We start from the raw sequence: 57,413 nt of genomic DNA, 5'->3' as shown, positions 1-57,413 counted from the left end.
CCCCCCACAGATGTCCGTCCCTCGCAAGAACCGCTGGAAGCCGCCGATGATCGCTGCGGTCGTGCTCGCCGGCATAGCCGTGCCGACCACCGCGATAGCCACCCAGCCCGCCACCACCGACGCCCCCGCGCGGGACACCGCGGCGGGGGCGCACGCGTACGACGACACGTACTACAAGGACGCGGAGGGCAAGACGGGCGCGGAGCTGAAGAAGGCCCTCCACACCATCATCAGCAAGCAGGACAAGCTCTCCTACGACGAGGTCTGGGACGCGCTGAAGGCCACGGACGAGGACCCGAAGAACTCCTCCAACGTGATCCTGCTCTACAGCGGCCGCTCGCAGAGCAAGGAGAGCAACGGCCCCGGTGAGAACGAGTGGAACCGGGAACACGTCTGGGCCAAGTCCCACGGTGACTTCGGCACCAGCACCGGCCCCGGCACCGACCTGCACCACCTCCGCCCGGAGGACTGCACGGTCAACAGCATCCGCGGCAACAAGGACTTCGACGCCGGCGGCGACGAGGTGCCGGAGGCGAAGGGCAACCGCACCGACGACGACTCCTTCGAGCCCCGTGACGAGGTCAAGGGCGACGTCGCGCGCATGATCCTCTACATGGCCGTCCGCTACGACGGCGAGGAGAGCTTCCCGGACCTCGAGGCCAACGACCAGGTGGACAACGGCTCCAAGCCGAACATCGGCCGCCTGTCCGTCCTGAAGCAGTGGAGCAAGCAGGACGCCCCGGACGCCTTCGAGAAGAAGCGCAACGAGGTCATCTACGACAAATTCCAGCACAACCGCAACCCGTTCATCGACCACCCCGAGTGGGTCGACGACATCTGGAAGTGACCTTCCACGACAGCTGGACGTGACCTTCCGGCCGACCGGCCGACGACGGTCCCCGGGCCCCACGCGGGGCCCGGGGACCGTCCCGCATGCAGCGGGTCCCGACCGGAGAACCGGCCGTGCCGCACGGTCGGCCGACGGGCAGGCGCGCTCCACGATGTCAACCCCGGGTGATGGTGTCCGGGCCCGTGGCTCGGGCTCCGTCGGAGCAGGGCTCCCGGCGGGACGGCCCCCGGAGATGACGGGCCAGGGCGAGCGTCGCCAGCAGTGCCAGGAGCCCGCAGACGCCCCGCCACCCGGCCAGGCCGTAGGCGCGCACGCCGAGCCAGGACCCTGCGCTGCCGCCCAGATAGGCACACGTCATGTAGGCGGTGTTGAGGCTGCCGCGGGCATCGGGGCGCAGGGCGAGGAACCGGACCTGGTTGGCCACCATGCCGGCCTGCATCGCGACGTCGAGCAGCAACGTGCCGAGCACGAGCGCGGTGAGACCCACCGGTCCGCCCCCGGCCCCCGGGACGAGGACCGCGGCCGCGAGGAGAACCCCGAGCATGCAGACCAGGTTCACCGGATCGGGCCCCCGCCGGTCCACCAGGCGTCCGGCGACGGGGGTGCAGAGCATGGTCGCCGCCCCTGTCAGCGCGACCATTCCGGCCGCCGGTGCGCCCAGGCCGTAGACCGGGCCGGTGAGCAGCAGCGTCAGACACGTCCAGACCGCCGAGAAGCCGGCGAAGACCGTCGCCTGGTACCAGCAGGAACGGCGCAGCTCGGACTCGGTGCGCAGCAGGTGCAGCGGCCCGGCCAGGAGCACCGGACAGGGCCGGCGCGCCGGCGGTGCGGTGACCGGCAGCGTGCAGGCCAGGACCGCCGCAAGGATCAGCACCAGTGCCGCCGCCACCAGGTAGGGAGCGCGCCACCCCAGCCAGGCGCCGAGCGTTCCGCCGACGGTGCGGGCCAGCAGCATGCCGCCGGTGGACCCGCTCAGCAGGATGCCCAGCACCGCCCCGCGGCGGTCGGCGGCCACCAGCCCGGCCGCCAGCGGAGCGACGAGTTGCGCGGCCACGGTGGTGACCCCGATGAACGCACTGGCGGCGACGAGCGCAGGCAGAGCCGGCGCACAGCCTGCCGACAGCAGTCCCACGCCGGCGAGGGCGAGCAGGGTGACGAGGAGCGGGCGGTACGGGAGCCGGTCGCCGAGGGGCACCAGCAGAAAGATCCCTGCCGTGTAGCCGACCTGGGTCGCGGTGACCACCAGGGCGGCGGCATCGGGCGACGTGTGCAGCCCGGCGGCGACCAGCGGGACGATCGCCTGCGGGAAGTACACATTGCCCACGCCGACGGCACAGGTCAGCGCCAGGATCAGAACCATCCGTCGGCTCACCTCGGTCCACCGGCCCACCCGTGCTGTCGGAGGACGCGGTCCCGGCCTGCCCCCGCCTCGCGAGGCGCGGGGGAGAGGGCGGCGCTTCCCGGATACGGGCCTCGGCCGCAGGGGCCGGTCCGCTGTTGCTCCTCGGCGCCGTGGCCCCGTCTCCATCGCGCGGCCGGAGGGCCGGGAAGCCGGTGGGCCGCGCCTGCGCCGGCCACGGGCGGCATGACGACGGCCGTCGTCGCACGTTCTGCATGAACTGCTGGTGACATGCGGGCAGTTCATGCCACGGTCGGCGGGCTGCCAATCGATGTAGCGTACGGCTTGATGATCAGCTTCGAGCTCGGTGTGGAGGACCTCGCCGACACGCGGTTCGCGGTGTCCCCGCTGCACGAGACCGTGCTCAGCCTGCGGGTGCTGCACGATCCGGGGCTCCACGCGCTGCACCTCCCCTGGCGCAGGGAGGTTCTGGGCCGGCTCGGCACGCTCGACACCGGTCTCCTGATGTCCCTGGTCGCCGTGCGGCGTACCGTTCCCGACTTCCTGACGCCCCGTCCGGTGAGCTTCGCTCCCGCCTTCGAGGACGAACTGGCCGTCGCCGGGCGGGCCTCTCCCGGTCTGGTGCGCCGGGACCTGCTGGCCACGCACGCCCCGGGCCCGCTCCCCGGGCCCCTGCACGATGCCACGGCCGCCGACGACGCGGCCGTGGTCCGGCTCCGCGATGCCATCTGCACGGTGCTGCGGCAGTACTGGAAGCTGGCCGTCGAACCGTTGTGGCCGCAGATGCGCCTGGTACTGGAGGCCGACATGACCCATCGTGCGCGACAACTGGCCAGGGGAGGCGCACGACTGCTCTTCGCCGACATGCATCCGAACCTGCGCTGGCGGGACGGCGTACTGCACATCGACGAGATGATCGGCAGGCACCGCGTCCGGGCCTCCGGCCGGGGCCTGTTGCTCGTCCCGTCCGTCTTCGCCCACAAGCCGGCGCCGCCGGTCAGCCCGGAGGAAGCACCGACGCTGGCCTACCCCAGCCGCGGCGTGGCGACGCTCCGGACACCGGCACCCATGGCCGCTTCACCCGCTCTGGCGTCCCTCCTGGGCGCCCCCAAGGCCCGGCTTCTCGGCCTGCTGGACGAGCCACTGCCCACCGTCGAGCTCGCCCGACGCCTCGGCGTCACCCCGAGCGCGGTCTCCCAGCACCTCGGCGTCCTGCATGCCACGGGCCTCGTCACCCGCGCACGGGACGGACGCCAGGTCCTGTACCGCCGCAGCCCCCTCGGCGATGGGCTGACCGGGCGGGCCCGGCCCTCGTCGGAGGGCTCGTCGGAGGTCTCGTCGGACGGGTGAGGCCCACTCCCCGCCGTCCGGCACCGGGACCCTCGGGTCCCGCCGTCAGCCGGGGACGTGCGTACGGAGCGGCGTACCCGGGCGCCGCGCCAGGGTCAGGGTGCGGAGCAGCCACTCCACCGGCCCGTGCCGGAAGCGCCGCATCAGCCAGGCGCTCAGCAGGAGCTGGGTGGCGAACAGCGCCAGGGCGCCCGCCACGACGGCCGCTGGGCCGAGGCGGTCGTACAGCGCGAGGCCGTACCCGGTGAAGACCAGGGCCATGCACAGGGACTGGCTCAGATAGTTGGTGAGGGCCATCCGGCCGGCGGGGGCGAGGAGAGCCGTCACCCGGCGCCCCCGGGCGGTCTCCAGGAACAGGAGCATCCCGCACACATAGGCGGCGGTGAGCGCCGGCGCCGTCACCATGCCCGCGATCTGCCCGGGCAGCACCCAGCGGTCGCCGAACGCACCGCCGTCCGCCAGCGCCATGAACAGGCTCCCGGGCAGCCCGACCAGTGCTCCGGTCAGGCAGATGCGCCGCATCCGGTCGCGGTGGAGCCCCGCGTCGTCGAGCAGGCGCCGCTTGCCGCAGTGGAGCCCCACCAGGAAGGCGGCCATCACCAGGCCGCCCATCAGCAGGAGAGCGAACAGGGAATCGGGCAGCTGGCCGATGTTGGTGTGCACCACCGAGAGGGCGTCCCCCCGGTATCCGGCGATCAGTTCGCGGGACTCCGCGGCCAGTTCGGCGTCCCACGCCGCACTCTCGCCGTCCGGCACGAGCAGCGAGACCGCTCCCAGGAACAGCAGAAAACCGCTCGCACAGCCGTAGACGATCTTCGCGGCGCGCAGAGCGCCCCCGGGTGAGCAGTGACGGGCGGCGATCAGGACGAGCAGCAGCAGGCCGTACGTCACGAGGATGTCCCCGACGTAGAGGAACACGGCGTGCACGGCCCCGAGCGCGACGAGGCCCGCCGCACGGCGCAGCAGCCGGGGGACGGCACGGGCGCCGTCCCGTTCGGCCGAACTCTGCTGGAGCGTGAAGCTGTACCCGAAGATGAACGAGAACAGCAGGTAGAACTTGCCGACGAAGACCGCCTGGACGACTGCTTCGACCGCCCGGTCGAGCGCCGACGCATCGGGTCTGCCGAAGCCCGCGGAGCCGTACGGGCTCGCCATCACCGACGCGTTGACGAGCAGAATGCCCAGGAGCGCGATCCCGCGCAACGCGTCGAGCTCCGAGATGCGGCGCTGCCGGGCCTGTTGTGTGTGCACAACGGTGGTGGCCACCGTTCCCCCCAGTGGTCGGAGCCGACGTTCCCCGTGGCTGTCGTGATCGTGCCAACAGCCTCCCAGCTCCCACCACCGGAAAGATCACACCGCAGGACGAGCCCCGCTCAGACTCCAGAAGGAGGATCCGTCGGTGCGTTCGTGCGCCACGCGCTTGCGAGTCGGCGACACATGGGCCCCGCCGGGCGGCGACACCACCGGTCCGCCCCGCATACTTCCCGCCGCCCGGACGACGAGAAGTGCCGCGGGCCGGTGGCCCGATGACGCCGGACCACAGCGGTGCGGCGACGGTGCAGCAGGGGCGGCAGGATTCGAACCTGCGACATGCGAGTTTGGAGTCCGCTGCTCTGCCCGGACTGAGCTACGCCCCTTCGGTGGTCATCAGCTTGGCACGGTGAGCACCGCGGGGCCACGGAGTTTTCGGCGGGCCGCGCTCCGGGGCGGGGCCCGTCCTCCGGCGGATCAAGGGCGGGCCGGCCGCACCCCGACGTCGCGGCAGCGGACCGGGTGCGGCCGCGGCCCGACTGATCGATTCATCGGTACGACAAGCCTGTCATCACGACTTCCGGGAAAGCGTTGACTCCCCCTGGCCGCCCCGCGAGCATCTGCATTCCAGGCAATGTCTCGGAATTGATGACATGGGGGAATTCTCATGAAGCGAGCACTGGGCATCCTGCTGGCCGCCATCGCGCTCTCGGCCGGTACCGCGACTCCGGGTGCGGCGGAGCCGCGGACGGCCGCCGTCGACACCGCCGTCGCCTGCGGCTCCGGCATGGTCTGCATCTACCCGAACACCAACTACCGCGGTGTTCCCTACGTCCGGCGCGCGGCCGACGGAGGCGCACGCTTCCACGACAAGCCCATCAACGACCACACCTACTCCGTCATCAACAACTCCGGCCGCACCGCGCGGATCTACCGGAACAGCCTGTACGGCGGCTCCCACACCTGCATCCGCCCCGGCGGCCGGATCGCCGATCTGCAGGGCTACTCCGTCGGCCGCTGGGGCTCGTCCATGCGCATCAACGACAACAACTGCGGCTAGACCCCGTCGCCCAGGGGCGGATCCCGGTCGTGGGCTTCGAACCGGACCGACTGCCGTGAGTGCCACGCGGCCGAGTGCGGAACCGGCCGCCTGGGACGCGACAGGGCGGCGGCGACGAGATGCGACAGGCCCGCTGTCCGCCACGAGGTGACCGTCCGCCACGAGATGACCGTGCCCGCCACGAGGTGACCGTGCCGGTCGCCGTCCTCCATGAGTGACGGTGACCGGCGCTTCACATGTTCCCGCCCGCCTTCTTTCCCGCCCGTTGCGGAGTCGGCCGCTCGCGCCCCCAGGCGGCCAACGGCTGGAGAGCGTCGTTGAGGCGTGTGCCGTCCTCGGTCAGCGAGTACTCGACGCGGGGCGGCACCTCGTCGTAGGAGACACGGTGCACGACGCCGTCCGCTTCCATCTCGCGCAGGTGGGAGGCGAGCACCTTCTCGGTGATTCCCGGAAGCAATCGGCGCAGCTCGCCGAAGCGGCGGCCGGGGTGCTCGTGGAGCGCCCAGAGGATCAGTACCTTCCACTTGCCACCGATCACCTCCATCGCGGTGTCGATCCCGCAGACGTGTCCGTCCGGTGCGCCCGGCCGGTTCAGTGTCGTCATGCCTCCCCCTTCTGAGCTGCTCGCTCACCCCGGGGTAACCACCCACTCCGAAGTGCGTACTTGATCACCGCCGGGCCAGTGACCAGCCTAATTCGCATGACACGGAACACTGCTGACAAGACCTCCATCACCCTGCTGGGCCTCGGCGCGATGGGCACCGCTCTGGCCCGCACCTGGCTTGCCGCCGGGCACCCGCTCACCGTCTGGAACCGCACCCCGGCCCGCGCCGCGGCCCTCGCGGCCGAGGGCGCGAGAGCCGCGGACAGTGCCGCCGAGGCAGTCGCGGCCAACACCCTGGTCGTGGTCTGTCTGCTGGACGACGCCTCGGTCGAAGAGACGCTGGCCGGTATCGATCCGGCCGGCCGGGATCTGGTCAACCTGACCACCAGCACCCCTGCCCAGGCCCGGGCCCGCGCTGAGTGGGCCCGTGAACGCGGCGCCCGCTACCTGGACGGCGGGATCATGGCGGTCCCGCCGATGATCGGTGTCCCGGAGGCCGGCGGCTATGTGTTCTACAGCGGCTCGCGGGAGCTGTTCGAGCAGCACCAGGAGACGCTGGGCACCCCGGCCGGCACCACCTATGTCGGCCGGGACGCGGGCTTCGCGGCCCTGTACGACGTGGCCCTGCTGAGCGCCATGTACGGAATGTTCGCCGGGGCCGCGCACGCCTACGCCCTGATCCGCAAGGAGGACATCGACCCGACGTCCCTCGCCCCGCTGCTCGCCGACTGGCTCGTCGCGATGGCCCCGTCGGTTCACCAGACCGCCGACCGGCTGCGGAGCGGCGACTACACCAAGGGGGTCGCCTCCCCTCTCGCCATGCAGGTGGCCGGCGCGCAGACCTTCCTGAGCACCGCTGAGCAGCAGGGTGTCAGTCCGGAACTGCTCAGCCCCTACTTCGAGCTGATGCGCCGCCGACTGGCCGAGGGCAGTGGCGAGGAGGACCTGACAGGCGTGATCGACCTGCTGGTGCGCTGACCGGCCGCTTCCTCCGCGGACCGTGTGCCGGTCGCAACGTCGATGAGCGGCTGTGGCCGGAACCTGTACAACACCCACCGGATCCATGCACCTTGACCAGGGCTGTGTGCGGGTCCTCGGCCACACCTCGTAGAGTCGGGGCATGGCATTCATGAGCGTTCCGCACTACTGCTTCCTGTGATCGGGAGGCCTTGAGGGCGATGCCGGACGGCATCGCCCTCCTCGGTGTGCCTGCCGCGCGAACCGCGCCCCCGGTCCGTCCATGCCGCGGACCGGACGCCGCCCCGTCCCCTCCCGGGACGGGGCCTGCCGGGTGCGCGTGCGGGCACGGTCCTTCCCTCACCGTTGCCAGGAGTGCTGATCGCCCGTGTTGCTTCCCCCTGCCGTCGAACCCTTCCTCGCCCTGCTGCGCTGCCCTCCGTGCGGGGCCCGCCTCCGCTCCGGCCCCGGCGCGCTGCGCTGCCCGGCGGGTCACACCTTCGACATCGCCCGCCACGGCTATGTGAGCCTGCTGACGGGCACCCGCGCCACCAGCGGCGACGATGCGGCCATGGCCCGAGCCCGGGACCGGTTCCTGGCCACCGGCCGGTACGGGCCCATCCGTCGGGTCGTGGCGCGCCTGGCCGCCGACGCCGTGCCCGGGCAGGGCACCGTCGTGGACGTCGGGTGCGGTACGGGCTACTACCTGGCCGACGTGCTCGAGCGGCTGCCCGGCGCCCGCGGTCTGGGGCTGGACACCTCGGTGCGCGCCCTGCGCACGGCGGCCCGGTCCCATCCCCGAGCAGCCGCGGCGACCTGGGACGTCTTCCGTCCCTTCCCGCTGGCCGACGGAGTGGCCGATGTCGTGCTGGACGTGTTCGCCCCGCGCAACCCGTCCGAGTTCCACCGGGTGCTGCGCCCGGGCGGCCGGCTGGTCGTGGTGCGTCCCACCGGGCGGCACCTGACCGAACTCCGCAGGTGGATACCGGGAATGGTCGCGATCGACCCGGCCAAGGAACAGCGACTGCACCACGCGCTGGCCCCGTACTTCGACGCCGCCGGTACCGAACACGTCGAGTACGCCACGCCCTTGACAGCGCCGGAAGCCCTCGACCTGGTGGCGATGACGCCGAGCGCGCGCCATCCGACCAGGGCGGAGCCGGTGGACGACGGTCTCCTTCCCGACCGGGTGACCGTCTCCGTACTGGCCACCGCCTACCGGCCCAGGGGGCAGCACCAGGCTCCCACCGGAGGCCACCGCTCACCACTCGGAGCGTCGGCAGAGCCCGCTCGCTGAGCGGAACGGAGCCCCGGCCCTCGCCCGGCGGGCCGGGGCTCCGGCCGCTCGCCGCTGGGGCCCCGGCCTGCGATGCCGTGACGATGCCGCGCGGACTAGCCGATCGGCGGCGGGCCGATACCGTGGAGGAGAAGTTCGGCGGACGGCCGGGAAGCGCTCGGGAGGTGGGCGTTGGCGAACACGGACGAGTCCCCGGTGCGGCTGTCGCACCTGCGGCCGGCCGAGCTCCTGGACGAACTCCGGGCCGGCCCGGCCGTTGCGGACGGCGCCCGCGACCGGGTGCATCACCTGCTCGAGGCGGTGCTCTCGGTGGGGCGGGAACTGGACCTCGAGCACGTGCTGCGCCGGATCGTGGAGGCGGCCGTCGCGCTGGTCGACGCCCGGTACGGAGCGCTCGGCGTCATCGGGCCCGACGGCAGGAGCCTGGGCCAGTTCCTCACCGTGGGGCTCACCGAGGAACAGGCCGTCGGGATCGGGCCGCACCCGTCCGGTCACGGCATCCTGGGCGAGCTGATCCGGTATCCGGAGCCGCTGCGCCTCTCCGCCATCCCGGACCACCCGGCCTCGTACGGCTTTCCGCCGAACCACCCGCCCATGCACTCCTTCATGGGGGTACCGATCCGGGTGCGGGAGCAGGTCTTCGGCAACCTCTACCTGACGGAGAAGGCCGGCGGTGCCGCCTTCGACGACGAGGACGAGGCCGTCCTGTCCACACTGGCCGTGGCCGCCGGGGTGGCCATCGACAACGCCCGGCTCTACGAGGAGTCCACGCTGCGGGAGCGGTGGCTGCGGGCGACCGCCGAGGTCACCACCAGCCTGATGTCCGGGAGCCCGGCAGCGGACGTGACCGGCCGGGTGGCGGTGCTCGCCAAGGAGATCACGGGCGCCGCCCTCGCGCTCATCGCCGTCCCGGTGCCTGGGGAGGACTCCTTGACCGTCGAATGCGCCGTGGGGGAACAGGCCGACGCCCACCTGGGTCTGGTGATTCCGGTGGAGGGCGGGCTCCTCGGGCTCGCCTGCACCACGGGTGAGCCGGTGCTCAGCCCCGACGTCGGCAGGGACCCACGGATCCGCGCGGGCCCGCCCCGCTACAGGGGGCTGGGGCCCGCGGTGGCACTGCCCATCAGGACCGGCGACAGCGTCCGCAGCGTCCTCATGGTGATCCGGGACCGTGCCGGGCCGGAGTTCTCCGAGCAGGAGATCCAACCGCTGGTCGGCTTCGCGGGCCAGGCCGCACTCGCCATGGAGCTGACCGAACGCCGGAGCGCCGCGGAGCAGGTGGCGCTCCTCGAGGACCGGGACCGGATCGCCCGCGACCTGCACGACCTGGCCATTCAACGGCTCTTCGCCACCGGCATGACGCTGCAGAGCGCCGCCCGGCTCGTCGAACACGCCGGCGCCGCGGAGCGCGTCCAGCGCGCCGTCGGCGACCTGGACGAGACCATAAAGATCATTCGCTCGACGATCTTCGGGTTGCGGGCCCGGGAAACCGCGCTCCGGAACGGGCTGCGCACCAGGGCGGTCCGGACGGTGGAGGAGTCCGCCGCCGCGCTCGACTTCGCACCGAGCCTCCGCATGGAGGGGCTGCTGGACACCGAGGTGCCCCGGGAGGTGGCCGACGACGCCGTGGCGGTCCTGGCCGAAGCCCTGACCAACGTGGCCCGGCACGCCCGTGCGAACCGTGCGGCCGTGGCTGTCGAGCATGTGGACGGCTTCCTGACGGTCAGTGTGGCGGACGACGGCGTCGGCGTCCCCGGGGCCGGTCATCGCCGCAGTGGCCTGCGCAATCTGGAGCAACGGGCCGCACACTGCGGCGGGGAGCTGACGCTGTCCACCCCGCCCGACGGGGGCACCCTGCTGACCTGGCGGGTGCCGCTCCCGCCGGGCGACGACGGGCGACTGACGGGCGACACGGCACCGAACCGGCACGGAGAGGCCGGAGCGGAGAGACCGGCACGAGCGACCGAGGCTGACCGAGGCTGACCGAGGCGGAGCTGACCGAGACGCAGCGACCGGCACCGGGGGACCGGGGCGGATCCGCCCAGGGAGACCGGCCCGGGTCTCCGGTACGGGCAGGGGAGACGGAACGCGCACCGGCGCCCGGTGTGGAGGGGCCCGGCGGACCGGCCCGAAGGTGTGCAGCACAGCGGCGGACCGGCCCCGTCGGGCGGCGCCGCGGCGCGTCATCCATGGCGGTGACGCTCTCGCCGGTACCCGGCGGCCCGGTCGCCGGGCGGCCGGGCCACGGTCCGGGACGCGTTCCGGACGCGGTGCTCGATGCCGAGCTTCGTCAGGATCCGGACGACGTCGCCGCGGACCGTCCCTTCCGGCAGCCCGAGTGCACGCCCGATCCGCCGGTCCGTCAGGCCGTCGCCCACCAGCGTCAGCACCTGCTGCTCCCGGTCCGTCAGGGTGGCGCCCCGGCCGTCGTGGGACCGCGCGTCGCTCTCGTCCGGGCTCCGCAGGCCCGCCAGGAGCCGCCGGACGGCCGATGGGTCCAGCAGCGGACGTCCCGCTGCCACGGTGCGGATGGCCGCCACGAGGCCGGAGCCCCTCAGCCGGCGCGGGACGTATCCCGCGGCCCCGGCCATGACCGCGTCCAGCAGCGCATCGTCCTCGTCGAACGACGTGAGCATCAGGCACGCCAGTTCGGGGCGGCCGGAACGCAGGGCGCGGCACACCGGGATGCCGTGCCCGTCGGCGAACCGGACATCCACCACCACGACGTCCGGCCGCAGCGCCACCCCCTCGGACAACGCACCGCCGATGCCGCCTGCCGCACCGACGACGGCGATGTCGCTCTCGGGCTCCAGCAGGTCGCGGATGCCGCGCAGCACGACCGCCTGCCCGTCCAGGAGGAAGACCCGGACGGGGCCCTCAGCGCGGTCCGCGGTCGTCCGTTCCACGGAACTCCTCCGGTCGGTACTGCCGGTCCCCGCCGGCCCATCCACAGCCCCGTCGCCGGTGGACGGCCGGGCCGTAGGGCGCCCACGACGACCGCCGATGGACACCCCGTGTGCCGCGGCGCCCGGTGGGGGAGTTCATCGCCCGCGCGGCCGGAGCCGGCTCAGGGGTGGTACCGCCGGGACCACTGCGGTTCGAACGTCTCCCACTCGTGCTCCCACCGGGCGTACCGGCTGCGGTCGAGGAGCCGGCGCATGACCGCCCGGGCGCCGAACCCCCAGGCGGTCACCAGCCCCGCCGTGAGGAAGCCCGCCGCCCAACCGGTCGCCACCGCCGCCTTCTCGGGCATGGGCGCCGTGGTGACCGATCCGGTGCGGTCGACCCAGATCCGCACCGTGGAGCCCTTGGCCGTGCCGGGCGCGACCGCGGCCGTCCCGGACCGCTGCGCCCCGTTCCCCTCGGTCCAGCGCACCGCGGCCCGGCTGGTTCCGTCGGTGTCGGTCTGTGCCATGACCTCGGCGTCCGCGGTCAGCCGGGCCTGCACCCGGTGCCGTTCCGCCGCCTGCGCCCGCACGGTGTGCATCTCGGATGCGTGGGCGACCCGCCCGACCGCCAAAGAGGCGGTCGGCACGCCCGCGAAGAGCAGGGCGACCAGCGCGGCGGAGCACCACGATTCGACCCGGTCGGCCCTGCGCACCAGGGGATTCCTGCCGTTCGCGGGCTCGGAGCGATGCGGGTCGCTTCCGCCGTCCGGGTCTCGCACCGCCATGGCCGGCCCTCCCTGCCGTGCGGCCGAGTCCGTGCGGTCCCGGCCTCGGTACCAGGATCCGACGGTGGTCCGCACCCGGTCATGGGGCCGAAGGTCCCGGCCCGCCGACGGGCGGCACCCGGCCCTCCGGCCCTCCGGCCGCGTCGGCCTGCGTGACGATGACCGCGGCCTGGACCCGTCGCTCCACCCCGAGCTTCGCCAGCAGGCGGGAGATGCGGTTCTTGACCGTCTTCTCCGCCAGACAGAGCCGCTCACCGATCTGCCGGTTGGTGAGCCCCTCGCCGATGAGGGCGAGAATCTCGCGCTCGCGACGCGTCAGGCCGGTCAGCACCTCCGGCTCCCGGGGCGCCGGTTCCCGCAGCCGCGCCAGGAGACGGGCCGTCGCGCCGGGATCGAGCATCGACCGGCCCGAGGCGACGGTCCGGACCGCGGAGACCAGGTCGGATCCCTCGATCTGCTTGAGCACATATCCGGCCGCACCAGCCATGACCGAGTCGAGCAGGGCCTCGTCGTCGTCGAAGGAGGTGAGCATCAGACAGGCCAGGTCCGGGAGGCGCGAGCGCAGTTCCCGGCAGACGCTCACTCCGTCCCCGTCCGGGAGCCGGACGTCCAGCACAGCGACGGACGGGCGCAGCGCCGGGACGCGCGCCAGGGCCCGCTCGGCGGTCGGTGCCTCGCCCACGACACGGATGTCCGGCTCGTCGTCGAGCAGGTCCTGCAGCCCGCGCCGCACGACCTCGTGATCGTCGAGCAGGAACACCGTGATCGGGGTGTCCGGGCCGGTACGCGGGGTCCGTGTCATCCGCCGCTCCTTTGCCGTCTGCGGTATTCCGAGGTGCGGAATCCCGGGACGCGATGTTCCGGGGCCGGCGCCCACCGGGAGTACGGGAACGGACGCGTCAGCCGCTCGCCCACCCGGAGCGCCACCGACCCCCTCAGGGTGCCACCGCACCGGCGCGTGCACCGGCCGGCGGTGCCGGGGCGGGCCGGGAGGTGCCCGGGGTGTTCCGGTCGTGCAGGCGTCACCGCCGGGCCCGGCGGCGGCTGACGGCTCTCGCATGGCGGAGCGGGGACAGCGGTGGTGTCCTGGAATCACCGGCCCGGCACGCCGGGAGAAGGACACGGGCGGTGACCGGCTCCTGCCCCCGGATGCCGGGGCGGGCCACCCACCGGTGGCCCGGGGGCGGCCGAGAGAGAGGCGAGCGCGGTGGTGCACCCGGTGGTCGTGGGGGTCGACGGCTCCGACCCCGGTTGGCGGGCGGCGGACTGGGCCGCGGACGAAGCCGCCCGGCACGGACTCCCGCTGAGGGTCGTTCACGCCTCCTGGTGGGAGCGGTACGACACCTTCATCCCGTCCACCAGCGTCGACCGGGCGGAGGCCCGGATCGCCGCGGCCGATCTCGTGGCGTCGGCCGAGCAGCGGCTCTCGCTCCGGCAGCCGGGCCTGACGGTGACCGGCGCGGTGGTGGCCATGGACCCGGTCAAAGCCCTGGTCGAGGAGGGCCGGTCCGCGCACGCGGTGGTCGTCGGCAGCCGCGGGCTCGGCACCCTGGCCGAGATGCTGCTGGGGTCGGTCGGCCTCGGGCTGGCCGGCCAGGCGACCTGCCCCGTACTGGTGGTGCGGGGCCGGGAGGAGAACGAGACCGGCCGGTTCCGCCGCGTCGTCCTGGGGGTGAGCCGGGGCAACGTGGACTCCCACGCCATCGGGTTCGCCTTCCGGGAGGCGGCGGCGCGGGGCGCGGAGCTGGTGGCGGTGCACGCCTGGCGGCGCTCGGAGGAGCGCTCGGGCGCCGCGGCCACGGGGGAGTCGGGGGCGGAGACGCTGCTCGACTCGGCGCTGAGCCGTGCGGCACCCGGGCACGAACAGGTGCCGGTGGTGCGGGAGTCCGTGGAGGGATCGCCCCGTCACGTCCTGCTGAAGGCAGCCGAGTCCGCCGACCTGCTCGTGGTGGGTGCGCGCCGCCGCCGCGGGCTGTTCGGCCTCGAACTCGGTCTGGTCAACCATGCCGTGCTGCACCACGCGATGTGCCCGGTCGCGCTCGTCCCCCGGAACGACGAGCCTCCTCACGCCGGGTCCACGGAGTAGTGCCGTCCGGAACGCCGCAGTCACGCGGGACGCCTCCTGGGTGATCGGCTGAAACGCGTATTGCCGCTGCATCCCCGGTGACGCAGGCTGGAGTTGTCGATCACTTCACCACGGGGGAGAGCCGCGTGCCGGACGTCGCGCCGGTGAACATGCCGTTCGCCGACCGGAATCGGCCCTCGTCCGACCTGAGGCGTCCGCGCCGGTGAGGGAGCGAGCTTCCGCGCAGGCCGCCCGCCCGCTCCGGTCCGACCGCAACTTCACCGTCTTCTGGGCCGTCCAGACCCTCTCCGAACTGGGCAACGCCTTCTCCCTGGTCGCCCTCCCCCTGCTGGTGCTCCACGCCACCGGCTCCGTGGCCAGGATGGGACTGCTCACCGCCATCGCCGGCGTCGGCCTGATCCTCACCGGGCTGGTGGGCGGGACCCTGGTCGACCGGTTCGACCGGCGGCGGATGCTGATGCTCTGTGACGCGGCCCGCTTCCTCCTCTACGGCCTGATCCCCGTCGTCTGGGCCGTGGACCCGCAGATCTGGCTGCTGTACGTGGTGATGGGGTTCGCCTCCGTCTTCGAGATGCTCTTCAAGATCACCTATGTCACCGCGGTCGCCAACCTCGTCGACCGGGACCGGATCGTCGAGGCCAACGGCCGGCTGGAGGCCACCAACGCGGTCGCGAACGTCGCCGGTCCCGCTCTGGCCGGGGCCGTGGCAGGCCTGTTCGGCCCCACCGCCGCCATCGCCATCAACGCCGGAAGCTTCGGTGTCTCGCTGCTCGGCCTGGCCTTCATCCGGCTCCGCCCGGCAGCCGGGCCCCCCGAGCGGCCCGCGGACGGAGAGGCCCCCCGCCGCGCCGCCCTGCACGACCTGCGCACCGGCTTCCGCACCGGCGTGGTGTTCCTGTGGCGCACCCCGGTCCTGCGGGCCCTGACCGTACTGCTGACGGTCACCACCTTCCTCGTCCTCGGCATGACCGACGTCGTCATCTACCACCTGCGCCACGGCCTGGGGCAGGACGACGAGGTCGTCGGCTATGTGCTGGCCCTGGCCGGACTCGGCACCTTCCTGGCCGCCGCGGCCAGCTCCTTCCTCCGCCGAACTCTGGGCTTCGGCCCCTGCTGGACGGGGGCCTTCGCGCTGGCCGCCTGCGCCGTCCTGGTGCTCGGGCTCGTCGACAGCGTGGCCGTGGCCGCCGTGACGGTCTTCCTCTACTCCGCCGGGATCACCCTCGCCGGGGTGTGCTCCATGTCGCTGCGGCAGCAGATCACCCCGGACCAGCTGCTCGGCCGCGTCACCTCCGCCTTCTGGACCGTCCACAGCAGCCTCGCCCCCCTCGGCGCGGCTCTGCTGACCGCCCTGGTCGGCCGGTACGGAGCGCGCGGGCCGCTGATCGGGGTGGCGGCGACGTTCCTGACCGTCGCCCTGATCGCGCTGTTCACCCCCATCCGCCGGCGTCACCCGGAGCGGACATCCGCCCCGCCCGTCCCCGGCGAGGCGTGCCACGACGCACCCGAAGTCCGCCGGTGACGAGGAGCGTTGCGGCCCGGTGCCACCCGGCCCGGCAGGCGCCCGTCACATGCGCACGTACTGCTCGATGTCCTCGCCGAACTCGGTCAGCGCCGCCCCGGTGAGGGTGGGCCGGGTCTCCGCGATGGCGGCCAGGAAGTCCTCGGTGCCCGCGGGTGCCCCCGCCCGGTCGAGGAATTCGCGTTCGAACGCCGCGTGAGCGCCCTTACTCGCGGCGAACTCGATGTCGGCGGGGGTGAACATCTCGCTGGCCTCGACCAGCCGGTGCAGGTCGACGCCGTCCGTCGCGGGCCCCAGATAGCGCCGCCAGATCGCCGCCCGCGCCACGGGGTCCGGGGGACCGACGGGGATGACGTAGTCGAACCGTCCGTGGCGCAGGAACGCCGGATCCAGGGAGCGCACCGAGTTGGTGGCGCAGATCAGCAGCCGGTCGTCGTGCTCCCGGAATCCCGGGATCAGCTTCAGCAGTTCGTTGGTGACCCCGTGCCCGGGGTCGACGGCCACGCCGGACCGGACACCCGCGATCTCCTCCACCTCGTCGATGAAGAGCAGGACGGTCTCCAGCTCGGCGAGGTCGGCGAACGCGTCCCGGAGCGAGGCGGCCGGCCCTCCCGCGGTGCCCGAGGCGAGCCGGGAGGGAAAGAGCTCCACGAACGGCCACGCCAGCCGGGAGGCGACCGCCTTCGCGAAACTGGTCTTCCCGGTGCCCGGCGGACCGAAGAGGATGACCGCCTTCGGGGGCCGCACCCCGTACCGGTCGGCCAGCGCGGGTTCCGCCAGCGGCAGCACGATCCGCCGCTCGATGGCCTCCTTCTCCCGCTCCATGCCGGCGAGCCCGTCCCACAGGCCGGGGAGCAGCACCCGGCCGCCGAGCTCCGCGAGGAGCCCGGCGTCGCTGGTGCCGAGATGCTCGATCTTCTCGTAGAGCACGAGGCCGGTGCGGGGCCGGTAGCCGGAGTTTTCCAGGGCCGCGGTCCCGGTGACACCCGGCTCCAGCAGCGCGCCGATCCGGCGCACGCCCTGGGCCCGCAGCCGCCGCTCGAGTTCGGCGATCAGGGAGCTGCCGATCCCGCGGTTGCGCCACATCCCGGCCAGTGCCACCAGCGTGATCCACGCCCGCTCACCGTGGGCCTGGGCCACGGCCATGCCCACCACCTCGTCGCCCACCACGGCGACCACGGCGGGCGCCCCCGACCGGGCGGCGATCATGACCTCGGAGACCGGGAAGACGGGAGCAGCGTCGTCCGCCTGCCGGGCCTGGTCCCAGATCTGGATGGCACGGTCCAGATCGTCGTCGCGGAAGTCCCGCAGTCGCCACGTCGGCATGATCACCCCTGGCCGAGGTCGCCACTGCCCCGGCCGCCGCACGCCGCCCCTCGGGCACCGCATGCCGCGCCCGCCGAGGCGCACCTGCCCTGCCCATTCTCCGTGCCGGACGGCCCGCCGTCGAACGGGCGGGCGGCCGCGCGGGTGCTACGGCCGGGCCCGGCAGGTCGCGTCCCGGGACGGTGGCCGCCGAACTCAACAGCCGCCCACGCAAAGCGCTCGGCTGGGAAACCCCAGCCGAGCGCTTCGCCACGTTGCTGGACCTAGCCAGCTGACCAGCAGTTTTGCAACGACTCCTCGAATTCACCCACGGCGGGGGCTTCAGCGCTTGAGCGGTGAGCGCAGGACCGGCAGTTGTCGTCAACCGCGGCTACAGCATCGAGACCGAAGTCTCAGCGCTCGGATGCCGAAGCATCGAGCCTTATGCCACTCCCCAGACCCACTTGGAGCAGCGGTGCATCTTGAAGTTCTTGTCCAGCAGGCACACCTTCAGCCTGACGGAGATTCCCTCGGCTATGTGCGCGGGAACCTTGGTGCACTTGCCCTTTCCGCCGACGATGAGTGATTTCCCCTCGTTCAGCCACTCCGCCATCAAGCGCACCTCCATACCGTCCTTCGCGTTATCGCAGACCCTGAAGCTCTCCCCCGTGGCGCGGAACTCCGCGAAGCCCGCGTCGTCTGTCGTCATCGCATGGTTGCTCTGTGCGGCGAACGCCGGTGAGGTGCAGAGAATTGCAGCGGCGGCGGTGGCGATCCCGGTCGCCAGAAGACCTCGAACCTTCATTGACTCCCCCAGTTCGGATTCCCTTTGGTCGGACCAAAGGGGTGATGAAAGTGATGGGCGGTGCAGGTGCGCCATACCGTCAGGTGGACCGCACCCCCGCCGGCGCAGGCGGTCGCGCGGCCGAAAGGCTCACCCGGCGAGGCCGCCACTTAATGCGTCTGGATGAGCATTAAGGCTGTGGGGACACTATCGGGTGTGAACACGCCGGGCAACTTCTGCTCATCGAGTGCTGCGGGCATCTCCCGCCGCCCTCCGGCGGGCGGCGCGCCAGGACTCCTGCGAACGCGGGCGGCGTCCGAAGTCGAGACGCCCCTTCCGCCCTCACGTGAACGGGCGGCTGTGCCCGCCGGCGGCGGTCGGCTTCCCCTTCACGGGCACTTCGGCCGGGCATGCCAAGGAGGGAAGCGTTCCGGGCGGTACGGCGCGGAGGTCCGGTCAACCTCCACGGCTCCGCTCGCGTCTGAGGGCTCGAGAAACCAACCGGCCGCACCATGGAGGGGCGCCCCGGCCGGTCACCGCCCCGCCGCCGGCGTGCACCGGGCAGCGGGCCGGTCGGCCCGCGGACCGGCGCCTCCACTCCGACCTCGGAGGAAGTACCGCACGAATGATCACGACACTGGCCGTCGAGAACTACCGCTCGCTGCGCAAACTGATCGTCCCCCTCGGCCGGCTCACCGTGGTGACCGGCGCCAACGGCACCGGCAAGTCCAGCCTCTACCGCTCCCTGCGTCTGCTGGCCGACTCCGCCCGCGGCGGAGCCGTCGCCGCCCTGGCCCGCGAGGGCGGCCTGCCCTCCACCCTGTGGGCGGGACCCGAGAGCGTCAGCCGGGCGGTGCGCGCGGGCGAGGCACCGCTGACGGGCACGCTCCGTACCGAACCCGTCAGCCTCCGCCTGGGCTTCGCGGGGGACGAGTTCGGCTACGCCGTCGACTTCGGACACCCCATTCCCTCCGCCGGAACCCCCAAGGTGCCGTCGCTGTTCAACCTCGACCCGGAGATCAAACGCGAGGCGACCTGGGCCGGCCCGGTGCTGCGCCCCGCCGCGCTCCTGTCGGACCGGTCCGGGCCCGCGGTGAAGACCCGCGCGGCCGACGGGAGCTGGCACCGCAGCACCGGTGTTCTGCGCCCCCACGACTCGATGCTCAGCGAACTCGCCGATCCGCAGCTGGCACCGGACCTCCTCACCCTGCGCGAGCACATCCGCTCCTGGCGCTTCTACGACCATGTGCGCACCGACGCCGACGCACCGGCCCGCTCCACCCGCATCGGCACCCGCACCCCCGTGCTCTCGGCCGACGGCTCCGACCTGCCGGCGGCACTCCAGACGATTCGGGAGACCGGCGACGAGGAGGCCCTCGCCGAGGCCGTCGACGCGGCCTTCCCGGGCAGCCGGATCGAGATCGCCCCGAGTGACGGCCGCTTCGGCCTCCAGCTGCACCAGCCCGGCCTGCTGCGACCGCTGGGTGCCGCGGAACTCTCCGACGGCACCCTGCGCTACCTGCTGTGGGCCGCGGCGCTGCTCACTCCCCGCCCGCCCGCGCTGATGGTGCTCAACGAGCCGGAGACCAGCCTGCACCCGGACCTCCTCGAGCCCCTGGCCGACCTGATCCTCACGGCGAGCCGGGACACCCAGACGGTCGTGGTGACCCACGCCGGACCGCTGGCGACGGCGCTGACCGCCGGGGCAGCCCGGCACCGGGTGGAGCTGCAGAACATCGAACTCGTCAAGGAGTTCGGCCGCACCGAGGTCGCGGGCCGCGAGAGCATCCTGGACGAACCGCTGTGGCACTGGCCGAAACGCTGACGAACGCCGGCCGGGTTTCCGCGCCGGTTTCCGTGCCGGATCCGGCACGGCCCGGGCCGCCGGTTCAGGGCTCCCGCGGGAGGTCTCGGTGCGGGCTCGCGGGTTCCGGCGCGGCGGCCCGGCGGGGAGGCCGGACCTCCCAGGGCTCGGCCGGGGTGCCGTCCGGCTCCCACCCGTAGCGGAGCAGCCGGCGCGCGTCGGCGGACCGCCCCGCGTCCCGCAGCAGGGCGACGGCCTGCTTCAGGGCATAGCCGTAACCGTCGCCGCGGTCCGCGTACTGCTGCCAGGCGGTGAGCGCGTCGTCGGTACGGTGCGCCTCCGTGTACAGGCGGGCGACCAGGGCGGAGTGATCGACATCCCGGCAGGTCCGCAGATACGCGACGGCGCCGTCGGTCCGCCGGGTCCTCCCGAGCAGTTCCGTCAGCTGGTCCTGCGCGTACCAGCCCCCTTCACCGACGACCTTCAGCAACTCCCGCTCCAACGCGTCGGTGCGGCCCGTCCTGTCCAGCAGGGCGGTCATCTCACGCCATGCCTGGCGATAGCCCCGCGCGTCGAGTCGGGCGTACCAGGTGAGTGCTTCGTCGCTCCGGCCGGCGTCCGCGGCGAGACCCGCGGTGCGGAACACCGTCGACGGATCGTCGGAGTCGGCCCGCTCCCGCAGCCACCGGCCCACCTGACGCACATCCTCGGCGTCGCCGCAGTGCACGGCTCGCGGGCCGCCGTCCCCGCGGTCGGTCAGACACCGCCGGACGTCGTCATAGCGGTCGGCGACATCGATGAGCAGCGCTGCCCTCAGCAAGGCGCTCGCATCGCCCGATGCCGCGGCCTCGTCCCATCCGGGCAGCAGATCGCGCGGTGCGGTGCCCGACTCCGGCATCCCGAACCCGAAGAGACCGGCCATCCCACCGAGCAGGCCGATGCACTCGCGCATCAGCAGCAGGGCCACGCCCGCGTACCCCTGTGCCTGCAACAGCCCCGCCATCCGGCGCAGGGAACGGGCGCCGCCCGGTGGTTGCGCGGATCCGGCCGACGGCGACGCCAGCCAGGTGAGCGCCTCGTCCCCCCGGCCCCTGCCGTGCAGCATGCCCACGGCGTGGTCCAGCGCGGCGCAGTCACCGTCGTCCGCCCGCTCCTTCAGCCAGGCGATGGCCTCCTCCACGCGCCCGTCGGCCTCCAGCAGTTCGGCGACCTCGACAGCCGTGGTGTCGTTCACGGCCCGGTGGCTGAGCGCGTACGCCTTCAGCCACTCCACGGCTTCGTCGGCGGGCCGCAGGGCGACCCACCGCCGGACCGTCTCCGGCAGGGCCATGGTGTCGCCCCGTTCGGCAAGGCCGCGCAGCCAGCCGATCGCCTCGTCGGCCCGCCCGGCACCGATCAGCAGTTCCGCCGCCGTGCGCAGCCAGGCCTCGCGGGCCGGTGCCTCCCAGTCGCACTCCTCGGCGAGGCGCTGCCACACGCGGATTGCCTCTTCCGTATGCCCCTGCTCCTGCAACAGCCCGGCCAGACCGCACACTTCCGAGATGCCGCCGCCGGTGTGCCGGTCCCGCAGCCAGGCGAGGGCTTCGTCGCTGCGTCCCTCGCGCACCAGCACGTCCAGGATCCGGCGGGAGGTGTAGCCGTGGGTCATCTGCTCGGCTCTCTCCCACCAGACGCCGGCCTCCTCCCGGCCGGAGCCCCGCAGGAAGTGGGCGGCCCGCACCGGGGCCTCGCGGTCGCCCGCGGCCGTGGCGGCCTCCCACCAGCTCAGTGCCTCGTCCGCGCGGCCCTCCCGGGCGGCCACGGCACCGGCGAGCGCCATGGCCCGGGGATCCCCGGCGTCGGCCGCACACCGCCACCACGGCACCGCCTCGTCCCGGCGGTCGGCCCGCTCCAGCAGACGCGCCAGCTGCACCATCGCGTCGCGGTCACCGGCCTCGGCGGCACGGTGCAGGAGCACGGCCGCGCACCGGTACCGGCCCCGCTGCTCGGCCGCCTCGGCAAGGGCACGGAGATCGCTGCCGACGGTGAGACGGCCGGCGGCGGCATCCCAGAAGCCGGCGGGCGGGCACTCGGCGGCGCGGGTGCGCTCGCCGTGCTGCCGGAGGTAGTCGGCCGGCCGCACCACACCGGGGACCGCGCCCATGCCGGAAGCGGGCGCCACGTCCTGCAGCGCACTGGTCACATCCCTGATCACCGTGCGGGCGTAGCCGAGACCGCGGGTGAACCAGTGGTCGGGGCTGCCCTCGCAGGTGACGGCGGCGGCGCGCCGGCGTTCGGTCAGATAGCCGAAGGCGGCGGCTTCGAGGAAGGCGTACGGCAGCGGGGCGGCCGCCCCCAGGCGTGACGCGTCCAGAGCCACCGTGATCAGGGCCTTGCCGTAGACGCCGGCGGCATCGGACGGACTCTCGTAGTGATCCACCAGCTGCGCGGCGGCGGTGAGTTCCTGCGTCACCTCGGAGCTGCCGCCCCGCAGGGCCGCCGCCAGCGCCGGGTCGTGCCCGGCCGCCGCACGGACCGCGTCCAGACCGTCGGAGAACGTGTCGGGAACGTGGGCGTTGTGCGCCTGCTCCAGCAGGATCCGGGCCTGCCGGTGGGGGTCGTTCAGATCCCCCTGCCGGGGGGCCGCGGTGAGGTCCCGGTGCCGGTCCGGCCACAGGGTGGCGATCACGATGAGCGGACCGTCACCGTCCAGCCGGCGCAGCAGTCCGGCGGCGACGGCCTCCCCGGCCGGGCCCGTCAGGTGGTCCTGCGCCTCGTCCAGCCACACCACGGTCCCCGGGGCCACGGCGTCGGCGGCCAGCGCCGCCAGCAGCCCGTCCCCGTCGGCGGGACACAGCATCACGAAGTCCTCCGGCACCGCGGCCCGGAGCGCCTCGAACGCGGTCCGGGTCTTGCCCGTACAGGACCCGCCGCGCACCACCACCAGCAGCGGTGGCGCCCCGTCCGCGGCGGCCCGCACCAGCCGTTCGCGCAGGCGGAGATCGTGGGGGCGGGGCACATAGTGCGGCAGCACGAACTCGGACGTGGCATCCGTGCCGGAGAGCCCGCTGATCGCCCGGTGCACCCCCAGCCGCTGCGCGCCCCACGACCGCAGCGGACGCGGCCGGTCGGGCAACGCCGCCCGGAGTGCCTGCCGTTGCTCGCGTTCGGCGGCCTCGCGTGCCCGCCGTTCCTCCTGTTCGACGGCTGCGCGCGCCTGACCCCGCACGGCGGCGTCCGGGGAGGGCGGCGCCGCCCGCCGGTCCTGCTCGGCCTTCCAGCTGATCTCCCAGCGCTCACCGGCCAGCAACTCGGCGACCGTTTCCTCCGAGGGACCGTCCGGATCCACTTTCGTGCCGAGGATGCCCTGGCGGCGGGCCTCCTCGCGGATCTCCCCGACGACGGTCAGCAGCGCCCTCGCGGAAGTCGGGCAGTGCTCACCGCGCAGCCATGACCCCACCGTGTTCCTGCTCTTGACGCCGGTGAGCAGACGGCCCAGTGCGCTGTCCGTCGGCCGGCGCCCCAACCGGGTGCGCTTCAGCGTGCCGACGCGCCGTAAGTCCTCGAAAATGTCAGGCGTTCTGCCCACCTGCCGCCCCCCAGCGTGCCCGGATGATGTCCTGCTGTCCGGAGCGGACGCGGCCGGACACGCCGAGCGTAGGCCGTCCACCAGGCGCCGGGCACACCAAGTGCCCAATTCGTTGCGGACTGTTGCGGGACGCGACACCGGACGTCCAGCCTCGCCGCAGTCGGCCCCGCTCGGGGCCCGTCCGAGGGGGATCCATGACCGGTCTTCATCTGCTGGCCCTGCTGCTGGCGTTCTCCGTCGCCGTGCACATCGGCTCCGCCGCCGCCTTCGTCGCCTGGCGCGGCGGCGCCTCGCCGGCCGTCGCGGTCGCGATGGGCGGCAGCGCTGTCGGCGGCGTGTTCGCGCTGTACCTCGCGGCCGTCGGTGCCTATCACTAGGTGTATTGATCACGAGCGGCGCGGAGCGAGTTGTGGCCAGGGGGCGGTTGAGCCCCCTGAGCCCCCGCCGTTCCGCGAGGAAAAGCAGTCGTGGAACATGCCGGGTGTGGGGGAGAATCTCTCGGTTCACCTAGGTACCAGGAGATTCATGTACAAGCGTCTGGCCCCGCTCACCGTCTGTCTTGCGCTCGCCGCTTTCGGCGCCTCGGCATGCGGCCCGTCCGGTGACCGTGGGCCGAGCGCCTCGCCGACACCGGCTGCCGCGCCCGTGTCCGCCTCCGCCGCCCCGTCCGGGAGCCCGTCGGCGACCCCCACCGAAGGGCGCCGGCTGGCAGGGCTGGCGGCCGAGCTCTACCTCAGGATGGTCCGGAAGCACTACCCGGAGCTGGACCGCATCAGCGATGACGTGCTCGTTGCTCATGGCAACGCGTTCTGCCTCGCCCCCAGGGAGGCCCTCGTCGACCGGGCCATCAGGACCAAGAAGGAACTCGAGCTCACCGGGAAGCAGGCTTCGGGAATCCTCGGTGCCGCACACGGCTATTGCGGCAGGAAGGCGTTCGGGTGACGCCGGAGGACCAGGTCGGGGCCAGGGCCTGTCGCTTGGACCGGGCCGGGCCGCGGTGTCCGGCAGCGCGCCTCCAGGCTGTGCCGCCGGTTCGGGGCAAGCGCGGCCGGCCTCCGGCGGCGCTTGCCCCGACGCCCTGCTCGGTGACCGCGGCTACGGCCACGATCAGTACCGCCGATGAGGCCAACTCCTAACTCTCCCGGCCCTCCTCGACCACCTCCACCCGCGGTGTGCGCAGGTTTCTCGGGTCGATGCGGAGCGCGCGGCGGTCCGTGTTCCGCATCGCGACAAGGTCCTCGTCCCACCGCCGGTCGCGCAGCTCGGAGTCGGTGAGCAGCAGGTCCGCGCCGGTTCGCCCGGTGGCGGCCAGGTGGCCGACGAAGCCGAGCGGCAGCCGCTCGACGCGCCATCCCGGCCAGGCGGCGGCCGTGCGCGCTGTGAGGCGGGAAGGTACGGGCTCCGTGGTCCAGTAGCGCAGTCGGCGCGCGGGGACGTCGACGACCACGCCGGCGTTGACGGTCTCTTCCATCGGCATGGGGTACGGGGCGTGGGCGGGCAGCGTCCCGGTGAGGGACTCGCCGTGCCGGGCCAGCCATGGCACCACCTCGCGGAGGGTCAGCTGGTGGTCCAGCACCGTGTGATCGGCCCTGATGAGGCTCACCACCGCTTCAGCGGGTGCGAGGAAGTCGGCGATGATCTCGCTGTGGAGCACCGAGATCCGCCACGCGCCGGGGTCCCAGCCGACGAACCAGCCCTCCCGTGAGGTCAGCGGCACCGCGTCGCACAGGTCCGGGCCCGTCTCGGCCTCGGTGGCGGCCGGCTCGGCTCCCGCCACCATGTCGGCGAGGTCATCGCGCCCGCCCCACGCGTACTCCACGTCCCAGCCGTCCCAGTCCGATGCCGACGCCCGTCGCCGCGCGTGGCAGTCGAGGTAGTGGGCGTCCGGCGGGTCGCAGCCGTAGTAGCGGTATCGGTGGGCGACCAGGTCGAGGGCGGCGCCGCAGCAGAAGGGGCCGTCCAGAAGAACACGGGCACGGCCGTCGCCCACGCGCGTGCCGCCGCGAAGCACCGACTCGACGAGGCGCATGCGGTCGGTCGCGTCGGTGAGGTCCCACCTGCCCCACTTCTCGCGCATGATCCAGCTCGTGCCGTCCTCGGCCCGCAGGGCATACGCCGTCCAGCACCCCATGCCGGCACGATAGTTGCAGGAGCAGGCTGTGCCTCCATCGAGCGAGCATCACAAGAGATGACCTCTAAGGTATGGGCATGGGCGAGAAGACGATTCCGATCCTGCCGTGCCAGTCCCTCCAGCCCGTTCTCACCTTCTACTCGGCTCTCGGGTTCGAGGTGACCTTCCAGCAGAAGAGCCCCAATCCCTACGCCGTCGTGCAGCGCGGCGACATCGAGCTCCAGTTCTTCGGGCTGAAGCAGTACGACCCGGCCGCGTCGGTCAGCACCTGCTACGTCCTGACCGACGATGTCGATGGGCTGTACCAGGCGTTCCGTGCCGGCCTGAAGGAGGCGTACGGGAGGATCCCCACCCGCGGACTCCCGCGCGTCGGACCGGTGAAGGACATGTCGTACGGCGTGCGGCAGTTCCTGATCACCGATCCCGCGGGCAACTGCCTCCGCATCGGACAGCCGACCCGCGAGGACCAGCACCACCGGCCCGCCCCTCAGGAGACGTTCGCCCGGGCGCTGCACCATGCGTCCCTGCTCGCCGACTCGAAGGGCGACCCGGCGGCCGCGGCGAAGGTCATCGACCGTGTGCTCCGCCTGGAGGACGAACGGCCGACTCCCCTGCAACTGCTGCACCTTCTGGTCCTCCGGGCGGATGTCGCCGGGCGGCTGGGGGACGAGGAGACCGCGGCGACCGCCTGCGCCGACGCCGCCGCGGTCCGGCTCACCGCCGAGGAACGGAGTTCGGCCCGTGCCGAGCTGGCGCGGTTGGCGGACCTGCGGACCGTCGGCGGGCCGTGAGAGTGCGGTGCCCGTCCTCAGCCCCGGTCCTTGAACCGATCCGTCACGGGCGGGCACACGGCGCCGCGCTGCGGACCGGGTCCCGGGGGAGGAGGGTCGGTAAACGGCTCGCGGGCCCGTGTGCGGAGGGCTCGGAGTCACCAGTAGGCCGCGTGGGGGCGCTCGGTCCTCGGGGGTGCCGTGGCACCCCGAGGCGGCGGTCAAGCGGGCCGGTCCACCGCCGGCACGCGCGCCCAGTGGGTGGTGCCCTGCCGGTGACGGCGGGTTCCGTGCGCGGTGGCGAGCGTGTCGACGATGGCCAGACCGCGTCCGTGCTCGTCCTGGGCACACGATGCCGCCCAGGCCCCCTGCTGCGCGGCCGGGCCGCCGTCGGTGATGCCGACCCACACCCGCCGCCCCGTGTGTTCGAGCAGCACATTCAGGGCCAGCGGCGGTCGTGCGTGCTCGACGGCGTTGGTCACCAGCTCGGACACCACCAGCAGGACCGAGGCGGCCGCGTCCTCGGCGACCTGCCACCGGCGCAGCACGGATCCGACGATCTGGCGGGCGTGCCGGACCGACTCCGGACGGTGCGCGAGTCGATACGACGTGTGGTGGTCGGTGAGCGGCAGGCCCGCCGGGCCGCTGGGCGGGTCGTCCTGCTCCCGGCCCGGCCGACGTCGCTGCCGGGCGTCGGTCGCCGGAGCGAGTGCGAGCGATGAGTGGGTGCTCTTCATGGTCGTCTGCCGGAGGTGAGGGCGTCAGGGAACGAACAACACCTCCACCCTGCACAACGCCCGCGCCGGGCGAAGCCCGGAACATACCCGAACCACTACCCGGGTACGCACTACCCGCTTCCGGCTCCCCGCTTCCGGCTCGCCACGTCCTCCGCCGATCCGGCGTCGAGGCCGTCGGTAGGTGAAACCGGCGGCGGCACAGCGGTGGACACGCGGCGGCGGGCCAGGTGGAGCGCGCGGCGGTGATCCGCCCGGGGGAGTACGGATCCCCGAAGCGCCGTCGGCCCCGCCCCTTCCCCGCAGACCTCGCGTGCCGGGACTCCACCGCCGGCGGCCCCCGCCCCGGGGCAAGAGCGGTCCCGACCGGCTCCGCGCGCCGATCACCGGTCCCGGACGGACATCCGCACGGCCGCAGGCCCCGTCCGGACATCGCCCCGGCGCAGGCCCCGTCCGGACATCCGTACCGGCGCCGGCCCGGACGGCCGACGACCGGCCCCGGCACCGGCCGTCGGGCACTCCATGGGTAGCGCGCGCCCAGGTATCCCTCCGGGTGGTTCTCCCCTCACAGGATCCGGGGCCGGCCCACATGATCGGTCACATCGTCCTGCGCGTCCGTGCCGCGCCTCGCCGGCAGACCCGGTGCCTCGCGCACCGAAGAAGTGGCCCGCAGCCGTACCCGGCCCTCCCGTGCCGCCCGACCACCCACGGAGATCCCATCAACACGCCCGCTTCGCACGACGGTTCCGGCCCGCACTACCGGGCCGCCCGGATCCTGCACGACCAGGACGGCCCCCTGGAGGAGGTCGCCGGGCACCTGCTCGCGACCGAGCCCGCCGGCAGGGCGTGGGTCGCCGGTGCACTCCGTGCCGCCGCGCGCCTGGCCGCGGCACGGGGCGACGCCGAGGCCGCCGTCACGTACCTGCGGCGCGCACTGGAGGAACTGCCCGCGGCGGGGCGGGGCGTGCTCCTCGCCGAACTCGGCCGCGCCGAGGCACCGGCTCATCCGGCGGCGGCGGTCCGCCACCTGTGTGCCGCGCTGGACGAGCTCACCACCCCGGTGGCCCGGCTGGACGTGGTGCCCGTACTGGCCGACGCCCTGGCGCGGGGGCAGCGCGGCTGCCAGGCGGGCGAACTCCTCGAACGCGAGGCCCGGCTGCTGGCCACCACCGGTCCCTCGTGCGACGACGCCTCGTTCGGCCTGCGTCTGCAGCGTGTGCTCATCGAACTGGACGACCTGGAGAAGCGGCCGTGGATGACCGACAGGCTGGCCGAGCTGACGGCCGACGCGGACCGCGACCCCGGCCACCGACGGGCGGTCCGGGCGGTCCGCGCGGCACTGGCGGTCGGCCGCCCCGCCGACCGGGCGGCCGTGGCCGAGGACGCCCGTGACGCGCTGGACCCGTCGCCGCCCCGGGACGACACCTCCGCCGCCGCGACCGGACTGGCCGTCCTCGCCCTTCTCTGGTGCGACCGGCCGGCCGAGACGACGGACTTCCTCGACCGCCTGGCGGAACGGACCCAGTGGCACGACTGCGCTCCGGCGCGGACGCTGCTGGCGATGGGCCGCTGCGAGGTGGCCTACCGGGCCGGCCGTCTCCAGCCCGCCCTCGACGCGGGACGCCACTGGCTCGACCTGGCCTCGGCCGTCCGCGGCAACGCCATGGTGCCCCTGGCGGCCGCCGGGGTCCTGCGGGTGCTGCTGGAGACGGGACGGCGGGAGGAGGCCCCCGCGCTGCTGCTCGGCGCCGATCCCGAGCGGTACGGCACCTCCTGGCAGTGGGCACACCTGCTGGAGGCGCGGGCGCGGCTGCGCCTGGCGCACGGCGACCTCCCCGGGGCCCTGGAGGACCTGCTGGAGTGCGGCCGCCGCCAGATCGCCTGGCAGCGCGACAACCCCGCCGTCCTGGTGTGGCGGTCACTCGCCGCCGTCACCCACCTCGCGCTGGGCAGCCCCGGACAGGCCGCGCGCCTGGCGCACCAGGAACACGAGCAGGCCCAGGACTGGGGCGCCCCTCGGACCCTCGGCGTCAGCCTGCGCGCCGTCGGTATGACCGCCCGTGGCCGTCAGGGCCTGAAGCCCCTGGAGGACTCCGTCGGGCTGCTCGAGGAAGCCGGGGCCACCCTCGAACTCGCGCGGTCGCTGGTCGAGTACGCCACGGTGCGCTGCGAGGCCGGTCACGCCCGGCTGGCCCGGGAACTGGCGCTGCGCGGACTGGTCCTCGCCCGGCAGTGCGGGGCGGTCGACCTCGCCGCACTGGCCCGCGAGCGGCTGCGGACCTTCGGCGCCCGGCCCCGCAGGACGCACGAGGCCGGGGTGCAGGCGCTGACCGACAGCGAACGCCGTGTGGCGCTGCTCGCCGCCCGTGGGCACACCAACCGGGAGATCGCCGACACCCTGTTCATCACCCGGCGTACCGTCGAGAACCATCTGACCAGCGGCTTCCGCAAACTCGGCATCAGCGGCAGACGCGAGTTGGGGCCGCTGCTCGACGCGGCGGCCCCGCTCGGTGACGGGCCCGGCGCCGAGGGTTCGTGACCCGGTGCCCGTGACGGGACCGTGGTGACCCGGCTGGGGGACCGACCTTCTACGGAGGAGGTGGGCTCCGCCGGGCGAAGGCCGCGAGCCGTTCGGCAAAGGCCTCGACGAGGCCGTGGAGCTCATCCGGGCCTTCGATGACGAAGGGGCGGTCCAGCGAGGCGAGTACGGCGGGCAGCCAGTCGAGCCGGTCCACCCGCAGTTCGACACGACACCAGCCCTCGGCCCCCGGGTCCGCCCTGCCCGAGGACGGCGGTTCCGTCACGACTGCGACGCCGGGGGGCAGCCGGGTGTGGATCTGCTCGGCCGTTCCCTGGATGCGCAGGGCCACCTCGTGCCGGTACGGAACCGTGGCGAGCCCGGTCAGGACGCGCTCGGCCGGATCGATCCCGACGGGTGGTTCGAACGAGCCGGGCAGGATCCTCGCACCGGTGATGCGATCGAGTCTGAACGTCCGGTCCGCACCTGTCGGGAGATCCGCAGCCGTGACGTACCACCTGCCCGAGTGGGCGACGATCCCGTACGGGTGCAGGGTGCGCTCGCTGCGCCGGCCGTCGCCGGCGGTGTAGCGGATCGAGATCGGCCGGTGGTGGTGCACCGCGTCGGCCATCGGGAGGAGGACCGCAGGTTCCGGTGCCGCTGCTGCCGTGCCGGGCGGATCCGTGAAGGCGAGCGAGCCGAGCACGGCGTCGAGCCTGCGGCGCAGACGCTCGGGCAGCACGCGCCGGATCTTGGCCGCCGCCGTCTCACGCGCCGTATCCGTGGTCGCCGTCGGGCCCGATCGCCGGCCCGCGGCCAGGCCGAGCAGCACAGCGAGCGCTTCGTCGTCGCTCAGCATGAGCGGAGGCAGGCGGTAGCCGGGGGCGAGCCGGTATCCACCGTAGCGGCCGCGCACCGACTCCACGGGCACATCGAGGTCGACGAGTTGCTGTGCGTAGCGCCGTACGGTGCGTTCGTCGACGTTCAGCCGGTCGGCGAGTTCGGACACGGTCCGGATGCCTCCCGACTGCAGAAGCTCCAGCAGGGTGAGGACGCGGGCAAGAGGGCGGGGCATGCCCGGAATTCTCCCGCCGATACCGGGTGGGTTCCGCCCGGTATCGGTCGTAGCGTGCGTCACCAGTACCGACCGGCCACAGGAGAAAACCATGAACTTCGTCTCCGTCCGCATCATCACCGGCGACGTCGCCCGCCTCGTCGACTTCTACGAGCGCGCCACCAAGGTGTCCGCCACCTGGGCCAACGAGGACTTCGCCGAGCTCAGGACCGCATCGGCCACCCTCGCGATCGGCAGCACCCGCACGGTCCCGCTGTTCGCGCCCGGTTCGGCCCGGCCGGCCGACAATCGCAGTGTCATCCTCGAATTCCTCGTCGACGACGTCGACAGCGTGTACCGGAACCTGAGCGGCTTCGTGGAGGACTTCGTCAACGAACCCACCACGATGCCCTGGGGAAACCGCGCGCTCCTGTTCCGCGACCCCGACGGCAACCTCGTCAACTTCTTCACCCCGGTCACGCCGGCCGCCGTCGAGAAGTTCGCCCCTTGATGAGGGGCAGCACGGCCGCCGGGCACGGCTTCGCCACCGGCGCTGGCCTGCCCGGAGACCGGGCGGTGGTGCCACAGGCGCCGCTCCGTCCGGCACCGAGCGGGGCCACGGATGCTGCCCCGCCCGGCACCGGACGTGTCAACACCCGTGGCACCACCGCCCGTCGGGACGTGTCGGGCGCTATCCGGCCCGCTTCAGCCCCACGTACTGCATCGCTCCGAACACCACCACGGCGATGCCGATGAAGCCGACGTAGGCGTTGCCGAGCAGGGTGATGGGGAACCACGCCGGTCCGGCCGTGATGATCGCCGCGCAGCCCACCGCCCACACGGCGTTGAGGAGGACGGCGCTGACGGCGACCGGCCGGAGGACGTCCGGGCGGGTGCCCGCGTACCAGAGCCCGGCGGCGTAGACCGCCAGGAACGCGCCCTGGGCCCAGTGCAGCCACGTGGGCAGGCCGAGCAGCGGGTCCAGCATCCCGGCGCCCAGCAGGCTGAGCGCCGCGACGAGACCGGACACCGTGCCGTCCAGCTTCAGGGAGAACCGCAGCAGTCCGTCGTCACCGCCCCGCCGAACGTGCCGGTACGGGGCTGCGGTTGATGAATCGTGCACCATGTGTCTGTTCCTCTCAGGCCGTGCCGACCGCGGCACGAATGATGAGCTCGGCGACGTTCCCGGGACGGGACAGCGGCGCGGAGTGACTGGACGGCACCGACGCGACGGCGGCCCCCATGCGTGCGGCCATGAAGCGCTGGGCCGCCGGCGGCAGGGCCCGGTCCTCCTCCGCGACCAGATACCAGGAGCGGATCGCGTGCCACGCCGGCTCACCCGAGGGGGACTCCAGACAGCTCAGGGCGGACGGCTTCTGGACCGCCGCCAGCACGCTCGCGCGCACCGCCGGCACATCGGCGGCGAACACCTCCCGGAAGCTGCTCCGGTCCACCTCGGACAGCCCGTCGTCGTACGGCCGGACCACCTCGCCCACGGTCGCCCCGAACCCCTGCAGGATCTGGAAGCCGCTCTCGCCCTTCTCCGGGGCGAACGCCGCCACGTACACCAGAGCCGAGACGTTCGCCGCGTCCACCACCGCATTGGTGATCACTGTTCCGCCGTAGGACCAGCCCACCAGGACCACGGGCCCCGGCAGGCCGTCGAGCACCCGCCGGGTGGCGGCCACGTCGTCCTCCAGGGAGGTCAGCGGCAACTGCACCGCGGTCACCCGGTGCCCGGCGTCGTGCAGGAACGGGATGACCTCGCTCCAGCCGGACCCGTCGGACCACAACCCATGCACCAGAACCACATCCGACACCGACATCGACTCCTCTGTCGTCGAACCGTGCCCCGCTCTCCCCGCCCCGACGGCCCGCTCGCGGGATGCCGGGGCGCTCGCCGCCGTGCCGGGGGAGCACGGCGGCGAGCCAGGAGAGGAGGCCTCCTTACGAGGAACCAGACTGCCGAGCCGGCGGGCGGCGGGAATCACGGAGACTCCGTGATATTTGGCCGCCCGCCCCGCCGGGCGAGACGCACCCCCTCGCCCCGGCCCGGCGAGGGGGTGCCCGCCGCTCCCGCTCGACGGGCCGGCGCCCGGCTCGTCGCCGCGACAGAAGCCGCGCACCCGAGCACGACGCGCACCCGAGCACGACGCGCACCAGAGCACGACGCGCATCCGAGCACGACGCGCACCCGAGCACGCCTCGGTCTCCTCGACGGCAAGGCCCGGGGGAGCGGATTGCCCGTCTCCGGGCGGCCGTCTACGGTGTGGGCATGGGCGGCTATGTCCGGGGAGCCGGCACGCTGCCGGCCGAGATGACGCGTTTCATCGGGCGTCGGCACGAGCTGTCCCAAGCCAGGGTCCTGCTGTCGCGCGGGCGGCTGGTGACGCTGACCGGGCCGGGCGGGATCGGGAAGACCCGGCTGGCGCTGCGGGTCGCCGCCGAAGCGCGGCGTTCCTTCCCGGGCGGGGTGTGGCTGGTGGAACTGGCCGCACTGGACGACGGCAGCCGGCTGGCCCAGACCGTCGCCTCCCACCTGCGGCTCGGCAACGAGGCGATCGGCGATCCCCTGACCCGGCTCGTGGAGCACGTGGCCGGTGAACGCATGCTGCTGGTGCTGGACAACTGCGAGCATGTGCTCGATGCCGGCGCCGCACTGACCGCGACCCTGCTGAAGGCGGCCCCGGAGCTCCAGGTGCTGGCGACGAGCCGTCAAGTGCTGGGCGTGCCGGGGGAGCACGTGTTCCCGGTGCCGCCGATGGTGCTGTCCGAGGACGCGCTCTCCCCCGAACTCTGCGACGCGGTGGCGCTGTTCGCCGACCGTGCGGCCGCGATGCGGCCCGACTTCCTCCTCACCGCGGAGAACGCCGCGGTCATCCACGAGATCTGCGCCCGGCTCGACGGCGTGCCCCTGGCCATCGAGTTGGCGGCGGCCCGGCTGCGGGCCCTGTCCGCATCCGACATCCTGCTGCGTCTCGACGACCGGTTCACCCTGCTGACCACCGGGTCCCGGACCGCACTGCCGCGTCAGCAGACACTGCGGGCGGCGATCGACTGGAGCCACGACCTGTGCACGGACGAGGAACGCCTCATGTGGGCGCGGCTGTCGGTGTTCCCGGACGGCTTCGATCTGCACGCCGCCGAACAGGTCTGTGCCGGGGACGGCATCGCCCCGGACGCCGTCCTCGACCTGGTCGTCGGCCTGGTGGACAAGTCCGTCCTGGCCCACGAGGAGCGCGGGGCCCGGATGCGGTACTGGCTGCCGGACACCCTGCGCCGGTACGGGCGGGAACGGCTGGCCGCGTCCGGCGAGGAACACCGGCTGCGTGAACGGCACCGCGACCACTACCGGACGATCGCCGAGGAGGCCGAGGCCACCTGGTTCGGCCCCGGCCAGCTCGCCTGGTTCACCCGGCTGCGGGCCGAACACCCCAACTTCCGGGCCGCCCTGGAGTTCAGCCTCGGCGAACCCGACGGAGCCCCGGCGGCGCTCGGCCTCGCCGCCTCCCTGTGGATCCACCGGCTCGGCTTCGGGTCCTTCAGCGAGGGCCGCCAGTGGCTGGAGCGCGCCCTCGCCGCCGGCCCCGAGTCGGGCCCGGAGCGCGCCAAGGCGCTCTTCGTCGACGGGCTGCTGGCCGTCCTGCAGGGAGACATCGACGCGGCCGACGCCCGCGTCGCGGAGTGCCGCGCGCTCGGCGCCCCGCTGGGCGAGGACCCGGACCTGGTCCGCGCCACGGTGAACCTCGACGGCCTCGTGGCCCTCTTCCGGGGCGACTTCCCCCGCGCCGAACGGCTGCTGGAGGACGCCCTCGAACGGCACCGGGCGGCCGACGACGCCGGCAACGCCGCGGTCACCCGCTTCATGCTCACCACCCTCTGCGCCAACACCGACGACCCCGCCGGCACCGCCCACGCCGAGGAGTGCCTGGCGCTGTGCGAGGCCCACGAAGCGCAATGGTCGCGCACCCATGCGCTGTGGGCCCTCGGACTGGACCACTACCGGCGCGGCGGACACCGGCGGGCCGCAACCCTGGTCCGGCACGCGCTGCGGGACAAGCCGCTCTCCCACGACCAGTGGGGTGTGGCCCAGTGCCTGGAGGTCCTGGGCTGGTGCGCGGCCGCGGCGGGCGAGGGCGAACGGGCCGCGACGCTGCTGGGCGCGGCCGACGCGACCTGGCGGGTCGCCGGGTCCGCGCTCACCGGGCTCGGCCATCTGCAGGCCGGCCACCAGCGGTGCGAGGCGGCCCTGCGCGCCGAGCTGGGCGACGCCCCGTACACCGCCGCAGTCCGGGCCGGCGCCCGGCTCACGCTGGAGCAGTCCGTCTCCTACGCCGTGGAGGAGTCCCGGGCCCCCGCTCCGCCGCCAGCGAGCGAGGCATCGGCACCGCTGACTCGCCGGGAGCGCCAGGTCGCGGGACTGGTGGCGGAGGGCATGACCAACAAGGAGATCGCCGCCGAGCTGACGATCTCCCGGCGCACCGCTGAGGGCCACGTCGAGAACATCCTCACCAAGCTCGGCTTCACCTCGCGCGCCCAGATCGCCGCCTGGGCGGCCCGGAACCACGACCCCGCAGCCCGGGAGGGCACCCCGGCCTGACCTCCCGTCCCGCCGGCGCCCTGTGGCCGCGGCCCGTCACCGACCCGGCGTCCGGCGGGCTCCTCCGGCCACCGACCGTGTTCGGCGACCCCGTCTCCGCTCATGGCCCCGGCCCGGGACCCGCGGTTAAACTCCCGCCGTGACCAGCGCAGACGGGCCCGCTTCCGGGAGCCGTGCGGCGGGCCGGACTCCGGCGCCCGCCGCTCCGGCCCCGGCAAGGCCCGCGCTGCCGGCCGGCGCCGGGCCGCGTCGCGGGCCCGGCCGCCGCAGCGTGCTGGGGGCCGGAGTCGGCGGCCTCGCCGCCGTCCTGGCCGGGTGCTCGTCAAAGTCCGGCCCGGTACGGCGGCTGCGGATGGCCACCGGACCGCGGGGCGGGCCGTACCACGCCTTCGGGCAGGCGCTGGCCGAAGCCCTCTCCGCGAGCGGGCAGCGACTGGAGGTCGTCCCCGTGGGCACCGCGGCGAGCGTCGACAACCTGCGCCGGCTGGACCGGGGCTCGGCGGAGCTGGCGCTGGCCATGGCGGATGTGGCCGCCGACGCGGTGCACGGTGAGGCGGAGTTCTCCCGCCCGGTCCCGGTCCGGGCGCTGGCCCGGGTGTACGTGAACTACACGCACCTCGTCGTCCCCGCCCGCGGGCCGGTCCGCACCGTCCAGGACCTCGCCGGGCGGCCGGTCGCCGCCGGAGCGCCGGGCTCCGGCGTCCAGGTGCTGGCGCGGCGGCTGCTGCGGATGACCGGGCTGACCGGGGACCGGGCGGTGCGGACGCGTCCGCTCGGCCTCGCCGAGTCCGTGCGGGCGCTGCGCGAGGGCACGGTCGACGCGCTCATCTGGTCCGGCGGCGTGCCGACGCCCGCGCTAGCGGAACTCGCCCGCACCCTTCCGCTGCGCTTCCTGCCGCTGGACGGCTTCGTCCGTCCGCTGCGCGAGCGCCACGGCGCCGTCTACTCGGCCGTCACCCTCCCGGCCGGGGCGTACGGGATGCGGGCGCCGGTGGGCACCATCGGCGTCGGCAACTACCTGCTGGCCCGGGCCGACGTGCCGGAACGCGCCGCGCGCGACCTCCTCCGGCTGGTCTTCGACCGGCGGCGCGACCTGCTGCGCGAGGTGACGGCGGGCGCCCGGCTGGAGCCCCGCTTCGCCGTCTCCACCGGCGACGTGCCGCTCCACCCGGGCGCGGTCGCCCACTACCGGGCCGCCTACGGCTGACCTGCCGAGCGCTCCGGCGGCCGGAGCGCGGCGATCAGCCCGGCGCGCCCGCCGGCAGCGACAGCTCCACGGCGAGACCCCGGGGCGTGTTGTGGCCGACGGAGAGCCGCCCGCCGCTGAGCGTCGCGATCTCGTCGGCGATGGCCAGCCCCAGCCCGCTGCCGGGCGTGTTCTGGTGCTGGGCGCCCCGGACGAATCGCCGCAGCAGGGTGGGCAGCTGCTCCTCGGACACCCCCGGCCCGTCGTCGGTCACCCGCACGACGGCCCGGCCGTCCCGGAGCGCGGCCGTCACCTCGACGCGGCCGCCGGACGGGACGAACTTGGCGGCGTTGTCCAGCAGCGCGTCCAGCACCCGGCCCACCGCGTCGGGCAGGGTCCGCCCCCGCAGCCCGTCGCCGACGTCGGCGGCCAGGCCGATGCCGGAGGTGCGGAACACCGGGCCCCACGCGGTCACCCGCTCCCGCACCGCCGCCGACAGGTCCTGGTCGGCGAGTTCGGCGGTGCCGGACTCCACCCGGGCCAGCGCGAGCAGCCCGTCCAGCAGATCGCCCAGCCGCTCCGCCTCGTCGAGGGCGCGCGAGAACTCGGCCGGGCCCGGCCCGGGCCGCAGGTGCGGTTCGATGTTCTCCAACTGGAGCACCAGGGTGGCCAGGGGGTTGCGCAGCTGGTGGGAGGCGTCGGCGACGAAGTCCCGCTGCCGGCCGATGGACTCGGCCACCGCCTCCGCCATGCCGTTGAAGTGCTCCCGCAGCCGGCGCAGTTCGGGCGGTCCGGTGTCGGAGGCGGCCCGCGCCTGCAGGCTGCCGGCGGCCAGCCCCTCCACGGCCCGGTCCAGATCGCGCACCGGACGCAGCAGCCACCGGGTGATGCCCACCGCGACCAGGGCCGCCGTGGTGAACGCGGCGATCGCGCCCACCCCGATGAGCCCCGAGCGGACGGCCACGTCCCGGCGCGCGGCCTCGGTGGGGACGGCCAGCACCACGGCGCCGCTCACCCGCTCGTCGTGGCCCACCGGCTCGGCCAGCACCACGGTGGCCGGCCCCCAGGGCCGGACCGTGGGCAGCTGAGCCGTCGGGCGGCCGGTCAGGGCCTGCCGCCGGACGTCCACCGCCGAGGCCGCGAGGGCCGCCGTGGTGCCCGCCCCGGCCCGTGCCGACGGGGTGCCCGCCGAGTCCACGACCAGCACCCCGGCCCCGTACAGCTCGGCGTACCGGTCGATCTCGGCGGACAGCTCGGACCGGTCGGCCCGGGTGCGCACCCGGTCGGCGAGATCGGCGAACCGTGCCGCGTCGGCCCGCCGCTGGAGCAGCAGATGCTCGGTCCGGCTCCGCGCGAGGGTGTCGGCCAGCGGCACGGACAGCAGCAGCACCGCCGCTCCCATGAGCACGATCAGCACGGCGAGCAGCCGGCGCCTCATGGGCCGCCGTCCGGGCCCACGGAGCCGAGCTGGTAGCCGAACCCGCGGACCGTGCGGATCAGCTCAGACCGGCCCGTCTTGGCACGGATCCCCGCCACGTGCACGTCCAGGGAGCGCGAGGCGGTCAGGAAGACATCGCCCCATATACGGTCCAGGATCTCCTCCCGGGAGTGCACCTCGCCCGGCCGGGCGGCCAGGAACGCCAGCACGTCGTACTCCCGGCGGGTCAGCCGCACCTCCGCCCCCGCCACCGTGACGGTGCGGGCCGCCGGGTCGATCTCGACGTCCCCCGTGCGGACCCGCCCCGCGCTCTCCGCACCGCCGCCCGCGGGAAGGTCCGTGCGGCGGCGTACGGCGTCGATGCGGGCCATCAGCTCGGCCGTCCGGAAGGGCTTCACCACGTAGTCGTCCGCGCCGGCGCGCAGCCCCTGCACGATGTCGCGCTCCTCGCACCGTGCGGTGACCACGATGACGGGCGCCTCGCAGACGGTGCGCATCCGCCGCAGCAGTTCGAGCCCGTCCAGGTCCGGCAGCCCCAGGTCGAGCAGGACGAACTCGGCCTCGTGCGCGTGCTGGAGCGCGTCCGAGGCACGGCCGACCCTGCGGACGGAGTGGCCGCGCTGAGCGAGGGCCGTGCCGAGGGCGTGGGCCATGCGGTCGTCGTCCTCGACCAGCAGTGCGTGCATCCGGGCTTACCTCTGTGACCTGGGACAGTGTGCCTTCTGGCATATCCCATCGGCCGGGTTTGCGGAAGAGGCGACCGGCAGGCCGGGGCACGGTGCCGTCCGTGCCCCGGCCTGCCGGTCGCGGCGGTGGGGAGGGTCAGACCTTGGCTTCCACCGCCGGGCCCGGCCGGTCGGCCTCCTCCACCGGGGCGGTCGCGGCCTCGGCCCGGCTGAGCGCGGCGTGGCGGGTCTCCGGCATCAGCACGTAGGTGACCAGGGAGACCAGCGCACACCCGGAGACGTACCAGAAGAACATCGTCTCCATGCCCGCGTCCTTGAACCACAGCGCCACGTACTCCGCCGTGCCGCCGAAGAGCGCGTTGGCGATCGAGTAGGGCAGCGCCACGCCCAGGGCACGCACCCCGGTGGGGAACAGTTCCGCCTTCACGGCGGCGTTGATCGAGGTGTAGCCGGTGACGATCACCAGGGCGATCAGCGACAGCCCCAGCGCCGACCAGTACGACGACGCCGACCGCAGGGCGGTCATGAGCGGGTAGGTGCCGACGGTGCAGCCGACGGCGAAGGTGATCAGCAGCGGGCGGCGGCCGATCCGGTCCGACAGCGCTCCCGCGAAGGGCTGCAGCACGGCGAACACCGTCAGCGAGGTGAAGCTCACCAGCGTCGCGGTGGACTTCTCCATGCCCGCGCTGCCGATCAGGTACTTGGTGAGGTAGGTGGTGTACGTGTAGTAGGCCACCGTGCCACCCAGAGTGAGCGCCATGACCAGGAACGCCTGGCGGCGGTGCTGCCACAGGACCTTCAGCGTGCCGCGGTCGCGGGCGTCGCCCCCGTCGCCCGACGCCTCGGTGAACGCCTCGGTCTCCTGCAGCCGGCGCCGCAGCCAGAAGACCACCACGGCGAAGAGCGCCCCCAGCACGAACGGGATCCGCCAGCCCCACCCCTCCAACTGGTCCTTGCTGAGGGTGTGCTGCATGGTGATCAGGATGCCCAGGCCGAGCAGCTGGCCGGTGGTCATCGACACGTACTGCATGGACGAGCCCAGTCCCCGGCGGCCGCGGCCCGACGCCTCGGTCAGATAGGTGGCGCTCGCCGCGTACTCGCCGCCGATGCTCATGCCCTGCAGCAGCCGCGCGAGCAGCAGGACCAGGGCGCCGAAGTAGCCGGCCTGGTCGTAGGTGGGGGCGACGGCGATGAGCAGGGCGGCCGCCGACATCATGGCGACCGTGAGGGTGAGCGCGCTCTTCCGGCCGTGGCGGTCCGCGGCCCGTCCGAGGATCCAGCCTCCGACCGGCCGCATCAGGAAGCCGACCGCGAAGATCCCGGCGGTGTTCATCAGTTGGGTGGTGGGGTTGTCACCGGGGAAGAACGAGTCGGCGAAGTAGATCGCGAAGGTGGCGTAGACGAACCAGTCGTACCACTCGACGAGGTTGCCGAGCGATCCGCCGATCAGGGCGAGTCGTCGCTTCGCGCGCTCGCCGCCGGGCGGTGTTCTGGGCACGTTGGCGGACGGTGACATGGCGGCTCCCGGTGAGAAGACCCCTGGTCGACGGGGTGATGATGTGCCCAGAGCATGCGCGCGCCACCGTGCCGGGACAAGGTTCGGCCGCCAGATCTAACATGCCGCTAAGAATGCGGACGGCACGCCGCGGCCCCTGGAAACCGCCCTTCACCTCCTTCACCCCGATGGAGGCCCGGAAGCAACCTCCGGGCCCGGACCGCTGTCTCAGGGGCTGACCCGTACGCGGCCCTGACCGGCAGTGGCCGCGCTGTCATCGGAGGGGAAGACGAGTGACCGGAGCAGCAGTGGACCGGACCGGACGTCCGAGGGAAGTGGACGGTGCTTTCCGGCTCTCGCTCCTGGCGATCGCCGTGAACTGGGTGGTCTGGGTGCTGGGTGCCTTCGTCGTCCACCCCACCGGCTTCGACGAGATGCGGCAGGAGGCGGGACGCCAGGATGCCCTCATGCAACTGGCCCTCTCCGCGGGGGCCGTGCTCGTGATCAGCGGAGTGTGGCTGTTCTGCCTGCTGAGGATGCGCGCCGGACGGAACTGGGCCCGGATCGTCATGGCCGCGATCGCCGCGTTCAGTGTGCTGTTCCTCCTCAACAGCCTGAGCATGAACGGCTTCGACCGGCTGACCGGCACCTGGCTGATCCATGACGTGCTGCTCTCCGATCTGCCCGCGGACCTGTTGTTCGCCGCCGCAACGGCGCTGTTGTTCCTCCCCTCCTCCAACGCCTACTTCGCCGCTGCCCGTGGCGCCTGAAGGCGCCGTGCGGAGGGAACCGCGGCACGGCCACGGCGCCGGCCGCACACCCGGGCCCGTCCCGGGGCCGTGAACGACGGGCCGGTACCGCTGCTGACCGCCCGTCCGGCGCCGCGGCCTCCGGCCCGTCCCGGCCCGGCTTCGGCGGACCGAGGCGGGCGGACAGGGCTGTTCAGGCGGCGCGCCCCGCGAGAGGCAGCAGGCTGCCGAGCGCCGCGACGGCGGCGGCGACGCCGAACGCCGTGGTGAAGCCGGCGGACGTGGCCAGCCCCGTCCCGGGGACGGCGAGCGAGGCGATCACCGCTGTCCCGGCCTGACTGCCGATCGCGCCACCGAACGTGCGTGCCACCGTGTTCACGCTGTTGGCACTGCCGCTGCGGGCCGGCGGCGTGGCGTGCTGGACCAGTCGGGGCAGCGCCGCCATGGCGAGACCGTGCCCGGCGCTGCACACCAGATAGCAGACCAGGACGTCCACCGGCCCGGCGTGGAACACCGCGAGCAGCAGCCCGCCCGCCGCGGCCAGCCCCAGCCCGAGAGCCAACGGCCCCCGGATGGTGAGGTGACGTTCCAGCCGGGGTGCCAGCCAACTGGCGGGGAGGCTCAGCACCGTTCCCGGCAGGAGAAGCAGCGCCGCCCCGGTGACCGAGGCCCCGAAACCGTGGGCGGCACCGGCGGGAGCACCGCCGGGGGCCTCCGGCAGCTGGGCGAGTTCGGGCACCAGCACATAGATGACGAACTGATTCGTTCCCAGTGCCAGGGCACCGAGGTGCGCGGTCAGCAGGGGCCGGTGCGTGAGGACGCGCAGGTCCACGACGGGGTGCGGGACCCGCCGTTCGATCAGGGTGAACACCGTCATCAGGACGGCCGCGGCGACGAACGTGCCGATCGCCGTCGGCGAGGACCAGCCCCATGCGGGCCCTTGGGTGATGCCCAGCAGCAGGGTCGCCGAGCCGGCCGCCAGGACCAGCGTTCCGGGCAGGTCCAGGCGCCCTGCGTCCTGTCCGGACCCGGCAGGCACCCACAGAGCGGCGAGCACGAGGGCTGCGGCCACCAGCAGTGCCCCGATGACGAAGAGCCAGCGCCAGGACGCATGATCGGTCATCAAGCCTCCGACGAGCAGGCCGGCGCCGGCGGTGCCGCCGACCAGCCCGGAGGTCACGGCCAGGGCGGCCGGCACCCGGTCCGGCGGCAGTGCTTCCCGGATGATCGCGAACGACAGGGGCAGCAGCGCCAGGCTGATGCCCTGCACGGCCCGACAGGTGATGAGCATGCCGGCATTCGGCGCGACGGCCGCGCCGAGGGTGCCCAGCAGATGGATCGCCAGGCTGCCCAGCAGCACACGTCGCGTGCCGTGCCGATCGGCCAGCCTGCCCACCAGGGGGGTCACGACGGCACTGGCCAGCAGCGGGGCCGAGAGCACCGCCCAGGAGGCACCGGCCGCACTGGTGTCCAGCGCGTGCCGCAGGACGTGCGTCGTGGGCACCAGCATCGTCTGCATCAGCCCGTAGGACAGGACGACGACCGTCAGGGCCGTCATGACCCTGCGCTGCCCGGCGCGTTCGGCCCGGACTTCGGCCGCGACGGTGAGTTCGGTCGTGGTCACGGCTGTGCACCTCGTAAACGGACGTACCGGTCGGCCCACGGGCGGGGCGAGTCCCGCTGATATGGCAAGGGCATGACAATCATCCTTTCCGGGGGTCGGATGCTTCACTGCTGACGGCGCGCCATGTGGTGCGCCGTCAAGGTCAGGTAAGCCTAACCTTATTGAGGCGGGCGGGCGACCGACGGGACGGCCGGGGAAGCGCGCCCGTCCGCCGGTCGTCACCCCGCCGGTCGTCACCTCGGTGTCGGCTACCTCCTGTTCATGGCGTGGGCGATGCTGCGCGACAAGGAGGCGCCGTCGGCCGGGCCACCGGCGACGTGGCGCAGCTGACACGGTTCGCGGGGCCCCTACAGAGCTGAGGACGCAGGTGCATGCCACGATGGCCCCGGTGAACGAGGGCATACCCCAGGCGGGCGGCAGCGCCGCCGCACACATCACAGCAGTCACGTCGGCAGACGGCTCTTCGCCGGCCTGCGGCTCCGGCTTCCTCCAACTCGACGTCGCCGAGGCGCCCGTGGGCGGCAAGGCGGACTGGCTGACCCGGCGGCTGCGGCAGGCCATAGCGGACGGCCGGCTGACGGTGGGCAGCAGGCTCCCGGCCACCCGGGTGCTCGCGGCCGAACTGCGTGTCTCCCGCGGGGTGGTCACCGAGGCGTACCGGCGGCTGACCGAGGACGGCCAGGTCGAGGGCCGCCGGCGCAGTGGAACCGTGGTGGTCGCTGCCCCCGCCGTCGCTGCCGGGAGCGTGCCGTCACGGGGCCCGGCCCTGCTCCAACGGGCGGCGCCGGGCGCGCTGTTCGCCGGTGAGCCCGGTGCCGATGTCTTCGACGCGCTGCGGACCGCGCCCGCCCGCGTCGACTTCACCCCCGGACAGCCCGACCTCGCGGCGTTCCCCCGCGCGGCGTGGCTGCGCGCCGAACGGTCCGTGCTCGCCGAGCTGTCCCCCGAGCACCTCGGCTACGGCGATCCCCGGGGCGCCATGCCGCTGCGCCGCGCCGTCGCTCGGTGGCTGGCGCACAGCCGCGGCATCCTGGTGCAGCCGGCCGAGGTGCTGATCGTCGCCGGCACCGCTCAGGCACTCACCCTGCTGCCTCCCGTGCTGCGGGCGGACGGCATCGACCGTGTCGCCGTGGAGGACCCCGGCTCGCTCGGCACGCGCCAGCATCTGCGCAACGGAGCCCTGGCCACCCCACCGGTCCCGGTGGACGAGGCCGGCGTGCGGGTGGACGCCCTGCGGGCCACCGGTGCCCGGGCGGTACTGCTCACCCCGGCCCACCAGTTCCCCACCGGCGTGGTGACGTGTGGTGAGCGCCGTCGTGAACTGCTGCGCTGGACGGAGGACGGGGGACTGGTCCTGGAGGACGACTACGACGCGGAGCACCGCTACGACCGGCCGCCGACGCCCGCACTGCGCGCGCTGGTCGCCGACCGGGTCTGCTACCTGGGCAGCGTGTCCAAGCTGCTCGCCCCCGCCCTGCGGATCGGCTGGATGGTGCCGCCGCCCCACTACCGCGAAGCGCTGATCGATGCGAAACGCTTCACCGACCTGGGCAATGCCGCGCTGCCCCAACTGGTCCTCGCCCGCCTGATGGAATCCGGTGAGCTGGAGCGCCACCTGAGGATGCTGCGCGGCCGCCACCGACGGCGCCGCGACGCGATGCTGGGCGCCGTCGCCGAGCACCTGCCGGGTGCGGTCGTGCACGGAGCGGCTGCCGGGCTGCACTTGACGGTCACGTACGCGGCGGACGTACCCGACACGGAACTCGCCGCGGCCGCGCTCGACCGGGGCGTGAAGTGCCAGCCGCTGTCCTGGCACCGCCTGCGTCCCGGGCGTCCCGGTCTCGTCCTCGGCTATGCGGCCACCCCGCCCGGTGTCATCGCCGACGGGCTGACGACGATCGGTGAGGCACTCCGCGAGCTGGCCTGACCGCGGGTCCCGCGAAGCGGGGGAGAGGCGCCCGGCGGACCCCGGGTCCGGGCCCGTGCTCAGGCCGTCGACACCGGTCGGCTCTCGTCGAGCCGGCTGTAGATCCGCTCCGGCGACAGCGGAAGGGTGCGGTAGCGGATGCCCGTGGCGTCGTGGAGCGCGTTCGCCAGCGCCGGGGCCACCGGATTGATGCAGCATTCCGCCATCCCCTTCGACCGCAGGGGACCGACGGAGTCCGAGGAGTCGACCAGAAGCAGCTCGGTGCGGGGGACATCGGCCCAGGTGGGGATGCGGTAGTTGCGGAGGTTGGGATTGACCATCACGCCGTCCGCGTCGACCTGGTAGTTCTCGGTCAGCGCGAAGCCGATGCCCTGGGCGACACCGCCCTCCACCTGCCCCCGGACCTGCGCGGGGTTGATGACGGCGCCCGCGTCGGCCGCCTGGACGCTGTGGAGGATGCGGATCTCACCCGTCACCGGATGGACGGCGATGCGGAAACCGTGCGCATTGAAGGTGACGCTCCGGGGTGAGCCGTAGGCCTTGCGGGCGGCGGTGAACCGAATGCCGCGCGCCCGGCCCAGCGCCACGAGCTCGGCCAACGACAGGCGCTGGTCGCCGCAGACGACACCCTCGTCGTCCATCGAGCACATCACCGGATGGACACCCGTGTGCGCGGCGGCGAATTCCAGGATGCGGTCGCGCACGGCATTGGCCGCGCGCAACACCGCGTTGCCCGAAACGAACAGCCCCGCGCTCGCGAAGGCACCCGTGTCGAACCCCGTGCGGTCGGTGTCGGACTGCACCAGCCGTATCCGCGACGGCGTCGTGCCCAGCTGCTGTGCGGCGATCTGGACATGCGCGGTCGACGTCCCCTCGCCGAATTCGACGGTTCCGACGGCCACCTCGTAGATGAGGTCGTCCCCCAGGGTCACCCACGCCTCGGAGAGGTGGTCGGTCGGCGGCGCGGTCTCGTGCAAGGAACTCGCCACACCGGCCCCGACCAGCCACCCGGGTCCGGGCGGCGGCTCGTCCGCCGTACGCGCCAGGGCGCCCTCCACCAGATCGATGCACCGCGCGAGCCCGTTCTCGGTGAACGTCACGTCGTCGGGGCCGTCGTGCAGGGCGACGAGCGGATCACCCGGTCGCACGAGATTCCGGCGTCGCAGTGCGAGCGGATCGAGATGCAGGGCGAGCGCCAGTTCGTTCATGGCCGATTCCACGGCGAACGCCGGCTGCGTCATCCCGTACCCGCGCAGAGCCCCGCTCGGAACGGTGTTCGTATACACGGACAGCGCGTCGTACTTCTTGTTGGGGCAGCGGTAGATCATGACGGCGGCGCCACCCGCGTACAGGGTTTCGCCGCCGTGGTTGCCGTAGGCCCCGGTGTTCGACACATTGCGGACCTCGAACGCCGTGAGCGTCCCGTCCGCCTTCGCGCCGAGCCTGACCGTCAAGGCCATCGGATGCCGTGGCGAAGCGGTGGTGAACTCCTCCTCGCGGGTGAACTCGAAACAGACCGGCCGCCCGGTGTCCAGGGTGGCGAGCGCGACCAGGTCCTCCGAGATCACTTCCTGCTTGCCGCCGAACCCGCCACCGACACGCTTGCAGAAGACCCGCAGTTGGTCCGGGCGCAGTGCGAAGAGATGGGCCAGCTTGCCCTTCGCGATCGACGGGGACTGCGAACTGGTGCGGACGTTCAGCCGGCCGTTCTCCATCCAGGCGATCGAGCCATGGGTCTCGAGATGCGCGTGCTGCACGCGCGGCGAGGTGTAGGTCCCTTCGTGGATCACGTCGGCTGCGGCGAACCCGGCGTCCACATCGCCGACGTGCCCATGGATCTCGAGCAGGATGTTGTGGGCGGGGTCGCGGACGAAGGGATCGTCCGAGCCGTGCAGGTGCGGCGCCCCGTCGGCCATGGCCTCGTCAGGGGTGAACACCGCCGGCAGTTCCTCGTACTCCACGACGACCTTGCGGCAGCCCTCCTCGGCCGCCCCGACCGTGTCCGCCAGGACCGCGACGACGCGCTGGCCGACGAAGCGGACCGTGTCGTCGAGGACGCGGGTGTCGTCCGGATCGACGAGATGGTCGGTGTGGATGGCCGTGGTGAAGCGCTTCCGGGGCACGTCCTCCCAGGTGTAGACCCGGTGCACGCCCGGGACCGCCAGGGCGGCCCGCTTGTCGATCGAGACGATCCGGGCGTGCGCGTGCGGTGAGTGCAGCACCTTGAGGTGCAGCATGCCGTCGAGATGGGTGTCCATCGTGAATGCGGCGCGCCCGGTCACCACGTCATTGGCCGCCGGCGCGCTCACACTCGTCCCCACGGCCCTGCCCGGCGCCGCCGTCTCCACACCGGCGGTGCCGTGCACGGCGTCCTCGATCCCCCGATAGCCGGTGCAGCGGCAGAGATTGCCCTTCAGAGCCCGGGGCAGATCCTCCTTCTGAGCCTCGGTGAACGTCGCCGACGTCATAATCATCCCCGCGGTGCAGAAACCGCACTGGAATCCCGGGGCGTCCCGGAACCGTCGCTGCACGGGATGCAGATTGCCCGGCGACCCGATGCCTTCGATCGTCGTCACCTCACGGCCGTCCGCGCGGAACGCAGGGGTGATGCAGCTGTGCACCGGATCCCCGTCCAGCCACACCGTGCACGCGCCGCAGTCCCCCGCGTCGCACCCCTTTTTGACGCCGAAGTGGCCGAGCGAACGGAGGAAGGTGCGCAGGCACTGGCCGGGGTCCGGTTCCTCGGCGAATTGCCTGCCGTTCACGGTATAGGTCACGCCATGCCCCCAGCGCTGAGTTCCTGACGTATCTCTTCGGCGAAATGCTCGGTCAGACGGCGCCGGTGGCCGGGGGTCCCGTTGGGATCGGCGAACCAGACGTCGGCGGGAACGGCGTCGATGCTCTCCCGCAGTGTCCGGGCGTCGGGCATGCTGCCGAACGCCATGCGCACGGGCCGTGTCGTGCCGGCGGTGACGGTGAGCAACAGGTCGTTCGTCCCCGGCGTTTGCGTTCCGATGAGAAACACCGTGGAACGGCCGAGGCGTGTCAGCGTGAACCGGCGGTGCGCGGTGCGCTTCCGCAGCGCGTGCGCCGGAATGTCGATGCGCCGCAGGATTTCCCCGGGAGCGAGAACGTTCCGATGGTCGCCGGTCACGAAGTCGAGGGCATCGACGGTGCGCACGGAGCCGTCGGGAGCCCACACCTCGTACGTCGCTTCGAGTGCGACCGTGAGCGTGATCATCGGGCCGGCGGGCAGGGACATGCAGATATTGCCGCCGACGGTCGCCGCGTTCCAGACCTTGAAGGAGGACAGGAACGCCTCGCAACTCCTGGCGAAAAGGGGGCCCGCAACCCAGTCGTCCCGCGGCACCAGGGCGTACAGATCCCGGACGGTGCACGTCGCGCCGATGCCGAGACCCGCGTCGCTCGGGACGAGGGGCTCCCAGCGCAACGAGGACAGGTCGATCAGCCGGCGCAGATCCGGCTGCTCCACGGAGAACAGCCACGTTCCCCCGGCGAGCCAGGCGTCGCCCTCACCCCAGTCCGCACCCGGCCGGTCCGACGGCCGCCGGACCACTTCGGTGATGGTGTTGAGGTCCATGGGAACCGATCTCCTCACGACGACCATCGCGTAGGAGCGTCCACCGGACTCGTTCAACCGGTGCGTGGCGCTGCTCGTGTTCTGTCATCGGCTGCGGCCGTCCGGCTCATCGGACGCGTCGCATCGGTCCCTGCGCCGCATACGGACAGGGCGCGGTCCGAGCCGAGAGCGACGCACGACGACCGCGTGGACCAACGCGCCACTGCCGCATCGCATGAGGCCGCTGCGGTCGAACTCGTCGAGGAACGACCTGCGGACGCAGAGATCCTTCTCCAGCGTATCGCAGCATTCGGGCCGGTTCTCGTTGGCGCGAACCGGGCCAGGAGTGAGCGGGGGCGGCGTCCTCGCCGCAACCGAGTGAAAGCTCGCTGAAACCGAGTGGAAACCCCGCCACAACAGAATGGAAGAAGAAAGGAGGGTGCCCCGCTCCTTTCCATGGTCAACGTATAGCGCACTGGGGGGCTTGCGGCAAGGCCCCCGTCGTGCCGCAGAATCTCCGCTCTGAGCCCGGGAATTGACGCGGGAAACCACAGAAATGGGGGGCGCGACATGCGCGTGTTGTTGTCGACGTACGGATCGCGGGGGGACGTCGAACCACTGGTGGCACTGGCCATGAGCCTGCGGGGACGTGGCGCGGAGGTGCGGGTCTGCGCGCCGCCGGACGAGGACTTCGCGCAGCGGCTGGCCGGCACCGGCGTGCCGCTGGTGCCGGTCGGCCGGTCGGCGCGAGCTCTGACGAAGGCGGCGCCGCCACCGTCGTCCCTGCCGCGGTACGCGGCCGAGTTGATCGCCGGGCAGTTCGCCGCGGTCCCCGCGGCGGCCGAGGGATGTGCCGTACTGGTGGCGACCGGCATGCTGCCGGCCGCGGCCGGCGCGCTGTCGGTCGCCGAGAAACTCGGCATCCGCTCCGTGTCCGTGACCTTCCAGCAGCTGACCCTGCCGTCGCCGCACCACCGGCCGCTGGCCTGGCCGGGCCGGCCGCTCCCACCGGAGGTGACCGACAACCGGGTGCTGTGGGAGCTGGACGCCGAGAGCACCGACGTGCTGTTCGGCGCGGCGCTCAACACGAACCGGGCGTCGTTCGGCCTGCCACCGGTGGACCACGTCCGCGACTACGTCATCGGTGACCGGCCGTGGCTCGCGACCGACCCCACCCTGGATCCGTTGCAGGCGACACCGGACTTCGACGTCGTCCGGACCGGCGCGTGGATCCTGCCCGACGAGCGTCCGCTCCCGGCTGCGTTGACCGCGTTCCTCGACGCCGGAACCCCGCCGGTGTACGTGGGCTTCGGCAGCATGCCCATGCACGCCTCGGCGGACGTCGCCCAGGTGGCCGTCGAGGCGGTCCGGAAGCAGGGCCGCCGCGCACTCGTCGCGAGCGGCTGGGCCGGACTGGCCCCGATCGGCGACCGGGATGACTGCTTCGTCGTCGGCGAGGTCAACCAGCAGGAACTGTTCCGTCGGGTGGCCGCCGTCGTCCACCACGGCGGCGCGGGCACCACGGCGACGGCCGCCCGGGCCGGCGCGCCGCAGGTGGTGTTGCCTCAGGCGACGGACCAGCCCTACTGGGCCCGCCGGGTGGCCGGCCTGGGCATCGGCGCGGCACACGATTGTCCGACTCCGACCGTCGAGTCCCTGACGGCCGCACTCACGACCGCCCTCACCCCCGGCACCCGCGCACGAGCGACCGCCGTGGCCGCCACGATCCGCACCGACGGGGCGGACGTGGCCGCGAACCTGCTGCTCGACATGGCCGGCCGGGAAGGGCACCCGGCCCCCGCTTAACCCACCCGGCTCAGGGGGCCCGTGCACCCCGCGTGGGCCCCGAGCCGGGGACACCTCATGACGAAGCCGTCGCAGGCCGAGCTTCCGCACCGGAACGCTGCCCGCTCCGCCGGGCCACACCCGGCCCGGGCGACTGACCCGACGGCGGCGAGGAGCGGGGCACTATCACAGGGGAAACCACTATCCCCAGGAAACTAACGTGGTGGGTGTGCCGAGAACAGCGGGCGCCCCGGGCTGTCCGGGACGCCGCTGAGAACCGGGCCGCGCCACGCCTCCGCGCGTCGCGGCCCCTGATGTGAAGGAGGCGTCGCCATGACGTTCCCCGCTCTCCGCGAGCGCACCGGAGACCGGCCCGAGACCGGGCCCGAGGTGCCCCACCTGCAGTTCACCCAGCTGAGCCCGCCCGAGATCCGGGAGGAGCTGCGCCGGTGGATGGCGGCCGCGCTGCCCGGTGTCACCACGGGCCGCAGCGAGATCTCCGCTCCCGGCAGCTGGGCGGTCTTCCTCGCCGATGTCGCACCCGCCGAGGGCGCCCGGCTGATGCCGCCCCGCTGGAACGCCGAATTCGCCCACCTCCACGCCGACGGCAGCCTGCACCTGGCGCTGGACCCGGCCGATCACGCCACGTTCCTGTCCTCCGGCTGGGGCGAGAAACACCCCCTCTACGACCGCGGCATCAACGTCGTGATGCTCTACGCACCCCGCACCGAGGCCGAAGTGGAGGTGGCCAAGAAGGTCATCGCCGCCTCCTACACCTACGCGACAGGTCATGCGCCGGCCACCGGCGCGACCGCGGCCTGACCCTGCTCCAGGCCCCGCGCCTGCCCCTCCCACCTGCATATCCCGGTCGCGTTCCGGGCCCGGACACCCGTCCTCGGTCGACCGGATGAGAAACCCCCGATGAGCACCACCGGATGAGCACGACCGGATGAAAACGAAAGGCCATTTCCGATGCATACTTCCCTGTCTTCCGCACCGACCCCGGATGGGGTGCTCGACCAGCCGACGGCCGGGCCTCGGGCGGTGACCGGCAAGGCGATACTGTCGCTGGTCGCCCTCTTCACCGCGGTGTCGCCGTATGTCGCGGACTGGAACGACACGCACGTGCTGAATCCGGAGTGGACCGCGCACGCCAGGTTCCACAACGGCCAGACCATGGCCATGGGCACTCTGCTGGGCCTGGCGACGCTGTACTTCGTTTGGCGACGCCGCGGTGACACCGGTTCCAACCTGCGGGCCGCGATCGGCTTCGCCGGCCTGTACTGGGTCAGCCAGGCGGTGGCGATCCTCTACCCGGGCGCCGCCTACTTCGACCCGCAGTTCGACACCCCGGACATGTACATCGCCGGCATCCCGGTGCAGGGAGTCATCGAGATCGTCGTCCTCGGACTGATCGCGGGCGCCGCCCTGCTCAGCCGCCCGGCGTCGGCTCCCGACGCATCGGGGCCCGCCCATTGATCAAGCCTGGTCGGGGTGCGGCCGACCCACCGGTGGGGGAAGCCGCGGGACGCTACCGGCGAGGGCGAACCGCCCGGGTGCGGCGGGGTGCGGCGGTGCATGCCCCGCCGCCGGCTCTCCCGCTCAGCCCTGTGCCCAGGCTTCTTCTTCCTCCCGCGCGGTGTCGTAGGCCCGACGTGCGGCCTCGACCTGGGGCAAGTGAGCGGTGGACCATCCCGCAAGTGTGTCGAAGACCGGGATCAGGGTGCGGCCGAGGTCGCTGATCTCGTACTCCACCCGCGGCGGGATCTCCGCGTGGTAGGTGCGCACCACCAGGCCGTCGCGTTCGAGCCGGCGCAGCCGCTGCGTGAGAACCTTGGGCGTGATGGCGGGCACCAGCCGCTGCAACTCGTTGAAGCGGAGCCGTCCGTGGTGCTCCAGTGCCCACAGGATCGGCGTGGTCCACCGGCTGAACACCAGGTCGACCACCGGATTGATGGGGCATACCTGGTCGGGCGACTCGGTCACGGTCCGTCCTCGTTCATCTCCACAGCCGCGCATCGGCGGCTTGCTCCTCGATCACCACTATGCCAAAGAGGGCGGGGCGGCCTCCCCTCCCGGCGCCCGCCCGACGCACCCGGGCGGACGGGCAGGGGAGGTGCGACGGAGGACGGACGGACCGGAGGGGTGCTCATCCGGGTACCGAGCGTGAACGTGCGCATCGGCTCACGCGCCGGAACGTGGCGCACGATCCGAACGGCAGCGGCCCCCGCGTTCCGGCGGGAGTCGCTGCGGCGCCGGACGCGTATCCGGCACCGGCTCGTCGGCCCGGCTTCACCGCCACCCGCCGGCCCGCGTCCCCGACCTCACAGGGCAATGCAACCGGGTACGCGCAGGCGGCCCCGGCGGATCTCGCCTCAGGCCCCCCGCCCCACGCTCCATGTCACCACCCGACAGGAAGTTCGGCGAGCCCCCGGTTGCGGAACGAACGCCGCCACCTCAGCTCCTCCGGTGCGACGGCGAGACGGAGGGTGGGGAACCGCCGCAGCAGTGCGGTGATGGCGACCTCGCCTTCCAGCTGGGCGAGCGGGGCGCCCAGGCAGTAGTGGATGCCGTGTCCGAAGTCCAGGTGCGTCCCGCCCCGCGCCGGGTCGAAGGAGTCGGGGTCCTCGAACCGGGCCCCATCACGGTTGGCCGAGGCCAGCGACAGCCAGATCCGTTCGCCGGCCCGGATGGTGACACCGCCGATCGTGATGTCCTCCAGCGGGAACCGGCGCGACGCGAGCAGGGAAGGGGACTCCCAGCGGAGGGTCTCCCTCAGGACGTCCTGCACGGAGATCCGTCCCCGGAGCAGCCGCTCCCGCTGTTCCTCGTGGGTGAGCAGGGCGAGGGCGGTGTTGCCGATCAGGTTGACCGCGTTGTCGTAGCCGGCGAACAGGATGAGGAACGTGAGGGCCAGGAGTTCGGGCTCGGTGAGCCTGTCGTGGTCGTCGCGGGCGCCGATCATCGCGGACACCAGGTCGTCCCCGGGGCGCGCACGCTTCTCGGCGATCAGGCCGGTCAGGTAGCGGTGCATCCGCCCCATCGCCTCACGTGAGTCGAGGGCGGAGTCCGGCTCGGGGGAGCGCAGCGTGTTGGTCCACGTCCGGAAGTCCGGGCGGGCCTCCTCGGGGACGCCGAGGAGTTCACAGATCACGGCCATGGGGAGGGGGAGGGCCAGGCCGGTCATGAGGTCGGCGCCCGTGCCGCCGAAGCCGTCGAGCAGTTCCTCGGTGACCGCCCGCACCCGGGACCGCAGACCCTCGACACGGCGCGGTGTGAAAGCCCGGGAGACCAGGCGCCGCAGGCGTGTGTGGTCCGGCGGGTCCAGGTTCAGCAGGTGGGCGTCGAGCTCCGGTGGCATGGACGGACCGTGGGAGCCGACGCTGAGCGCGTTGCCCTTGTTCAGCGACAGACGCGGGTCGACGAGGGCCGCCTGCACGTCGTCGAATCGCGTCACCAGCCACACGTCGGCGCCGTCCGGCGTCGTGGTGCGGTGCACCGGACCGGCGGCCCGCAGGCGCGCGTATCCCGCGTGCGGGTCGGCGAGCAGGGCCTCGTCGAAGAGCGAGGGCCCGTCGGTGGCCGGCGGGGAGGGTCGGGTCATGAGGCGCTCACCGTGGGGGATTCGAGTCGGGACGGCTGTCCACTGGTCATGCCGGTACGGCCCCGTCCTTCGGGGGCTCCTGGCCCGCGGCGGAGGCCATGCCGTCGAGGTCGTCGTAGCGGCGGAAGGCTTCGGCGACCCGGATCAGCCAGTCCCGTTCGCCGCCCATGTCACCGGCCGCCGGATCGTGCGGGACGGTCACGGCGTACTGCCCGCTCCGGCCGTGCTCCATGGCCCGGAGCGCGGACTTGATCTGGGCCGCTTCGGCGATCGCCTCGGTGTGATCGGCGGACAGTCCGTGCGCGGCGCCGAACGAGCGGGCGGTGCGCGAGACCTCGGGATCGACGTAGGGGCGCAGGGCCAGTTGGGCGTCGCGGATCTCGATGACCTGACGGCTCACCAGGAACGCGAGGTCGTCGTCGCGCAGCGCCCGCCGGGGGTTCTCCGGATAGAGGTCGGGGAGGAGGATCACCTCCGGAAAGGCCCGCGTCAGCGCGGACCACAGCGGATGCAGCCGACGGTAGGCACGGTACTGGCGCACCCGCTCGCGCGCCCGGTCCAGGCCCACTCCCCAGGCAGGCATGGTGAATCCGGCCGCGAACAGCCAGGCGGAAACGCTGGCGCTCATGGGGGCGACCACGTTGTTCACCTCGTCCAGGGGCGAGGTCCCCACGAGGTCCCAGACCAGGGTGACGATCTTGATCGGTCCGTAGCCCAGGCCGGCGATGGCCCCGGCGGCGATGGTCTTCAGCCCGCGCCGCAGCCACACCCGGTCGACCACGGCCGCGTACCGTCGGCACATCCGGGCCAGACCGACCATGCCGACCGTGTAGAGCAGTTGGTGGGCGAGGAGGAACTCCGTGATGTACGGCGTCTCGGCGTAGTACGTGTCGAAGTCCACATGATGCTCGCCGTCGCTGACGTCACCGAGGAAGAACAGGGTGATCATCGCGGCCACGGTGATCACCGCGTACGACACGATCAGGCGGTGCCACATCGTGACCCGGTCCTGCGCCGACGACCAGCTCACCAGCAGGGACAGAAAGGAGACGATGCTGACGGCGACGGAGCAGTAGACGATCAGCGTGGCGATGTTGGGTATGCCCAGCAGCCGGTCGACCCGCACGTAGACCCACGGCGAGGCGACGACGAACGGTGTGGCGAACGAAGCGATCGCTAAGCAGACGAGCCGGAGCTCGCCGTTCCGCCAGTCGCGGACCAGATGACGCACCTTGTAGAAGAAGGCGCTCCAGGAGATCAGGGCCAGAGCGCCGTAGACGAGGTTGAAAAGCAGCATTGAGCCAGTCTTACCCACCGGTACCGCGCTCCAGCGAGCGCTCCAGGTGTTTTATGAGACTGGCCACGCCCTGCGAGACAGCAGGCGCGGCCCGCCGCTCCGCCGCGGTGGCCTGCAACGGGAGCAGCGACGCGACCAGTTCCGCCGCGCGTTCCTCCTCGCTCGAGTACTGGGTGCGCCCGAGCACACTGCGCACCAGATCCGGTGAGAGCGTCGGCATCAGGAGCTGTGCCACTTCGTTCGGCATCACGGGGGCGGCCTCGTGGTCGCAGACCATGTGTCCGAGCTCGTGCGAGATGATGTGCTGCTGGTGGGCCTGGGTGGTGTACTGCTGATAGCAGATGTAGTCGGCGTCATCGGCCGCCACCCAGAGGCCGCACGGCTTTCCGGGACCGGTGGGCATCGGAACCTCGATGAGGGAGATGGGCCGCCCTCGTCGTTCCTCCAACCGGTCGCACAGCGCGTTGACGTCGGTCCGCTCGGGGATGTCCAGTGATTTCACGACGTCGACGCAGTACTGACGGAGTTCTGTGTTGTTCATCCGCTCACCGTGTGCATGGCTGCTGGGCCATCTCCATGTAGCGACGATCATTGAGGCCGATGCCCGCCCCTCGTGGGGTCCCCCGCCGAAGTGCCGGTTCCCGGCGTCATGAGGCGGGCGGTGTGTCCGTCGGCGACCCGGGTGCCCGGCCGGTGCGTGGTCGCATGCGCCCGCGCGTTCCGTGCGCGTTGCCGAGGTGCTTGAGCACCGGGACGAGCGCGTCCAGAGCGTCCTCGTCCAGGGAAGCCACCGTGCGCAGGGCGACCTGGCGGGCTCCGACCCCCTTGAGGGCGTGCAGCAGGGCGAGGTCCTCCCGGACGCGTTCCCCGTCGCCGTCGTCGAAGAAGTACCTGGCCGGCACACCGAAGAACTCGGCGAGCGATTCGAGATGGCGCTTCGTGGGGTTGTCGCGCTTCCCCTTGCGCAGGTAACCGATGTAGGTCTCGGAGATCTCGCCGCTCTTGTCGCCCTTTTCGCGCGCCTTCTCGTTGATGATCCGCGCCACCTCGGCGTTGGTGTACGGCCCCCGGTCCGCGGGGTGGCACGTCTCGAACAGGCGGTTGAGTCTGTGTGCCAGGGTCTCAACGGCGTTCGGCACTTCAGCAGGAGAGGGATCAACCTCTCTCATGCTGCCCTCCCTCGTTCACGTGTCGACTGGCAGTGGAGGCGGGGGCACATGTACCCCCGTGGTACATGTGCCCCCGGTCGCGCTGACTCCGCGCGACGTTCCGCATCCCCGGGCTCAACTCTTGTGGATTGTCTGGCTTTTGACAACCCCACATCAGTTGACTCGGATCGTTACTGACAGGCACAGTGGGTTCACCCCGAGCGTTCACTCGGTCTCGGCATGCGGCAGAGATGGCGCGTGGCGTCCCGAAGCAGCAGAGGAGCCGTTACCCGTGCCGTTATTCCACACCGGACATGACACCGCACTGCGCTGGACGAGAGCGCCCTCGGTGCTCCTGCCGCGTGTTCGGCGGTGGTGACATGACTCCCCGCCGGGGCGTGGAGAACTGCGACGGCCTGCGTTGAACGCCCACGCAGAGGCGACGGCCCCCGGACCGAAGGGAAGCTGCCTCCCGGCGCCTTGAGGGTCCCCACCGTTCGACATCGTGACCTGACACGGCCCGGGGTTCAGACGCTGTGGAGCATGCGCGGCCTCGGCGTGGGGTGTGGTCGCGGCACGGGGCGACAAGCGGGGGACGGGGCAGGGCGCCGCGTGCCCGACGTACGGAGCGCGGCCCGCAGCCGTGGCCATCGAGCCCGCCCAGGCGACCGCACGGCCGTGAGATCTCCGGCCGGCACTCCGGGTCCATGGTCCTGCGGCCCGGGTGCCCGAGTTCCCCGCGGCACTGTTCCCACAGCACTCTCCCCGCAGCACCGTCCGTTCCAGTCCACCAGTCCGTGCAGGACGAGAGGGTTCCGCCGATATGGCCTGCAACATCCGCGCACAAGAGACCTCGGGGCAACGCGCACTGCTTCTGACCACCCTGATGGTCCCGCTGGCCGGCTGGGCCCTCCACGCAGCCACCCTCCACCGGCGGCTGGCCGCAGCGCAGCGGGACCCGCTCACCGGTGCGCACCGACGCAGCGCCTTCCAGCGACGCGCGCAGCGCCTGGTCACCCGTCACCAGCGAGGCGCCGTCCTCTGCCTGGTCGACCTCGACCACTTCAAGGCCCTCAACGACAGGTACGGCCATGTGGCCGGCGACATCGTGCTGGCCGCGACCAGTAGACGGCTGTCCCGGTGGGCGGGAGCCCCTGGCGTCGTCGGCCGCCTGGGAGGTGACGAATTCGCCGTCGCCGCGTGCAGACACCCCGACACGGTGCAGGAACTCGTCCGTACCCTGCGGGAGCCCGTGCTGACGGACGCCGGAGCCATCGCTGTCGCGGCATCCGTGGGCGTCGCGGCCCCGGAACAGCTCCGTACCCAGGCCCTGCCCACGCTGCTCCGGTACGCGGATATCGCCATGTACCGGGCCAAGCACTCCGGATCGGCAGGCATGGCCCGGCCCGAGGACGTGGAACTGGCGCCTCTGAACGGGCACCGAGTGGGCCGCCCCGGCACCCAGGTCGAGGGGAGCGCGGCGTGAGCGCCGGGACCCTGCCATACGGAGGGAGGCTTCGGCCCGTCCACCCGCCCCACAACACCCTGCATGGCCACCGGCCCTGCGTTGTCGCGCCAAGGGACCCGAGCCCGGCGTGAATCTGCCCGGCGACTCA

Annotated in this window: 47 protein-coding genes and 1 tRNA gene; 22 read left to right on the top strand and 26 right to left on the bottom strand. The window is 72.9% G+C overall.

The features are described from left to right. The first annotated feature begins 10 nt into the window (after positions 1–10). On the top strand, positions 11–847 hold the full coding sequence (locus ABT112_RS03985) for an endonuclease I family protein (RefSeq protein WP_351505260.1): 837 nt from the start codon (positions 11–13) through the stop codon (positions 845–847). A gap of 157 nt (positions 848–1,004) precedes the next feature. Here the strand turns inward: ABT112_RS03985 and ABT112_RS03980 are convergent, their stop codons facing one another. Then, the gene (locus ABT112_RS03980; RefSeq protein ID WP_351505258.1) at positions 1,005–2,210 is read right to left on the bottom strand and encodes an MFS transporter; all 1,206 of its coding nucleotides are present in this window, start codon (positions 2,208–2,210) and stop codon (positions 1,005–1,007) included. 327 nt (positions 2,211–2,537) lie between these two features. Here ABT112_RS03980 and ABT112_RS03975 point away from each other — a divergent pair, with 327 nt between their 5' ends. Continuing rightward, entirely contained in the window at positions 2,538–3,560 is a 1,023-nt protein-coding gene (locus ABT112_RS03975) for an ArsR/SmtB family transcription factor (protein WP_351505256.1), read from the top strand. 45 nt (positions 3,561–3,605) lie between these two features. Here ABT112_RS03975 and ABT112_RS03970 read toward each other — a convergent pair whose 3' ends face one another. Beyond that, positions 3,606–4,826 (bottom strand): DUF418 domain-containing protein, encoded by a 1,221-nt coding sequence (locus ABT112_RS03970; protein WP_351505255.1) that lies wholly within the window; start codon positions 4,824–4,826, stop codon positions 3,606–3,608. A gap of 296 nt (positions 4,827–5,122) precedes the next feature. After that, positions 5,123–5,197 (bottom strand) — tRNA-Trp (locus tag ABT112_RS03965). A gap of 281 nt (positions 5,198–5,478) precedes the next feature. Here ABT112_RS03965 and ABT112_RS03960 point away from each other — a divergent pair. Continuing rightward, the gene (locus ABT112_RS03960) at positions 5,479–5,871 is read left to right on the top strand and encodes a peptidase inhibitor family I36 protein (protein WP_351505253.1); all 393 of its coding nucleotides are present in this window, start codon (positions 5,479–5,481) and stop codon (positions 5,869–5,871) included. A 232-nt stretch (positions 5,872–6,103) separates the two neighbouring features. On the opposite strand, the gene ABT112_RS03955 is transcribed toward ABT112_RS03960, so the two are convergent. Continuing rightward, the gene (locus tag ABT112_RS03955; RefSeq protein ID WP_351505251.1) at positions 6,104–6,475 is read right to left on the bottom strand and encodes a winged helix-turn-helix transcriptional regulator; all 372 of its coding nucleotides are present in this window, start codon (positions 6,473–6,475) and stop codon (positions 6,104–6,106) included. 96 nt (positions 6,476–6,571) lie between these two features. Between ABT112_RS03955 and ABT112_RS03950 the strand changes: the two genes are divergently transcribed. The 3 genes from ABT112_RS03950 (at position 6,572) to ABT112_RS03940 (ending at position 10,712) form a co-directional block, all read left to right on the top strand. After that, on the top strand, positions 6,572–7,453 hold the full coding sequence (locus ABT112_RS03950) for an NAD(P)-dependent oxidoreductase (RefSeq protein ID WP_351505249.1): 882 nt from the start codon (positions 6,572–6,574) through the stop codon (positions 7,451–7,453). Positions 7,454–7,820: 367 nt separating this feature from the next. After that, on the top strand, positions 7,821–8,729 hold the full coding sequence (locus tag ABT112_RS03945; protein ID WP_351505247.1) for a putative RNA methyltransferase: 909 nt from the start codon (positions 7,821–7,823) through the stop codon (positions 8,727–8,729). Positions 8,730–8,900: 171 nt separating this feature from the next. After that, positions 8,901–10,712, top strand: a complete 1,812-nt coding sequence (locus tag ABT112_RS03940; protein WP_351505245.1) for a sensor histidine kinase — start codon at positions 8,901–8,903, stop codon at positions 10,710–10,712. Positions 10,713–10,912: 200 nt separating this feature from the next. Here the strand turns inward: ABT112_RS03940 and ABT112_RS03935 are convergent, their stop codons facing one another. The 3 genes from ABT112_RS03935 to ABT112_RS03925 form a co-directional block, all read right to left on the bottom strand. Beyond that, entirely contained in the window at positions 10,913–11,635 is a 723-nt protein-coding gene (locus ABT112_RS03935) for a response regulator (RefSeq protein ID WP_351505243.1), read from the bottom strand. 161 nt (positions 11,636–11,796) lie between these two features. Next, positions 11,797–12,402: an Rv1733c family protein gene (locus ABT112_RS03930; RefSeq protein ID WP_351505241.1), complete on the bottom strand. Its 606-nt coding sequence runs from the start codon at positions 12,400–12,402 to the stop codon at positions 11,797–11,799. Positions 12,403–12,481: 79 nt separating this feature from the next. After that, positions 12,482–13,204, bottom strand: a complete 723-nt coding sequence (locus tag ABT112_RS03925; RefSeq protein WP_351505239.1) for a response regulator — start codon at positions 13,202–13,204, stop codon at positions 12,482–12,484. A 405-nt stretch (positions 13,205–13,609) separates the two neighbouring features. On the opposite strand from ABT112_RS03925, the gene ABT112_RS03920 reads away from it, so the two are divergent. Next, complete coding sequence (locus ABT112_RS03920) at positions 13,610–14,488, top strand: universal stress protein (protein ID WP_351505237.1); 879 nt, start codon at positions 13,610–13,612, stop codon at positions 14,486–14,488. 202 nt (positions 14,489–14,690) lie between these two features. Continuing rightward, entirely contained in the window at positions 14,691–16,010 is a 1,320-nt protein-coding gene (locus ABT112_RS03915) for an MFS transporter (protein ID WP_351505235.1), read from the top strand. Between the two features lie 45 nt (positions 16,011–16,055). On the opposite strand, the gene ABT112_RS03910 is transcribed toward ABT112_RS03915, so the two are convergent. Next, positions 16,056–17,336, bottom strand: a complete 1,281-nt coding sequence (locus ABT112_RS03910; protein ID WP_351505233.1) for an ATP-binding protein — start codon at positions 17,334–17,336, stop codon at positions 16,056–16,058. A 421-nt stretch (positions 17,337–17,757) separates the two neighbouring features. Next, positions 17,758–18,120 (bottom strand): hypothetical protein, encoded by a 363-nt coding sequence (locus ABT112_RS03905; RefSeq protein ID WP_351505231.1) that lies wholly within the window; start codon positions 18,118–18,120, stop codon positions 17,758–17,760. Between the two features lie 604 nt (positions 18,121–18,724). Here ABT112_RS03905 and ABT112_RS03900 point away from each other — a divergent pair. Next, positions 18,725–19,924 (top strand): AAA family ATPase, encoded by a 1,200-nt coding sequence (locus tag ABT112_RS03900; protein ID WP_351505229.1) that lies wholly within the window; start codon positions 18,725–18,727, stop codon positions 19,922–19,924. 64 nt (positions 19,925–19,988) lie between these two features. Here the strand turns inward: ABT112_RS03900 and ABT112_RS03895 are convergent, their stop codons facing one another. After that, complete coding sequence (locus ABT112_RS03895; protein WP_351505227.1) at positions 19,989–23,471, bottom strand: tetratricopeptide repeat protein; 3,483 nt, start codon at positions 23,469–23,471, stop codon at positions 19,989–19,991. 194 nt (positions 23,472–23,665) lie between these two features. Between ABT112_RS03895 and ABT112_RS03890 the strand changes: the two genes are divergently transcribed. Both ABT112_RS03890 and ABT112_RS03885 read left to right on the top strand, forming a co-directional pair. Beyond that, positions 23,666–23,848, top strand: a complete 183-nt coding sequence (locus tag ABT112_RS03890; protein WP_351505225.1) for a hypothetical protein — start codon at positions 23,666–23,668, stop codon at positions 23,846–23,848. Positions 23,849–23,996: 148 nt separating this feature from the next. Then, the gene (locus ABT112_RS03885) at positions 23,997–24,413 is read left to right on the top strand and encodes a hypothetical protein (protein ID WP_351505223.1); all 417 of its coding nucleotides are present in this window, start codon (positions 23,997–23,999) and stop codon (positions 24,411–24,413) included. A 190-nt stretch (positions 24,414–24,603) separates the two neighbouring features. On the opposite strand, the gene ABT112_RS03880 is transcribed toward ABT112_RS03885, so the two are convergent. Continuing rightward, positions 24,604–25,602 (bottom strand): hypothetical protein, encoded by a 999-nt coding sequence (locus tag ABT112_RS03880; protein WP_351505221.1) that lies wholly within the window; start codon positions 25,600–25,602, stop codon positions 24,604–24,606. Positions 25,603–25,679: 77 nt separating this feature from the next. Here ABT112_RS03880 and ABT112_RS03875 point away from each other — a divergent pair, with 77 nt between their 5' ends. Further along, positions 25,680–26,393 (top strand): bleomycin resistance protein, encoded by a 714-nt coding sequence (locus ABT112_RS03875; RefSeq protein WP_351505220.1) that lies wholly within the window; start codon positions 25,680–25,682, stop codon positions 26,391–26,393. A 200-nt stretch (positions 26,394–26,593) separates the two neighbouring features. Here the strand turns inward: ABT112_RS03875 and ABT112_RS03870 are convergent, their stop codons facing one another. Then, positions 26,594–27,109 carry an ATP-binding protein gene (locus ABT112_RS03870; RefSeq protein WP_351505218.1) on the bottom strand — a complete coding sequence of 172 codons (516 nt, stop codon included), beginning with the start codon at positions 27,107–27,109 and terminating at the stop codon, positions 26,594–26,596. A 586-nt stretch (positions 27,110–27,695) separates the two neighbouring features. Here ABT112_RS03870 and ABT112_RS03865 point away from each other — a divergent pair. Then, positions 27,696–29,645, top strand: a complete 1,950-nt coding sequence (locus tag ABT112_RS03865; protein WP_351505216.1) for a LuxR C-terminal-related transcriptional regulator — start codon at positions 27,696–27,698, stop codon at positions 29,643–29,645. A 49-nt stretch (positions 29,646–29,694) separates the two neighbouring features. Here the strand turns inward: ABT112_RS03865 and ABT112_RS03860 are convergent, their stop codons facing one another. Continuing rightward, positions 29,695–30,699, bottom strand: coding sequence for a helix-turn-helix transcriptional regulator (locus ABT112_RS03860; protein ID WP_351505214.1), 1,005 nt, complete (start codon positions 30,697–30,699; stop codon positions 29,695–29,697). Between the two features lie 91 nt (positions 30,700–30,790). On the opposite strand from ABT112_RS03860, the gene ABT112_RS03855 reads away from it, so the two are divergent. Next, a complete protein-coding gene (locus tag ABT112_RS03855; RefSeq protein ID WP_351505212.1) occupies positions 30,791–31,189 on the top strand; it encodes a VOC family protein in 399 nt (132 codons plus the stop codon). Positions 31,190–31,369: 180 nt separating this feature from the next. Here the strand turns inward: ABT112_RS03855 and ABT112_RS03850 are convergent, their stop codons facing one another. Together ABT112_RS03850 and ABT112_RS03845 are read right to left on the bottom strand one after the other, a co-directional pair. After that, entirely contained in the window at positions 31,370–31,804 is a 435-nt protein-coding gene (locus ABT112_RS03850; protein ID WP_351505210.1) for a hypothetical protein, read from the bottom strand. 13 nt (positions 31,805–31,817) lie between these two features. Then, entirely contained in the window at positions 31,818–32,498 is a 681-nt protein-coding gene (locus tag ABT112_RS03845; RefSeq protein ID WP_351505207.1) for an alpha/beta fold hydrolase, read from the bottom strand. A gap of 455 nt (positions 32,499–32,953) precedes the next feature. Here ABT112_RS03845 and ABT112_RS03840 point away from each other — a divergent pair, with 455 nt between their 5' ends. Continuing rightward, positions 32,954–35,278, top strand: a complete 2,325-nt coding sequence (locus ABT112_RS03840; protein WP_351505205.1) for an ATP-binding protein — start codon at positions 32,954–32,956, stop codon at positions 35,276–35,278. A gap of 139 nt (positions 35,279–35,417) precedes the next feature. Then, a complete protein-coding gene (locus ABT112_RS03835) occupies positions 35,418–36,485 on the top strand; it encodes a TAXI family TRAP transporter solute-binding subunit (RefSeq protein ID WP_351505203.1) in 1,068 nt (355 codons plus the stop codon). Between the two features lie 34 nt (positions 36,486–36,519). Here the strand turns inward: ABT112_RS03835 and ABT112_RS03830 are convergent, their stop codons facing one another. From ABT112_RS03830 to ABT112_RS03820, 3 genes are all read right to left on the bottom strand, one after another. After that, on the bottom strand, positions 36,520–37,902 hold the full coding sequence (locus tag ABT112_RS03830; RefSeq protein WP_351505201.1) for a sensor histidine kinase: 1,383 nt from the start codon (positions 37,900–37,902) through the stop codon (positions 36,520–36,522). Then, complete coding sequence (locus ABT112_RS03825; RefSeq protein WP_351505199.1) at positions 37,899–38,588, bottom strand: response regulator transcription factor; 690 nt, start codon at positions 38,586–38,588, stop codon at positions 37,899–37,901. The genes ABT112_RS03830 and ABT112_RS03825 overlap by 4 nt, the downstream gene beginning before the upstream one ends. Positions 38,589–38,724: 136 nt before the next feature. Beyond that, positions 38,725–40,104: an MFS transporter gene (locus ABT112_RS03820; RefSeq protein ID WP_351505197.1), complete on the bottom strand. Its 1,380-nt coding sequence runs from the start codon at positions 40,102–40,104 to the stop codon at positions 38,725–38,727. Positions 40,105–40,376: 272 nt separating this feature from the next. Between ABT112_RS03820 and ABT112_RS03815 the strand changes: the two genes are divergently transcribed. Beyond that, the gene (locus tag ABT112_RS03815; RefSeq protein WP_351505195.1) at positions 40,377–40,853 is read left to right on the top strand and encodes a hypothetical protein; all 477 of its coding nucleotides are present in this window, start codon (positions 40,377–40,379) and stop codon (positions 40,851–40,853) included. Between the two features lie 172 nt (positions 40,854–41,025). On the opposite strand, the gene ABT112_RS03810 is transcribed toward ABT112_RS03815, so the two are convergent. Then, on the bottom strand, positions 41,026–42,456 hold the full coding sequence (locus ABT112_RS03810; protein ID WP_351505193.1) for an MFS transporter: 1,431 nt from the start codon (positions 42,454–42,456) through the stop codon (positions 41,026–41,028). A 379-nt stretch (positions 42,457–42,835) separates the two neighbouring features. Here ABT112_RS03810 and pdxR point away from each other — a divergent pair, with 379 nt between their 5' ends. Continuing rightward, the gene (gene pdxR, locus ABT112_RS03805; RefSeq protein WP_351505487.1) at positions 42,836–44,383 is read left to right on the top strand and encodes a MocR-like pyridoxine biosynthesis transcription factor PdxR; all 1,548 of its coding nucleotides are present in this window, start codon (positions 42,836–42,838) and stop codon (positions 44,381–44,383) included. 59 nt (positions 44,384–44,442) lie between these two features. On the opposite strand, the gene ABT112_RS03800 is transcribed toward pdxR, so the two are convergent. Together ABT112_RS03800 and ABT112_RS03795 are read right to left on the bottom strand one after the other, a co-directional pair. Next, positions 44,443–47,160, bottom strand: a complete 2,718-nt coding sequence (locus ABT112_RS03800; protein ID WP_351505191.1) for a molybdopterin-dependent oxidoreductase — start codon at positions 47,158–47,160, stop codon at positions 44,443–44,445. Beyond that, the gene (locus tag ABT112_RS03795) at positions 47,157–47,984 is read right to left on the bottom strand and encodes an FAD binding domain-containing protein (protein WP_351505189.1); all 828 of its coding nucleotides are present in this window, start codon (positions 47,982–47,984) and stop codon (positions 47,157–47,159) included. Before ABT112_RS03795 ends, ABT112_RS03800 begins: the two co-directional genes overlap by 4 nt. Positions 47,985–48,533: 549 nt before the next feature. On the opposite strand from ABT112_RS03795, the gene ABT112_RS03790 reads away from it, so the two are divergent. From ABT112_RS03790 to ABT112_RS03780, 3 genes are all read left to right on the top strand, one after another. After that, positions 48,534–49,769, top strand: a complete 1,236-nt coding sequence (locus ABT112_RS03790) for a glycosyltransferase (RefSeq protein WP_351505187.1) — start codon at positions 48,534–48,536, stop codon at positions 49,767–49,769. A gap of 312 nt (positions 49,770–50,081) precedes the next feature. Continuing rightward, positions 50,082–50,570 (top strand): luciferase domain-containing protein, encoded by a 489-nt coding sequence (locus tag ABT112_RS03785; RefSeq protein ID WP_351505185.1) that lies wholly within the window; start codon positions 50,082–50,084, stop codon positions 50,568–50,570. Between the two features lie 150 nt (positions 50,571–50,720). After that, positions 50,721–51,227, top strand: coding sequence for a DUF6640 family protein (locus tag ABT112_RS03780; RefSeq protein ID WP_351505183.1), 507 nt, complete (start codon positions 50,721–50,723; stop codon positions 51,225–51,227). A gap of 123 nt (positions 51,228–51,350) precedes the next feature. Here the strand turns inward: ABT112_RS03780 and ABT112_RS03775 are convergent, their stop codons facing one another. The 5 genes from ABT112_RS03775 to ABT112_RS03755 all read right to left on the bottom strand — a co-directional run bounded on the left by ABT112_RS03775 (position 51,351) and on the right by ABT112_RS03755 (position 55,818). Then, positions 51,351–51,767: a winged helix-turn-helix transcriptional regulator gene (locus tag ABT112_RS03775; RefSeq protein ID WP_351505181.1), complete on the bottom strand. Its 417-nt coding sequence runs from the start codon at positions 51,765–51,767 to the stop codon at positions 51,351–51,353. Positions 51,768–52,149: 382 nt separating this feature from the next. Beyond that, on the bottom strand, positions 52,150–53,352 hold the full coding sequence (locus ABT112_RS03770; RefSeq protein WP_351505180.1) for a cytochrome P450 family protein: 1,203 nt from the start codon (positions 53,350–53,352) through the stop codon (positions 52,150–52,152). Between the two features lie 46 nt (positions 53,353–53,398). Then, on the bottom strand, positions 53,399–54,649 hold the full coding sequence (locus ABT112_RS03765) for an MAB_1171c family putative transporter (protein ID WP_351505178.1): 1,251 nt from the start codon (positions 54,647–54,649) through the stop codon (positions 53,399–53,401). Positions 54,650–54,659: 10 nt separating this feature from the next. Continuing rightward, positions 54,660–55,190, bottom strand: a complete 531-nt coding sequence (locus tag ABT112_RS03760) for a toxin (protein WP_351505176.1) — start codon at positions 55,188–55,190, stop codon at positions 54,660–54,662. Between the two features lie 106 nt (positions 55,191–55,296). Beyond that, positions 55,297–55,818 (bottom strand): helix-turn-helix transcriptional regulator, encoded by a 522-nt coding sequence (locus ABT112_RS03755; RefSeq protein WP_351505174.1) that lies wholly within the window; start codon positions 55,816–55,818, stop codon positions 55,297–55,299. Positions 55,819–56,620: 802 nt separating this feature from the next. Here ABT112_RS03755 and ABT112_RS03750 point away from each other — a divergent pair. Further along, complete coding sequence (locus tag ABT112_RS03750; RefSeq protein ID WP_351505172.1) at positions 56,621–57,283, top strand: GGDEF domain-containing protein; 663 nt, start codon at positions 56,621–56,623, stop codon at positions 57,281–57,283. Positions 57,284–57,413 lie beyond the last annotated feature (130 nt).

The sequence above is a fragment of the Streptomyces sp. NPDC002055 genome (assembly GCF_040296705.1).
Taxonomy (GTDB): Bacteria; Actinomycetota; Actinomycetes; order Streptomycetales; family Streptomycetaceae; genus Streptomyces.
Note: the sequence above shows the minus strand (reverse complement) of the source record. Positions and strands in the feature narration are given on the sequence as shown.

Excerpts from the sequence above, each read along its gene's own strand:
- ABT112_RS03985 (WP_351505260.1), top strand. The coding sequence starts at position 11 with ATGTCCGTCCCTCGCAAGAACCGCTGGAAGCCGCCGATGATCGCTGCG.
- ABT112_RS03980 (WP_351505258.1), bottom strand. The coding sequence starts at position 2,210 with ATGGTTCTGATCCTGGCGCTGACCTGTGCCGTCGGCGTGGGCAATGTG.
- ABT112_RS03975 (WP_351505256.1), top strand. The coding sequence starts at position 2,538 with ATGATCAGCTTCGAGCTCGGTGTGGAGGACCTCGCCGACACGCGGTTC.
- ABT112_RS03960 (WP_351505253.1), top strand. The coding sequence starts at position 5,479 with ATGAAGCGAGCACTGGGCATCCTGCTGGCCGCCATCGCGCTCTCGGCC.
- ABT112_RS03955 (WP_351505251.1), bottom strand. The coding sequence starts at position 6,475 with ATGACGACACTGAACCGGCCGGGCGCACCGGACGGACACGTCTGCGGG.
- ABT112_RS03950 (WP_351505249.1), top strand. The coding sequence starts at position 6,572 with ATGACACGGAACACTGCTGACAAGACCTCCATCACCCTGCTGGGCCTC.
- ABT112_RS03930 (WP_351505241.1), bottom strand. The coding sequence starts at position 12,402 with ATGGCGGTGCGAGACCCGGACGGCGGAAGCGACCCGCATCGCTCCGAG.
- ABT112_RS03925 (WP_351505239.1), bottom strand. The coding sequence starts at position 13,204 with ATGACACGGACCCCGCGTACCGGCCCGGACACCCCGATCACGGTGTTC.
- ABT112_RS03910 (WP_351505233.1), bottom strand. The coding sequence starts at position 17,336 with ATGCCGACGTGGCGACTGCGGGACTTCCGCGACGACGATCTGGACCGT.
- ABT112_RS03905 (WP_351505231.1), bottom strand. The coding sequence starts at position 18,120 with ATGAAGGTTCGAGGTCTTCTGGCGACCGGGATCGCCACCGCCGCCGCT.
- ABT112_RS03900 (WP_351505229.1), top strand. The coding sequence starts at position 18,725 with ATGATCACGACACTGGCCGTCGAGAACTACCGCTCGCTGCGCAAACTG.
- ABT112_RS03890 (WP_351505225.1), top strand. The coding sequence starts at position 23,666 with ATGACCGGTCTTCATCTGCTGGCCCTGCTGCTGGCGTTCTCCGTCGCC.
- ABT112_RS03885 (WP_351505223.1), top strand. The coding sequence starts at position 23,997 with ATGTACAAGCGTCTGGCCCCGCTCACCGTCTGTCTTGCGCTCGCCGCT.
- ABT112_RS03880 (WP_351505221.1), bottom strand. The coding sequence starts at position 25,602 with ATGGGGTGCTGGACGGCGTATGCCCTGCGGGCCGAGGACGGCACGAGC.
- ABT112_RS03875 (WP_351505220.1), top strand. The coding sequence starts at position 25,680 with ATGGGCGAGAAGACGATTCCGATCCTGCCGTGCCAGTCCCTCCAGCCC.
- ABT112_RS03870 (WP_351505218.1), bottom strand. The coding sequence starts at position 27,109 with ATGAAGAGCACCCACTCATCGCTCGCACTCGCTCCGGCGACCGACGCC.
- ABT112_RS03865 (WP_351505216.1), top strand. The coding sequence starts at position 27,696 with ATGATCGGTCACATCGTCCTGCGCGTCCGTGCCGCGCCTCGCCGGCAG.
- ABT112_RS03860 (WP_351505214.1), bottom strand. The coding sequence starts at position 30,699 with ATGCCCCGCCCTCTTGCCCGCGTCCTCACCCTGCTGGAGCTTCTGCAG.
- ABT112_RS03855 (WP_351505212.1), top strand. The coding sequence starts at position 30,791 with ATGAACTTCGTCTCCGTCCGCATCATCACCGGCGACGTCGCCCGCCTC.
- ABT112_RS03850 (WP_351505210.1), bottom strand. The coding sequence starts at position 31,804 with ATGGTGCACGATTCATCAACCGCAGCCCCGTACCGGCACGTTCGGCGG.
- ABT112_RS03840 (WP_351505205.1), top strand. The coding sequence starts at position 32,954 with ATGGGCGGCTATGTCCGGGGAGCCGGCACGCTGCCGGCCGAGATGACG.
- ABT112_RS03830 (WP_351505201.1), bottom strand. The coding sequence starts at position 37,902 with ATGAGGCGCCGGCTGCTCGCCGTGCTGATCGTGCTCATGGGAGCGGCG.
- ABT112_RS03825 (WP_351505199.1), bottom strand. The coding sequence starts at position 38,588 with ATGCACGCACTGCTGGTCGAGGACGACGACCGCATGGCCCACGCCCTC.
- ABT112_RS03820 (WP_351505197.1), bottom strand. The coding sequence starts at position 40,104 with ATGTCACCGTCCGCCAACGTGCCCAGAACACCGCCCGGCGGCGAGCGC.
- pdxR (WP_351505487.1), top strand. The coding sequence starts at position 42,836 with ATGGCCCCGGTGAACGAGGGCATACCCCAGGCGGGCGGCAGCGCCGCC.
- ABT112_RS03795 (WP_351505189.1), bottom strand. The coding sequence starts at position 47,984 with ATGGACCTCAACACCATCACCGAAGTGGTCCGGCGGCCGTCGGACCGG.
- ABT112_RS03790 (WP_351505187.1), top strand. The coding sequence starts at position 48,534 with ATGCGCGTGTTGTTGTCGACGTACGGATCGCGGGGGGACGTCGAACCA.
- ABT112_RS03785 (WP_351505185.1), top strand. The coding sequence starts at position 50,082 with ATGACGTTCCCCGCTCTCCGCGAGCGCACCGGAGACCGGCCCGAGACC.
- ABT112_RS03780 (WP_351505183.1), top strand. The coding sequence starts at position 50,721 with ATGCATACTTCCCTGTCTTCCGCACCGACCCCGGATGGGGTGCTCGAC.
- ABT112_RS03775 (WP_351505181.1), bottom strand. The coding sequence starts at position 51,767 with ATGCGCGGCTGTGGAGATGAACGAGGACGGACCGTGACCGAGTCGCCC.
- ABT112_RS03770 (WP_351505180.1), bottom strand. The coding sequence starts at position 53,352 with ATGACCCGACCCTCCCCGCCGGCCACCGACGGGCCCTCGCTCTTCGAC.
- ABT112_RS03765 (WP_351505178.1), bottom strand. The coding sequence starts at position 54,649 with ATGCTGCTTTTCAACCTCGTCTACGGCGCTCTGGCCCTGATCTCCTGG.
- ABT112_RS03760 (WP_351505176.1), bottom strand. The coding sequence starts at position 55,190 with ATGAACAACACAGAACTCCGTCAGTACTGCGTCGACGTCGTGAAATCA.
- ABT112_RS03755 (WP_351505174.1), bottom strand. The coding sequence starts at position 55,818 with ATGAGAGAGGTTGATCCCTCTCCTGCTGAAGTGCCGAACGCCGTTGAG.
- ABT112_RS03750 (WP_351505172.1), top strand. The coding sequence starts at position 56,621 with ATGGCCTGCAACATCCGCGCACAAGAGACCTCGGGGCAACGCGCACTG.